This window comes from Croceibacterium selenioxidans, from assembly GCF_018599195.1.
Taxonomy (GTDB): domain Bacteria; phylum Pseudomonadota; class Alphaproteobacteria; order Sphingomonadales; family Sphingomonadaceae; genus Croceibacterium_A; species Croceibacterium_A selenioxidans.
In genome coordinates this window covers 1-53,717 of record NZ_JAHFVK010000001.1, presented here as the reverse complement: position 1 = coordinate 53,717, position 53,717 = coordinate 1, and the positions used below count along the sequence as shown (strand labels likewise).

Sequence of the window (53,717 nt, the reverse complement as noted above, 5' to 3'; positions counted from 1 at the left end):
CCCGGCCGTTGACGGCTGACCTTAGCGCACGACCAGTACCGGGATCGAACTCAGCACCAACACTTCCGAGGTCACGCTGCCAAGGATCATTCGGCGAAGGCCCCGCCGCCCATGCGAAGACATGACGATCAGATCACAGTCGTGCACCTTTGCGGCTCCGACGATCGCTTCGGCGGGCGAAGCGTTCTCCAGACAGTCCGTCTCCGCCGAGACGCCCGCGCTGCGGGCCTCCATTTTTGCAGCAGTCAGTATCTTCTCGGTGAGGTCTTTCTGGACGGCCGCGTATTCCTGATAGGCAAAGACGCTGACATCGGCACCCGCCGCGAGGTAAGGCAGCTGACTCTCGGCAACCGCAACGATCGTCACTTTAGCATCGATCGTTTTGGCAAGCTCAAGACCGTGATCCAACCCCTTTTGAGCGATCTCCGAACCGTCGGTGGCGATGAGAATATGCCGGTACATGAGCTCCTTCCCGAGCTTGAGCCTTGCACCAAAAAAACCCAAAGATCGGGCGCGAGAGGCTGTTCGCCGCATTATCTTTGACGGCTCGCCACAGGCCAATACAGGGAATCACTGATAGTTGCGCGACACAGATCGCCACGGACGAGGAAGATGTCGAAGGTGAATCTGTCGCCGCACTGGTGTGGGCCCACGGGCACTTTTCGCGTCTGCGCGCGTTAGGTCGCGGTGTCGAAACGCATCCTCGTAGTCGAAGACGATCTTCTCAATCGGATGCTGCTGTGCACCGTCCTTGAGAACTCGGGCTTCCTGGTGCAGGCGGTTACCGACGGCAAGCACGTGCTGAAGAAGACCAAAGAATTTTCGCCGGACCTGATTACGATGGACATCAATTTGCCCAGCGTTTCCGGCTTCGAGCTGATCCAGCGCCTGCAGGCCGATCCGAAGCTGCAGCAGATTCCCATTCTCGCGGTGACGGCCTACGTCGGCAAGGGGGAGGAAGCCCGCATCCGGCGGGCAGGTGCCAGCGATTTTCTGGCCAAACCGATTTCAATCAAGCCTTTCCTTGCCGCGATTGCGCGGCTGCTCCCCGAAGGCACGCAGGTCCCAGCCGGCCTCGGCCCAACAGCGCTCTCCTGAGCGACCAGGGAAGACGAAGTCGCTCCAGTCGCAGAGCGATGGGTTTGGGAGGGTCTCGGCAAGCGGCTGACCGGTTTCTCGCGCGGACCGGCTCCCCATCGCCGACTTTGGCAGGAGATTTTCCTCCCCGAGCTAGCTCAGGGAGGAACTTGAACTTTAGTCTTCCTTGCCGGCCACGCCGTAGTTGATCTGGGCGTTGCGGGTCTTCTGGAAGTCGGGAACCGAGAGCCCCTTCATCGCGGCATAGATGTCGATGTTGCCGATGCCGGTTACTGCGCCAAGCTTTTCCAGCATGAAGAAGATCACGCCATAGTGGATCATGCCGATCCAGTCCCGTTCACGCACGAGGCGCTTTTCTTCCTCGCTGAGTCCGGCCTGGGTCATCGCCGCTTCCTCGTCATCCCGGAACAGCTTGCGGACCGTGGGATCGGTCAGGGAGTGGAGGAAGTGATTGAGCCGGAAACCCTTGACCGAACGCTCGATAGTGAAGGGATAAGTGCCCTCCATCTTTTCCGAACCGGCATAGTCCCAATTGATGCGTTCTAGCGTCTTGGCCGGGTCTTCAACCGGGGCGTCGTTCGAACGCTCTTCCATGATCATCGTCGCGATCGGGCACATCGAAGGCAGGAAGTAGGTCTTGTGGGTGCACTCGACCTCGGCCGAAAGCGCGCCGCGCATCATCAGCCACATGACCACCTCGGCGCCTTCCCAACCCCCCAGTTCGGCCAGCTTGGCGATCGGATAGTCGAGCAGGGCCTCGGGATCCTTCTCGAGCATGTCCATGAACTTCATGTCCCAATCGGGATTGTTGAAGCCGCAGGCTTCGCCGTGGACCTGATGGCTGAGACCGCCGGTACCGGCGATGGCGACCTTGATGTCTTCCGGATAGGACAGGATCGCCTGACGCAGCGACTTGCCGAATTTGTAGAACCGGCGCGCCGAAGGCAGCGGCACGGTCAGAACCCCACAGACGACGGGCAGCAACTTCACGGCCCAGCCGTTTTCGTCATGATCGACCATCACCGAAAGCGGTGAAAAGGCCCCGTGGTCGAGACCCTTGCCCTGGAAATAGCTGAGGTCGAATTCGTTCGCGACCATGACCTTGGCGACATGCTCTGCGAATTTCGGATCGCCCATGATCGCCGGGATGTCACGCGGTCCGCCACCCTCGTCGGCCGGTTCGAACCTTTCTCCTACACCCAGCGCGAAGTGGCTGTAGTGGTCGAAGAACGAAGTCATGTGATCGTTGTAGATGTAAATCAGCACGTCCGGCTTTTTTTCGCGAAACCACTGCTGCACCGGTTCGTAACCTTCGAAGATCGGCTTCCATACCGGATCGTCGAACTTCTTCGCATCCTTGGCGAAGGCGATGGTTGGGGTGTGCGAAGTGGCGATGCCGCCGACGATCTTTGCCATGCTGTTCTTCTATTCCTCTCGGGCGGCCTCTTCCTTGACGGCTCTCAAAAAAGTCGACCCCAAAAAACGACGCTGGCCCGCATGCCATCAGCGAGGCACGCGGGCCAGCCATTTTCGCTTCATTGGCGCGAAGCGGACGCGGGGCCCGCTTCGTCCGAAATCAGCTGAGGTGCTTGTTGACCGCCGACGTCATCTTGAACATCGAGATCTGATCCTTGCCGATCACCGCGCCGAGCTTGGCGTCTGGGTTGATCATGCGCTTGTCCTTGGAGTCTTGCAGGCCGTTCGCCTTGATGTGTTCCCACACCTTCGAGGTGACCTGGGCGCGGCTGAGCGGACCCTTGCCGACGACGGCCTCCAGTTCAGGCGAAAGATTCACCGGTTTGCTAAGTGCATTGTTCTTGGCGGCCATAAGATTGTCCTTTCCTTGCTCACCTGACGCCGAGATCAGCCCCCGTCGTCCTCATCCCAGTCATATTCGTCTTCATCGCTGCGCTGATAGGTCGCGGTCAAGACCGCGACGGCGATAACGTGCCCTTTCATCGCTGCGACGAGGTCGGCGCGCGTTGCCCCGGGCATTAGCGCGAGCGTTTCGTCAAGCGCGAAGAGCTGAAATACGTAATCATGCGGATCCTGCCCTGTCGGCGGATCAGGCAAAAGCCACTCGGAGTTGCCAAACGCATTCTTGCCAACGCGCGGGGGCGTTTCGCCCTCGAGCAACTGCCCCTTCTGTGGTGCAAGGCCCCAGACGAGCCAGTGGCAAAACGGCTCAGCCCCGGGGGCGTCCGGATCCTCGACCACCAGAACGAGTTCCTGCGCTCCTGCAGGGGGCGTGGTCCATTCGAGAGGCGGGGCGACGGCATCTTCTTCACTGGCCGTGAAGCTCGGATCGAGTTCCTCGCCATCTTCGAAAGCTGCGGAACGTAGCCTGAAGCCACCGCGATTGAGCAGCCCTTCGTCGCCAAGCGCAGCGACAATCAGCCTGGCATGCCCAGGCCGGGCGTCGGGCAGCGCCTCGCCGAGCCATGCGGGTATCTGTGCGGGCATTTAGCCTTCTCTTGCTTGCGGCGATCGAATTTTGGGCGCTCTGCCCCTTCGCCCGCCCGATGGCAAGGGCCACTCCCCTCGTACCTGTCGAAGAATTTCCCACAGGTTTCGATAGATAATGGCGTCACGACGGCACCAGACCGCTTGCGGCAATCCGTGCCTCGCCATAGCTTGGCCCGCAGACGGGTGACTAAGCGACTGTGAAAACTTCAGTTTTCTTGCGACGGAGCAAGAATCTTGCGCTGACTGCCGCATGTGTGGCGATGGTGGCAGCTTGCGGAGGAGGAGGCGGATCGGGTGGTTCGGGCAGCGCAACAGGTAGCGTCGCTCCCGCGCCCAGTCCCACCCCGACGCCCGCGACGACGACCGGGTGCTCCCTCGCTACACGCAAGGACTGGGTGAAAAACCAGCTCGGCGAATGGTACCTCTTCCCCAGCTTGCTCGACCTGAGCGCGAGCCAGACGGCGAACAGCACCCTGGAAGACTACGTCGATGCGCTGGTGGCCCCAGCCAGAGCGCAGAATCGCGACCGCTATTTCACCTATTTGACCTCGATCGCCGAGGAAAACGCCTACTACGAGCAGGGTCAGGTCGACGCGAGCTTCGGGTTCCGTCTGGGCTATGATTCATCGTCGAACCGCGTGTTCGTCATTGAGGCGTTCGAGGGAGCGCCAGCACTCGCCGCGGGTATCGACCGTGGTGTGGAGATCGTCCAGATTGGCGGACAAAACGTCTCGACCCTGATGGGGGCCGGAGGACCTTATTCGGTAATAGACGCACTAGGAGCAGACACCGTAGGGCTCACCCGGCAACTGGTGGTCCGCGACCTGTCAGGAACGACGCGAACAGTCAGTTTGTCAAAATCCGTGTTCGATCTCGACCCGGTCTCCGATCGTTTCGGCTCGAAGATCATCGACGATGGCGGGCGAAAAGTCGGCTACATCAACCTGCGGACTTTCATCGACACCGCCGAGCCCGATCTTCGCGCGGCATTTGCGGAGTTCAAGGCCCATGGCGTCACCGAGCTGATTATCGACCTCCGTTATAACGGTGGCGGACTGATTTCGATCGCCGCCTTCATGGGCGACCTCATGGCAGCCGGCCGCAGTGGTCAGGACTTTGGCTACGTCACCTTTCGCGACTCCAAGTCCGCCGAAAACGAGACAATCGCATTCGAGCCACAGGCAGAATCGATCGCGCCAACGCGGATCGCGTTCATCGGTACGAGCGGCACTGCCTCAGCGAGCGAAATGGTCATCAACGGGATGCAACCCTACCTGGGTACTGGCATGGCGCTGATCGGGACCAATACCTACGGCAAGCCCGTTGGACAGATCGCCCTCGACAGGCCCGACTGCGACGACCGTTTGCGGGCAATTGCGCTGAAGGTGGAAAACGCCGACCATCAGGGAGAGTATTACAACGGGCTTGCCTCCACCGTGCCGAACACATGCCGGGCAAGCGACGACATCGGTCACCAGCTCGGCGATCCGAACGAAGCGATGGTGAGAACGGCTCTCGACTTCCTGGCGGGGCGCAGTTGCACAGCTATCGCGTCAGTCTCCACTGCCGCGACGGCTTCCATCTCCGGCAAGGTCGAAACTTCGGCGCCGCAGCGGAACCTGCTGACACCCGCCCAGCCGCGGCGAGCGACCGATCTGGAGCTGCCGGGCGTCCACTGATGTACTCCGGAACACCGGTCGCCTGCGCCCGTTGGCGGTAACGGGCAGTCCCGGAGGTTGGACCATGATCCGCAAGCTCACGTCGGGCCAGTACCGGCTCTATTCGCGTAAGAAGGACCCCAAAACCGGCAAGCGCCGCAACCTGGGAACGTTTGACAACAAGGAGGCGGCTCTGAAACACGAACGCGAAGTTCAGTATTTCAAGCACCACTGACGCCGCCTAACTTCTCCCAAACTGGAGAGGATCAAGCATGGTGGGCAAAGTTAGGCGCGTGGTCACCGGCCATGATGCGAATGGCAAATCGATTGTCGTCTCGGACGGCCTTCCACCGCAAAATCATCCCATGCTCGGCGCGGCTGTGGGCGCGGACTTCAACGAGATCTGGAACTCGGCCGAGGCCGTTCCGACACTAACCTCGCTGCCTGGCGGAGAACCCACAGCTCGGCCGTTCGAAATCATGCCGAACAGCGGTCACCTTATCCGAATCATCGACATTTATCCCCCGCACAAGGGCGGGCATCGCACGGTGATGCACCGAACACGAACGCTCGACTACGCCGTGGTGATCGAAGGCGAGATCGTGCTCGTTCTCGACGACAGCGAAGTCGTACTTAAGCCCGGCGAAGTGGTCGTGCAGCGCGGCACTGACCATGCGTGGGAAAACCGCGGGGACAAGATCGCCCGCATGGCCTTTTTCCACATCGCGGGCGAGTTCTCGGATGAACTTCTGGCCAAATTGCCGAAGCCCCTGCAACTGATGGAATGACAGGGCGTCAGGCGAAGCGGAATGCGGAAACCGCGCCGCCCAACACGAATTCGCGATAGTCCTGAATACCGACCTCCCCGGAGGCGCCGGCGGCCACCATCAGGGGGATCAGGTGCTCTTCGCGAGGATGGCAAAGCCGGGCCCAGGGTGCGGTGTCCCACCGGGCAAGTCGCTCGGCTCGTTCTTCCGATGACGATTCCGCGGCGGCCGCGAGCCATCGGTCGAACTCGGCTGAAGGTTCGGCAACGCGCGGATCGCCCATGGCGCGCAGATTGTGAAAGCTCATCCCAGAGCCGAGCACGAGCACGCCCTCTTCCCGCAACGGCGCCAGCGCCCGTCCGGCCGCGAGGTGCAAGGAGGGATCGAGCGAGGCGTGAAGCGACATCTGCACCACCGGCACGTCCGCGTCGGGAAAGGCGACCTTGAGGGGGATGAATACCCCATGGTCGAATCCACGCTCCTGAACGATCGCCACCTGCAGCCCGGCGTCGCGCAGAAGCTCCGCACCCCGTTCGGCCAGCCACGGCGCACCGAGCGCAGTCCACACAAGCCGGTAGGTTTCGGGAGGAAAACCGTAATAGTCGAAGATCAGTCCTGGATGCGCGTCGCTGCCGGTGAATGAAAAGGCGCGCTCTTCCCAATGTCCGGAGATCACCAGAATCGCCTTGGGAGTTTCGGGCAGAGTTAACGGCAGGGCTCGAAGATAGTCGCCCATCTTTGTCCAGACCCCGTGGGGATCAGGCATAAAAAAGCACGGACCGCCGCCGTGCGGGATGAACAGGCTCGGTTGTATCGTCACTGTGCCGATATAGGCACCCTCGAGCCCAGGGCCAGCGCTACGGCCGTTCCGGGCCTTCGAACCGATGCTTGTCCGACCACGCGCAACCGTTGCGGGTTTCCTCACCGATCTTGAGCATGACGGCGAAGGGGTAGACGCGATCGGACATGCCATCACTGCAACGCATGGGGGTGACTGTCATTTCAAGATCGGCGTGATCGAGAACACCGCTGAACGAGAGACCGCCTCGCCCCGCGAATCGCTCGACCGTGATCGTGGTGCCGTCGGGGTTTTCGGGCGTGGTATAGGTCAGCGCGGAACCCCTTACCTGACCTCCCCAGAAAGGCTCGGTCCCGGAAAAACGCAGGATTTCAGTTTCGGAGATTCCATCATAGGGCTTGGTCGAATCCGGATCAGGGACGTTCGCGCCTGCCTGCCCGGTGCCGTCACTCGCCTGGCACGCCGTGAGCAGCAGAAATGCGGAGCCCACCGCCAGTAGTGTCTTTCCTGTCATGACCACACCAATCCTTCGCCTTGTCGATGAGTTCCCTCGCGCGCCTTATCCCTCGGATCCGCCGTCCGCCGGTTCTTCCTCGATTTCTGCCCCACTCATGAGTCGTACCAGCTCTTGCCGATCCTCTACCGAACCGCTGTCGATCTTTTCAATCGCCATGCGGGCTGGCTCCGAAAGCCCATCAGGATGAGGTGAATAGGCAACCGGAATCAGGTGGTAGCGAGCCTCGGCAAACTTGCCTTCCGAGGCCAGTTCGCGAGCGACCATCATCTGCAAGCCAAGATCGAAAGGCGCCAGTTCCGCCGCGCGCTGCAGTCCCAGAACCGCAGTTTCAGGGGGTTGCCGGCCACTATCCACGAAGCTGCGATAATAGAAAATGAGCGGCAACGGATGGTCGTTTTCCAGCTTGTTAAGCGCCAGGAACGGAGCGACTGCCTTCCGGTAGGCGGTTGTTCGATCCTCGGCCTCTTCCGCCCCGCGGAACAACGCGAATCCCTTCTGAACATAAGCGTTAACCTGTCCCGGATCGATTGCCAGCGCCCCGTCGGCCGCGGCTATCGCTTCTGCGTCATTGCCCGCGTCGAACTCGGCTTCGGCCAAGGCGGCCAGCACCGCAGCATCGGCCGGGTATCGAGCCGCGACCTTTCTGGCGTCGACGAGAATCTCCATCGCCTCCTCTCGCGAGACGCCTCGCCGCGAGCGCAACCGTATGGGCATCATCTCTTCCTCGCCCTTGCTGATCTGACGCACGGCAATCGGCTGGATCGTGAGTTGCTCTGGAGCGAAACGAAGCGAGAGCATCGTCTTCTGCTCAAGGTACCTCTGCAGTTCGCGCTCCAGCTGGTCGAGATCCCCGAACACTTCCTCTGCCGCTTCCCGCGAGGTCTTCCCGCGAGCCATGGCTTGCACATAGCGCCGAAGCTGGCCCGATCGGTCGGGGGTGAACGTCAGGTAGTGATAGAGAAGCCAGCTCTTGCCGTAGAAGGCGTCGTAGCTATTCCGGCGCGACTTCTTCTCATAAGCTTCCGGATCGACCAGCTCGGCCACTTTGACGTTGCGCGCGAGGGCTAGTTCCCAGCCGCGGTGATTGGCAGGCATGCCAACGCTGACGCCTCCGCTGGTGGTGAATTCGGCCGAAGCGAAGAACTCCGCTCCTCCCTCTCCGAACCATCGCGGACTCGGAAAACGGCTGCTGGAGAGGAGGAAATGGTGAGCATACTCGTGCAGGAGGGCGATCATCGAGAAGTCCGGCTGCCCACTCTTGACCTCCACCCGAGGCACGAAGGCGACCGAACCTCCCGCTCGCGGAATGTAAAATCCATAGACGTCCCGATTGCCGGCCAGGCGCTGCACCTGGCGCGGGTTCTTCACCACGAAGACGGTCACCCGGTTTGACGGGCTCGGCATCTGGCCTTCCAGCCCGGTGACAATCTCCATGGCCGCGTGATACCGCTCGAGCTGTTCGGAAAACTTCCGCGCGTCCCGCTCTGTATCGTCGGCGTAGACCACGAAATGAGCGCTCGAAACTTCGAGCCATTCGGCATGTGCTGCTGACGGCAACAACGCCAGCGCGCAAAGCGCTGCCAGGATCCTCATGCTTCCCCCCGATTCAACCCCTGAACCACGCTAAGCGAAACGCAGGCGGAAACAAAGACTCGGAAACCCCGTACTCGCAATGGTATTTAGATTCTCGACGAGAAGTGGACCGGACCGATGAAGTCTGCCAATCGAAGGGACGTTTTGACAATCGCCTCGCTGGCGGCGGTCGGCATCGTGGTCGGAGCACTAACTGCCCCGCTTTTCGCGCCTGTGCCCAAGACTCCCGCTTACGAGCCCACGCTTCACTCCGGTCGGGCAAGAGTACCTGCGGAGACCCAATCCTGGGCCGAGCCGGATCTGCAGGGCACGACCGTGGAATACTCCGGCACATATGGCCCGTCGGATGCGTATGACGGCGCGATCTGGCAATATCCGGCACCGGTCTACGAGCCATGGGAACCGGTATCGACCTTGCCGCAGGAAGACATGGACGTGGCGGAGCCCAAAAGCGCCCGAGAGATCGCGCACGAAGCCGAAGAGGCCGTGAAGGACGCTGCGGCCGCCGCTGCTCGGCAATCGGAGACCGTGCGCAAGTCGAGTCTCCCCGAGGGGCTGTACTGAGCACGGCAAGTCCTTCTTCACCACTTGCCGCTAATCCCGTCATAAACAGGGGACGGGTGGTGGGCGAAACCAGCTTGATCGACGGGCGCAATGCCGAACTGCGGCGGCTGCCAGACTGGGCTGCCGTGCGACGTGCTCACGTCGCCACCGCCGAGGACATCGCGGAAGGCGCCACGTTGGTCAGCCTGAACCGGAACAAGAAATCGCACCGGGGAATTGGGCAGAGGAAGTCCATTATGACGCTGTTCGCCTCGGCAGTGGATCAGGCGTACCTTGACGAGATTTGCGAGCTGGAAGAGCTCGAATACTTGTGGCTGGGCTGGCCAGTGACTGCTGCTGATTTTTCGGGACTCGAGCGGTTGAGACGCCTCACCTACCTGAAGCTCGACAGCCCGCGGAACGTGGCTCACTTCGACCCTATTACCCGGCTCCCGGCCCTCACTCACCTGTTCGTCGAGAACGCCAAGCACATGGGCTCCCTCGACTGGATTTCCCCGTTGAAGGACCAGCTCACCTCGCTCGGCGTCGAGGGAAGTATGTGGACCATGCAGAAAGTGCCCAGCCTCGCCCCCCTCACCGGCTTCGGGTTCGAGGCACTTTTCATGACTTCCGTGCGCCTGGCCGACAAGAACCTGATCCCCCTCGCGGCCTGCCCCAATCTCGCCTACCTGCAGTGTGCTCGCTTCGCGCCCAAGAGGCAGTTTGACGACTTGAAGGCCCTTCGTCCCGACATCGCTTGTTCGTGGTTCGATCGCTACGACACCTGAGTTTGCGGATTGACGCCTTCCAGGCGGATCCACACAACGCGTAAATGATCGATCAACTCGCCATTGCGTCGGGCATGATCTTGCTGACGATCCTTATCCATGCTCTCGGTCTGCTGGGCTTGCGTCGGGTGGTTGGGCTCGAGCTCACGCATTCGCATCTCGACCTGCAATCCCATGTGACCGTGCGAGGGGTTGCGGTTACCGTGACCGTAGTGCTGGGTGTCTTTGTCCTCCATGGGATCGAGATCTGGCTCTATGCCGGGCTCTATCGGCTGCTCGGCGCGCTGCCCGACATGCACGAGGCGGTGTACTTTTCGACCATCACCTACGGCACCGTCGGCTACGACGACGAAGGCATCGAGCGGTCCTGGGAGCTGATCGCCGCGATCGAGGGGATCAACGGCATCATCCTGCTCGGCTGGTCGACCGCCTTCTTTGTCTCCGTCGGTAGCCGCGTGGCCCGCCACTGACGGCGGCTGGCTAGACCCGCGCGTCTAGCCAGCCAATGATGTCGCCCATGACCTTCTCCCGGCCCAGGTCGTTGAGGAGGTCGTGGTAGTAGTCCTGGTAGAGGATCAGCTGCTTGTCCTCACTGCTGGCGTGGTCGAAGAACTCCTGGCTTCCATCTGGCCGCGTCGCCTTGTCGGCTGTCCCGTGGAGGATCAGCACCGGCAGGGTGATCTTGCCGAACTCCTTTTCGAACCGGTCTCCCGCCCGGGCAAAGGCGGCGACGGTTTCGACCGGCTGCTTCTCGTCAAGGGTGTAAGGGTCGGCCAGGAGCTGCTCGACCCAGGCCGGATCCCGCGAGAAGTCCTCCATCTTCAGCTTCAACGCCGGCAGGTCCGGCACGACGTGGCTGGCGCCTTTGAGCAAGGTCAGCGCGAAGTCCGGAGCGAACACGCGGAAGGCGAAGCTCTCGCAGATCAGCCCGTCGATCTGGTCCTGGTGATCGAGCGCGTAGCTGACCGATGTCACCCCGCCAGCGCTGTGACCGAGCAGAAAGCACTTGCGACCCGGATCGAGCGACTTGGCCAATTCCACCGTGACCGCCACGTCGGCGACGTAGTCGTCGATCGTCTCGACATGGAAGCGCTCGCCCTCCGACCGCCCTCGGCCGCGCAGGTCGAGCGCGGTCACCGCGTATCCGGCGGCGGCGAACTCCTCGCCCGCGCGCAGGTATTGCCCACCGTGAGAATTGACCCCGTGGCAAATCACCAGCGCTGCCTTCGGCTCGCCTTCCGGCCGCCAGTGGCGGGTGAATATCTTCAGCCCGCCTTTGCTTTCGAGCCACTTTTCCTCAGGAATAGGGGTACCTGCAAGCGTCATCGGGAAACTCCTCGAATCAGGCGCGACCGGCCGGGAGGATATAGCTTTTGCTGCATCCGCGAAGTGGAATCGGAACAGAAAGGTATTTCAAACCGGAGACATAGCCCCCTCGCCCACAACCGTGGTCCATTCCCGCACACGCCATTCCCTGACGATGCCGTTGACCACGTAGGGATCGGCCCGCGCAAAGGCCTCGACCGAGGAGGCATCGTCACCGGCGAACAACAGCACCGCTTCCTCGGGAGGGTTGAGCGGTCCACCCAGCACAAGCTCCCCGCGCGCCACGGCTTCTTTCGCCAGCGCCAAATGCTCCATTCGAAAGGCCGGGCGCCGTTCGAGGTAGTCGGGCGCGAGCGTGTAAGTCAGCAGAAAATGCTTCATGCGATCCCCCAGGATAACTCAGCCAAATCTCGCCGCGAGTTGCGGCAGCAATCCCGCCGCCCGGGCGAAGCCGAGCGTGTCGAACAGCTCCAGGAAGCGCACGGCCTTACCGTCGCGGAAGGTCCAGATGTCGACTTTAGGCGAACTGATGACGAGCCCGGTATGGCGGTTGCGCCAGGAGCAGCGGCCGATCCACACGACCGTATCGCCTTGCTCCACCACCCGCTCGTTGGGGAAATCGATCATCTCCCAGTCCTGCTCGATGGCCGCGAAGTATTCGCGCATGCGGTCGAGCCCGTAGTGGTCGCTGGCAAGCTCGTGCATATCGGGCGGATCGAGTACCGAGGCCATTTCGACGTTTTCGTCGGCCAGGGCCATGAACGGTTCGGGATTGGTGCCCAGGCTTTCCTCCCACTGGCGATAGGCGGCCGCCACGCGGGTGGCGTTCGACAAGTCGTCGCTCATCGGCTTGCTCCTGTTCGAGGCGGGGCGATCATATCAGTTATCCCTACCGGCGGGCTCAGGCATTTCCCTGACGCCGGACCATCTCGCCGATCCAGGCCGGAGCGAAGGGAGAGGTGCAGCCGGCAGAGGTCGGATAGTCGCGATAAACCCCGAGCGCCTCCCCGATCGCCAGCGCCCGCTCGCGGTGCTGCGGGTGGTTGATCCCAATCGCGGCGAGGGTGTTGTTCATGGTCCACTGCGGTTCGGGATCGGCCGTCGCCATCTCGGCCTCGATCCGGTCGAGCAGCCGGGCCAGATCAAGGCCGTCGGGCTTCTTCGCCACTCGCTCTGCCGTCAGGCTCCAGCCCGCCCGGGCCGCCATCGGATGGTCGCTTTCCATCCACCGCTGCCGCAAGTCCTCCTTCTCCGGATGCACCTTTACTACATAACTATTGAGCCAATCGGAGACCGGCAGTTGCCGGTTCGCGCGGACCAACTGGTTGAGCGCCGCGCCCGACAGTTCCTTCGGCTTGATCAGCAGCACCGCCAGCAGCCGCGCTTCGAGAATGCGCGTGTCCCACAGCTCGAGCGCGAGCGAATGATCGGACTTGATCTCGTCTGCCAGCTTGCGGATGTCGCCCATCATCACACCATACTGGTCGCCGGTCACGCCGCGCTTGCTGTTCAGCTCGCGCACCCTCTCGCTGCCAAGCGCTTCGAGGCGGGCCAGGGCTTCGTCACGTGTCATCGCGAACCTCCTGTCGTTAGGCAGCTTACCCGATCGCGCCGGATCGCCAAAGTGACAGGGGTGACGGGGTGACACTGTCCAAGCGATTTCTGTCACCTTGCCGGTCCAAGGTGACAGTTTTCCGGCCAAAAGTGTCACCTTGGTCTGGAAAAGTGTCACCTTGCGGCTGCCGGTCCGCGAAAAGTGTCACTTTGGCGAGCGACGACGCCGATCTTGCGCGCCCTCTCCCACACTTCGCTAAACTGCGGTCCTAGCCGCTTGCGTAAACGATAAGCCGAATGCCGGGTCATGCCGACGGTGCGTGCTGCCTCGGCCACTTTGCCGCTGGTGGCGAGAGCGCGGAGGAAGGCGACCATTTTCTCCTGCGTCCAGCGATAGTCGGCGTGGGCACGCGGCTGAGATCGAGGAGCGGGTGAGCGGGGTGCGATCTGTGTCATCCGGCAGGATGAAGCAAATTAAAGTCATGTAGGAAAACGTTTTTTCTTCAAAGATCCTCCCCGAGCTCGTCTCGGGGAGGACTTGAAGGGTCCGACGACACTCTCCGTAGTTCCCGCAGGTTGCCACGCCTCCCCGTCCGGGATAGCCCTGAACTCCCGACAATTCATGGCGAGCAAGCCCTTGGAAAACCAGCCCATCGAAGGCCACTGCCTGTGCGGCGCGGTCACCGTGCGCGGGACGCCGGTGCGGCGGCATGTCGAAGCCTGCCATTGCGAAATGTGCCGCCGCTGGAACGGCCTCGCCTTCCTCGGCGCGCAGTTCGGGCCCGAGGTCGAGATCGGGGGCGAGGACCATGTCGTCCGCTACCGCTCCTCCGACTGGGCCGAGCGCGGCTTCTGCGGCCGCTGCGGCAGCAGCCTGTTCTATCACTATATCCCCAACGGCAATCACAGCTTCACCGCCGGCCTGTTCCCCGACGATGCCTTCTTGCCGTTGTCGGAAGAGATCTTCATCGACGAGAAGCCGGCGTACTATGCGTTCGACGCCGACAGCGAGAAGCTGACCGGGCCCGAGGTCATGGCCAAATTCGGCGTCGGGCAGGAAAGCGCGGGATCGTCCGACGGGGATTGATCGCTTCCAACCCCAACCTCGCCAAACCCCCGCAAGAGTGCCAAGGCATCCGGCAAAGGAGACCCCAACCATGTCCGGTGAAGACGAAGACTACGTATACGACGAAGACACCGGCGAATGGCTCCCCGCCTCCGAACTGGCGGCCAAGCGCGCCGCAGAGGGCGCGGTGGAAGTGCGAGATGCGGTGGGCAACCTGCTGGCCGATGGCGACCAGGTGACGCTGATCAAGGACCTCGAAGTCAAAGGCGCGGGCCGCACGCTCAAGCAGGGCACGCTCATCAAGTCGATCCGCCTGACCGGCGACGCGCAGGAAATCGACTGCCGGTTCGAGGGGATCAAGGGGCTGGTATTGCGGGCGGAGTTTGTGCGGAAGCGGTGAGGGGTGGAGCGCCGGGAGCTACGATTTTGCCGGCGCTTTCAGGATCTCGCGATCCTCATGCATCCAGATTAGTGGAGTTTTCGCTCCTTAGGCGGTCCAGAGCTTGGATCTCTTGCATCCTCGTATGCGGTGACCAACTGCTTGGCGAGAGTTTCATCGAGCAATGCCTCAAGTTCGGAGAGATCTAGACTGCCCTCATTCCATTGCTCGTCCGCTTTCTCGAGCGCCTTATAGTAGGGTGCTTTGTCTGCGGCGATATGCTCAGGCAACGTGACATGACCGGGCAATCGATATCCAATTTTGGCGCATAGAACGAAGTATGCCAAAGCGCGCGACGTCCGGCCATTTCCGTCGGTAAAGGGATGAATCCAATTAAGGCGCCACATCACGTATGCGCATAAATGAAGCGCTTGAGCGTCGTCGAACTTGGCCATGACATAGTCGCACATGTCCTCGATCAATTCGGCCACTAAATGAGCCTTGGGCGGCACATGCTTACTCTGGCCGATTTCGACATCGGCTGGCCGAAAGTTGCCCGAGTATTGACTTAGCCCGTCGAGCGCGAGCCGATGCAAGTCAAGGATCATTGAAGTTCGAAGACGGAAAGGTCGTGCGCCTCGGACCACCTCGTCGATAAGGTCTAGCACCCGATCGAATTGCGCCAGTGCGTTTTCCGACTCCCGACGCGCTTCTTCGACTGGATCGGAAATGAGCGACGGCTGCGCCGCAACGCTATGACGGTCGCCGTCGCTCACTCCTATTTGGCTTTCGCCAGCTTCTCAGCCGCTTCAGCAACCATTGCGCGCGTCACTCGCGAGTTTTCAATATGGGCGTTCCCGTAGGCGAAGCTTTGCCGCTGCGCCTCCTTTTCCGCATCCGACATCTCGCGACCGCGTGAGGCGTCGATCAGCTTTTGCAGATGCTCACTCATACCGCCTCCTTTCGATTTACGATAATCGTAACTCCAGCGGAATCCGTCAATGGAAATGCGGCAACTCGCCCCAAGCCTCACCCCGCCTTCTTCGCCTTATGCTCCGCAATAAGCCGGTCCAGCTCAGCAATCCGCTGCCTCTCCGGCGTGTCCTTCGCCAGCCCCTTGAGCCGGCACGTCGCCCACAGGGCCTTGCGTTCGGAATCCAGCGCCTTGGCGTAGAGGTCGGCCATTAGTCGTGCTCCCTTCCGCCCGAGCCCATGTAGAGCTCGCTGCCGGTTTCGCGGAATACCTCGCTCATCTGCTTCATCCCGGCTTCGGCTTCCTCGGCCGCGATGAAGGCGTTGCTTTCCTGGTTCTGCTTGGCGGCGAAGTCGCGCACTTCCTGAGTGATCTTCATCGAGCAGAACTTGGGCCCGCACATCGAGCAGAAGTGCGCGGTCTTGGCGCCTTCGGCGGGCAAGGTCTGGTCGTGGTATTGCTCGGCCGTCTCGGGATCGAGGCTGAGGTTGAACTGGTCGCGCCACCGGAACTCGAAACGCGCCTTGGACAGCGCGTCGTCGCGGACCTTGGCCGCCGGGTGGCCCTTGGCGAGATCGGCGGCATGGGCGGCCAGCTTGTAGGTGACCACGCCGACCTTCACGTCGTCGCGATCAGGCAGGCCGAGATGCTCCTTGGGGGTGACGTAGCAGAGCATGGCCGTGCCGTACCAACCGATCATCGCCGCGCCGATGCCGCTGGTGATGTGGTCGTAGCCCGGCGCAATGTCGGTGACCAAGGGCCCGAGGGTGTAGAACGGCGCCTCGCCGCAGCTTTCGAGCTGCTTGTCCATGTTCTCCTTGATCTTGTGCATCGGCACGTGGCCGGGCCCCTCGATCATCACCTGCACGTCCTGCGCCCAGGCGCGCTTGGTCAGCTCGCCCAAGGTATAGAGTTCGGCGAACTGGGCTTCGTCATTAGCGTCGGCGATCGAGCCGGGGCGCAAGCCGTCGCCGAGCGAATAGGCGATGTCGTAGGCCTTCATGATCTCGGTGATCTCGTCGAAGCGTTCGTAGAGGAACGATTCCCTGTGATGCGCCAGGCACCACTTGGCCATGATGCTGCCGCCGCGGCTGACGATGCCGGTGACGCGCTTGGCGGTGAGTGGAATGTAGGGCAGGCGCACGCCGGCATGGATGGTGAAGTAGTCGACGCCCTGCTCGGCCTGCTCGATCAGCGTGTCGCGGAAGATCTCCCAGGTGAGGTCCTCGGCGATCCCGCCGACCTTCTCGAGCGCCTGGTAGATCGGCACGGTGCCGATGGGCACGGGGCTGTTACGGATGATCCATTCGCGGGTGTCGTGGATGTTGCGCCCGGTGGAGAGGTCCATCACGGTGTCGGCGCCCCAACGGATCGACCAGACCATCTTGTCGACTTCGCTCGCCACGTCGCTGGCGACGGCGGAGTTGCCGATGTTGGCGTTGATCTTGACCAGGAAGTTGCGCCCGATCGCCATCGGCTCGGCTTCCGGGTGATTGACGTTGGAGGGGATGATCGCCCGCCCGCGCGCCACTTCCTCGCGCACGAACTCGGGGGTGACGTAGTCGGGGATCGCCGCGCCCCAGTCCTGCCCGTCGCGGATGTACTCGCGCAGCTGCGCGCGGCCGAGGTTCTCGCGGATGGCGACGTATTCCATCTCCGGCGTGATGATGCCGCGGCGGGCATAGTGCATCTGGCTGAGGTTGGCGCCGGGCTTGGCCTTGAGCACGCGCTTGGCGACGTTGGGGAACGCCGGAACTCCGCCCGAACGGTCGGGACCGAGCTGGCCGTTGTCCTCTGGCCGCACGTCACGGGCGGAGTATTCCTCCACGTCGCCGCGGGCGAGCTGCCATTCGCGGCGGAGTTGCGGCAGGCCGGAGGCAATGTCGATGGTGACGGCCGGGTCGCTGTAGGGGCCCGAGGTGTCGTAGACCCGCACCGGCGGCTCGCCGCTCGAAGGTTCGAGATCGATCTCGCGCATCGCCACCTTGAGCGGCCCGACGTGCACCTTGCGGCTGCCCCGGATCGGGCCCGTCGTCACGCCGATTTCCGCCCCGGGCACGGACTGTTCAAGGTGGGAATTGATGTCGGCCATCGATGCTCTCCAAATAAATCGGAAGGAGGGCGGCGATGACCGCGTCTCCCTCCCTACGCCGGTGTGAGCCGGATCAGGTTCGGCGGGTCGGAGCGTGCTCGCTCCCTCTCAACCGCGCATGAGCGGTCCCCCGGGGATGCGCGCACCCTAGGCGTGTTGGCGCGGGACTTAAAGAGTTCAATTCGAAGCGCTAGAGTGGCGCGATGTGCAACCTCTATCGCATGGAGAAAGCCCCCGACGCGATCGTCGGCCTTGCTCGCGAGCTCGGGCGTGAGATCGCCTTTCCCGACGGCGTGCCCAACTTCGAGCCGCGCGACGTGCGGATCACCGAGCGGGCGCCGATCGTGCGGACTTCGGCGAGCGGAGGGCTGGAACTGGTCGAGCGCCGCTGGAGCTGGCCCGCTCCGACCGGGAAGCCCGTCTTCAATTTTCGGGGCGAAGGCCGCCGCTTCGCTCCGGCCGAGCGCTGCGTTGTACTGACCGACGGCTTCTACGAATTCACCGCGCCCGAAGACCCCAAGGCCAAGCGTAAGGATCGCTGGCTGTTCACCTGGCCGGGCCACGAATGGTTCGGCATCGCGGGTATCGTTCGCTCCGATCCCAAGGTGGGCGAGGCGTTCACGCTACTCACCTGCGAGCCGGGGCCCGACATCGAACCCTATCATAACCGCCAGGTCGTGCTGCTAAGTCCGGCGGCCTGTTTCGGCTGGCTCGATGCTGTGGAACCGGAGGGGACTTTCATCCAGCCGCTGCTGAGTGGATCGCTGAACGTCAATCGCGCTTAGTAGTGGTACCGGCACTGGGCCACTTCGAGCGCTTGCGACGCACCTTTGCCGCTGACGCGATATACCAGCCGGTGTTCCTGGTTGATTCTACGAGACCACCAGCCCGCGAGATTCCCACCTAGCGGCTCAGGTTTGCCAGTTCCGCGGAATGGGTTCCGCAGGCACTCCTTGAGGAGCCCGTTCAGGCGCTTGAGCACCTTCGGATCTTCGGTCTGCCAGTAAAGATAATGCCCCCAAGCGCGTTCCGAGAAGACAAGCTTCACGGATCGATCAGCTCGCGTTCAACACCCTTGCCTGCATCAAGTTCGGCGATGCTCGCCAGCAGCTCACGCGCGTTCGCCGGTGAGCGCAGGAGGTACATCGTCTCTTCGATCGAGGCCCAATCGCTCTCCGACACCAGCACCGCGCCCTCCCCCCGCTGGCGAGTGATCGCGATGGGCGCATGATCCGCGACAACCTTGTCGATTACCGACTTCAAGTTCTCGCGTGCGTCTGAATAGCTAATGGTTTGCACGCCCCTCATATGTACAAAGTGTTGTCCAATTTCAAGCCCGCCTCAAAACATCTGCAGCCGGGACAACGCCGCCAGTACCGCCGCCACGCCGAACAAGGCCGCGAATCCGGCCCAGGCTCTCCCGGCTCGCCCCACCAGCGCCCTCGCGAAGTGGAGAAAGCGGTCGCCCGAGGCGAGGATCAGCGCGCCCTCGGCGACCGCGATGCCGCCGATCACGCTGACCGTGATCGACAGCCAGTCGCCAGGCCGCCAGGGGTTAACGAGGTAGATCGCGGCACCCAGCGCCAGCGCGACCAGGCCGGTGAGGAAGCGCAAGGCCGGGCTGCGCTCGAAGTCCTTGAGCATCGCCCACCAGGTGTTAGGCGCCCGCAGCTCACCCACCGCCGCGGCCAGCGCGTAGAACCCGATAAACAGCAGGATCCAGGCGGAAACGTCTGTATTTGCGGCCATATACCGGTCTCCTCTCGAGCGAGAGGTTAGGCCTTCAAAGGCCGCAGGTCCACTAGCGTCGGGATTGCACTTCGCGCCGCGTCACAAGCTGGCTTGACGAGTTCGCCCGCCCCGATCAGCAGGCCACCTCAGGACTCGAAGCTTCGAAGGTCGCTAACAGGGCAGAAAGCGTTTGGCGACTAAGTGCCAAATTATTCAGACGTTCGTCGACGCGCTCGATCTGTTCCCGCAAGAGCAGTTTCAGCTCATCGCAGGATTCATAGGCGGCCAACCGTTCCAGCGAGCAAGGTAGAAACTGGCGGATCACAGGCAGTGTCATGCCCGCCTCGCCGAGGTGCTGGACTTGCCTGATGATCTCCTCCTCAGCCGGTCCATAATCCCGATATCCGTTCTGGGTCCTAGTAGGCGTTAGAATCCCCTGAGCTTCGTAATAGCGAAGCATTCGGACGCTAACGCCAGTCCGCGTGGACAGTTCACCTATGCGCACAATAGCCTCTTGACCCTAACAGCGCTGTCAGGGTGTAAACGCGCCGCCCAATAAGTCAATTCCAAGGGCAACCACCATGTCGGACACTTCTAGCTTTCAAACTCAAATCGATGGTCGGCCGGCCACGCGTGAGGACCTCATACCGCTGGCGTTTTCGGGCTTCGCGCATTTCACCGCCATGCAATTGCAGGGGGGACGCGTAAGGGGGTTGGATCTCCATCTCGCGCGCCTTCGCACGGCCTCACTCGAGTTCTTTGGTCGGGCAGTCCCAGACAGTCATATTGATGTTCTTTTGCGGCGTGCAGTCGAGGGCGGGCCGGCTGAGCAATCGTTGACGGTTACGGTATTCTCGCGTGCCGGCGAATTCACCGCGGTTGGCGGGGAGCAGACTCCGGCCGTCCTTATCCGCACGGGACCGCCGGCCAGCGGCCCTAAGGGCCCGCTGCGGCTCGCGGTCGTTGAACACGAACGTCCGCTTCCTGGCATCAAGCACGTCGGCGAATCGGCCAAGACCTACTTTCTCCGAAAGGCAGTGGTGGAGGGCTACGATGATGCGGCCTTTATCGACTCGAGAGGACGGCTTAGCGAGGCGACAATTTGGAACCTCGCCTTCTGGGACGGCGAAGCGGTCATCTGGCCCGAGGCGGCTGTTTTGCCAGGCGTGACAATGGCGATCGTCCGACGCCAGTTGACACGGCGAGGCATTCCGCAACGCCAGGAAGTGGTGACGATGGAACGTGTGAGAAGCTTGGCAGGGGCAGTCATGAATTCCTGGACGCCCGGCATCGGGTTAGTGGGTATGGGACCGGTCGAAATGCCTGCTCCTGATGCCCTGGTGGCGATCCTCCATGACGCCTATCTCAGCGAACCGGCAACTATTCTGCGACCATGGCCTACCAGCTAATGGCTAGAGCCCGATCGCGTCGAGCAACTGGGTGATCCAGGCGCCCGTTGCCGGATCGCGCACCGGCATCGTGTTGGTATAGGCCCACACGCAACCGTCGACCTCCCCCGCGGCGAAGGCGTCGTGGACCGTGCCATACCAGGTCGCCCGTTGAGCGAGCGGGATGGTCTCGATCGCGCCGTACTCTCCCATGAATAGGGGACGGCCGGTGCGGGCGATGAAATCTTTCGCCTTCTGCACGTTGGCGGCGAGATCGGCGCTGTCGGTGCCGATCGGGAAGGCCACTCCGAACGGCGGGGTCGGCGTTACCCACGATGCGCCCTGGTGGGTGAAGTTGAACGGGTCGTAGTAGTGGAAGGTCGCGACGAGGTAGGCGTCGTCGGGCAGTGGCAAGGTCGCCAGCGAGTTGATCCCGCTCCAGAACTCGCCCCCGATCACCACCGGGCGGGTGGGATTGGTCGCGCGCACTTCGCGCAGGGCCGGTTCGAGCACCGAAAGCAGGTTGGCGTGCGTGATCTGGTCGTGCGGTTCGTTAAGCAGCTCGAACCACACCTTGTCATCCTTGTCGCGGAACCGCGCGGCGATCTGCTTCCATAGCCCCGCAAACCGCGCCGTCTGCCCGGTCGGGTTGGTGAAGAGGCTCCCCTGCGGATCGTCGTAGTGGTGCAAGTCGAGGATCACCCGCAGTCCCGCCGCCCGTGCCGTGTCGACCAGGTGCTCGACCCGATTCATGAAGGCGGCGTCGATGGTGTAGGGCGCAGTCGTCGCGGCGTGGTTGGAGAAGCGCACGGGCAGGCGCACCGTCTCGAAGCCGTGAGCCTTGATCTCAGCGAAGTCGCTGTCGACGATCGCCCGCCCCCAATCGCCCTCCTTCGGTGCTTCGAGGTGGTTGCCCATGTTGACGCAGGGCCCGATGCGGGTGTTCGCGTTGGTGAGAACCGGCGTCGCGGAGGGTGACGGGCTCGGCGAAGGCGACGGCGAGACGGTCGGTGCGGGCGTGGGCGTTCCTCCTCCGGTGGACGGACCAGAGCCGCCACCGCACGAAGACAGCACCAAGAGGCTGCACGCGACGACCGCACCGGACCACCGGGCCTTTCTCCATCGAGCCTTGCCTTCGCCCATGGTTCTTGCCTCCCCCTCTTGTGTTAGCGCTAACATGCCGCGCCGCCGCGCACGGTGTCAATCGTTCGCCTGCATGATATGATCGGTGCGAAGGGATCTCTGCTGCGACGGCACGTGCCAGTGGCCACCGAAAGGAGTGTCGCGATGAAGACTACCTCGAGATATGCAATCGGCCTCGCCGCAGCGCTGGGCCTTTCCGCCAGCGCCGCAGCACACCACGGCTGGGCCTGGACCGAAGATCAGGAAAGCCGCCTCACCGGCACGATCGTGTCGATCAGTTATGGCAATCCGCACATGCATCTCCAGGTCCGCACCGAGCAGGGCGGAGTGTGGGAAGTCGACCTCTCGCCGCCGATCGTCGCGCAAGGCTCGGGCTTTGGTCCGGGCGCGGCAAAGGCCGGGGACAAGGTCGTCGTGACGGGTCACCGGGCGCGCGACCGCGACCTCCTCGCCTTCAAGGGAGAGACAATCACCGTCGGCGGGAAGACCTACGACGTCTATCCCCAGCGCGAAAAAACGTTGAAGCCGACCGCCTGACGCATGCCTGGCCCGGACTGGCGCGCCCTCCCCTTGCCGGGCACCGGGCGCGACCGCATACCGCCGGTTGTGTTGGATGGAGGATTTCGACTCATGCGGTGCCTGTCGCTAGCCGGCGCGGCCCTTGTCATGGCCACGCTCGGTTCGATCTCCAGTCCCGCTGACGCGCAAAGACGCGCTTCGTCCGCGCAAAGGGCAACATCGGCCGCTCAGAGGGCCGCCACCGCCGCAGCCCAAAGAGCCAAGGAGGACGAAACCTGGTGCTGGGATGCGAACCAGGAATATTCGCCCCAGCAGCGGATCGCGGGCTGCAACGGCCTGCTCAAGTCGCGCACTTTGCTCGCCGAGGACCGGCCCTACGTGATTGCCATGCTGGGGTACTCGCACCACGAGCTTCAGCAATATGACGAGGCGCTGGAGAAGTTCTCCGAGAAGATCCGCCTGCAGCCCGAAGTGGCGGACGGTTATGGCTGGCGCGCCGATGTCTACCTTGAGCAGGGGGAGAACGAGCAGGCGCTCGACGATTATTCCAAGGCGCTAACCCTTCAGCCTAACTCACGGGACGCGGCAGGCTGGTACCAGAACCGCGGAATGGCGCGGGCCCATCTTGGCGACTTGAAGGGGGCGCTGCAGGATTACGACCGGTCGCTAGCGATCGGCGGGCCCGACGCCTCGCTGTTCCTCTACCGGGGCGATGTCTATCTCGACCAAAGGAAATACCGCGACGCGATCGAGGATTACTCCGAGGCCATCGAACTCGCCCCCCAGGATGGTCGCACCTGGAACGCGCGCTGCTGGGCCCGCGGAGCGCAAGGGCGCAATCTGGACAAGGCGCTGGCAGATTGCGAGGCGGCGCTCAACCTCGACGGCAACAGCTCGGACACCCACGATAGCCGCGGCCTGGTGCACCTCAAGCAGAAGGAGTGGGAGGCTGCCCTGGAGGACTACGAGACATCCCGCACGCTCGATCCCGGCGCGGCGTCAGCCTATTTCGGCCATGCGATCGCACTGCAAAGGCTCGATCGGGACGATGAGGCCGAAGCGGACTTCAAACGGGCGCTCGCGCTAGATCCAAAGATTGCGGAGAAGTACGAAGGGTGGGGCGTCAAGCGGCGTTAGAGGGGGAGGATTAAGTCCTATCCCATCGCCTGCCACTGCCGGATCGCTTCGACCGGCCAGAACAACATGATGACGTTGAGCGTCAGGTTGTCGCGGATCACCCATAGCGTCAGCAGCTCCAGAAACAGCGCCAGCGCTACGCTCGCCCAGGTCGGCAGGCGCGAGGCTGCCATGAAGCCGATAATCATCCAGGCGATGTCGGCGGCCGAATTGATGATGGAGTCGCCGCTGTAGCCGAAGCTGACGGTGACCGCGCGATAGCGGTCGATCACCATCGGCGTGTTCTCCACGATCTCCCAGGTCGCCTCGACAAGCACCGCGATCGGCAAGGCCCAGCGCGCGGGCTTGCCCCCGAACAGGCCGAGCTTGATCCACAGCAGCCAGGCGAAGAAGTACATGATCAGGCCGTGGGTGAAGTGGCTCGGCGAATACCAGTCGGTAATGTGCTGGCTATTGCCGTTGGATTCGACCACGCCGTGCCAGAGCTTGATCTCGCCGCAGGTGCATATCGGCGGCCGGTCCATCGCGAACAGGATCGCGATCGTCAGCAAGAACAAGGCCAGCGTCGCCAGCCAGGCGGCGCGGTGCGGCTTCAGTGTCATCGATTGCCCCCCGGAAACGAACTTCGCCGCTGGCGCTAAGCCTAGGTTGCCCCGTTCTGCACGTACCAGGTGACGAATTCGGCGGTGATGTCCTGTGCACCTGCGCTTTGCAACCCGGGAAGGTCCGTCGCCCTGGCCATCTTGATCTGGCTGCACCCGCGGCCACTGCCGTATGTCTGGGCGCCCTGGCTGATGCGGGCCTGGACCGGACCGACAAGTTCCGACTGGCGCGCGCTATAGTCGGCCTTGAGCTGATCCTGCCTGGCGGCGAGCTGCGCCCTCAGGTGCTGCTCTTCTTCCGAAGGCCCCGCCTCGGCGCGTTCAACTGGCGCTCCGTTTTCGTCGAGCTCTTGCTGCTGCGGGCGGTTCGCGGCCTGCAGGCGGTCGAGCGCTGCCTTCAGGCGGTTCACTTCCTCGACCTGCGGGCGCAGCGCCTCGTCCAGCTTGCGGATCGCGCTGCCGAGTTCATCGATCCCGCCCGGCGGAGCAGCCACGAGCTTGGGCACCTGAATATAACAGGATGATCCAGCGCCTTCTTGCGCTGCGGCGGATACCGAAAGGGCTGCGATTGTGCAGCCGGCGGCGAACAAGATCAGTTTCATGACCTCTCTCCCAAAAGGTCCGGGAGTCGAAGCTATCACAGATGCAGCGGTGGTCAACGCGAGGGCGGGCGTTGCGCCGCCTGTTTCATCGGCTAAGTGGTTGAGCATGGCTGATCGGAACTGCGATATCGCCCTCGTCGGCGGCGGGTTGTCCGGCGGCCTGATCGCGCTGGCACTGGCGCGGCACAGGCCGGAACTCACGGTCTCGTTGTTCGAAGCGGGCGATCGGCTCGGGGGCCATCATCGCTGGAGCTGGTTCGAAAGCGACCTCACGCCCGAAGGCGCAGCGCTGCTCGACGGCTTTCGGCTGACGCGGTGGGAACGAGGCTACGACGTGTGCTTTCCGGGCGTCTCGCGCCACCTTGGCACCCGTTACCGCTCGCTGGCGTCCGTCGACTTTGCGCAAGGGCTCGAGAATCTCCTCGCCAAAGGGACCATCCGTTGCGGGACCGATGTTCGGTCGCTCGACCGGCACGGTGTCACCCTGGCGGGGGCAGAGCGGGTCACGGCCGGGGCCGTCATCGATTGTCGGGGCTTCGAACAGGCCTCGCAGCTAAGCGGCGGCTGGCAAGTCTTCATGGGTCGGCACATACACACCGCGGCCCCGCACGGGATCGAGCACCCGGTGATCATGGACGCGGACGTCGAACAGATCGGCGGTTACCGCTTCGTCTACGTCCTGCCGCTCGGGCCGAACGAAATCTTTGTCGAGGACACTTATTACCAGGACGAACCCACGCTCGACCGGAAGGCGCTTTCGGCGCGAATCGACGCTTATTGCCAGGACAACGGCTGGACCGGCGAGACCGTCGACACCGAAACCGGGGTCTTGCCGGTGATCACGGGGGGCGACTTTGCCGCTTTCCAGCACGCCCAGCGCATCGAAGGCGTCGGCGTGGCCGGCGCGCGGGGCGGGTTCGCTCATCCGCTGACGAGCTACACCCTGCCCTTCGCGGTGGAGACGGCACTTGCGATCGCGAAGGCGACCCACCTCTCGGGCGAAGAAATCGCGATATTGCTGGAACAACGTGCCCGCCACCACTGGCGTTCGACACGGTTCTACCGCAAGCTCGGCGTCATGCTCTTCCGCGCCGCCCGACCCGAAGACCGCTGGCAAATCTTCGACCGGTTTTATCGCCTGGATCGTCGGCTCATCGAACGCTTCTACGCCGGCCGCTCGACGCGCGCCGACAAAGCTCGCATCCTTTGCGGGCGGCCGCCCGTTCCCGTCCATCGCGCGGTGAAGGCCGTGCTGGGGGCCGCATGAGCAGTGTCGAAGGCAGACGCGCCTGTGTGATCGGCGCCGGGTTCGGCGGGCTTGCACTCGCCATCCGGTTGCAGGCGGCAGGCGTCGCGACGACGCTGGTCGAGGCGCGCGACAAACCCGGCGGCCGTGCCTACTACTGGCAACGCGACGGCTTCACTTTCGACGCCGGGCCAACCGTGATCACCGACCCCAAGTGCCTGCGCGAACTCTGGGCGCTCACCGGCCATGACATGGCGGCCGATGTCGAGCTTCTCCCGGTCATGCCGTTCTACCGCTTGAGCTGGCCCGATGGGACGGTGTTCGACTATTCGAACGACGAGAACGAACTGCGCCGGGAAATCGCGCGGCTCGACCCGGGAGATATCGCCGGATACGACGCCTTCCTTCAGTACTCGGCCGCGGTTTACGAAGAAGGTTACGTCAAGCTCGGCGCGGTGCCGTTCCTCGACTTCCAGAGCATGATCAAGGCCGCACCTACGCTCGCGAAGCACCAGGCCTGGCGTTCGGTCTACGACCTTGTCAGCAAACACGTCCGCAACGAAAAGCTGCGCCAGGCGCTGAGCTTCCACACCCTGCTCGTTGGCGGCAATCCGATGACCGCCAGCAGCATCTACGCGCTGATCCACAAGCTGGAGCAGGACGGCGGCGTATGGTGGGCGCGGGGCGGCACCAATCGTCTGGTCGCCGGTATGCTGCGCCATTTCGAACGGCTCGGCGGCGAGGTTCGCCTGCACGATCCCGTGGTGCGCATCGACAGCACCGGCAACCGGGTGGAGCAAGTCGAAACGCAAAGCGGCTGGCAAGGGCGGTTCCACGCTATCGCCAGCAATGCCGACATCGTCCACTCCTACCGCGACCTGCTTGGTACCAGCCAGCGTGGGCAGGTCATGGGTCGGCGGCTGGCGAAGAAGCGCTTCAGCCCTTCGTTGTTCGTGGTGCATTTCGGGATCGAAGGTCACTGGCCGGGCATTCCCCACCATATGATCCTGTTCGGTCCGCGTTACGAAGGTTTGCTCGACGATATCTACGTCAACGGCGTGCTGCCGGCCGATTTCTCGATCTACCTCCATCACCCCACGGTGACCGACCCGACGATGGCGCCAGAAGGCATGAGCACGTTTTATGCCCTGGTGCCGGTCGCGCACATGGGCAAGCTGGCCATCGACTGGGAACAGTATGGCCCGCTGCTGGAGAAGCGCATCCTCGACGAAGTGGGCCGGCGGCTGATCCCGGACATCCACGACCGCATCCTGACCAAGTTCCACTACGCCCCGCGCGATTTCGCGCTCGACCTCAATGCCCACGTCGGTAGCGCGTTCAGCCTCGAGCCGATCCTCACGCAGAGTGCCTATTTCCGCGGTCACAACCGCGACGACGTGCTGCACAACTTCTACCTCGTCGGCGCCGGGACCCATCCTGGGGCGGGCATCCCCGGAGTGGTCGCGAGCGCGAAGGCGACCGCGGGGCTGATGCTGGAGGACCTCGCGCGATGAAACGCCTGGCGGTCTACTGCGGCTCGGCCTCGCCCGCCGATCCTCGTTATGAGGAACTGGCGATGGATGTCGGCAAGGCGCTCGCCCAGCGCGGCATCGGCGTGGTCTACGGCGGCGGCAAGATCGGGCTTATGGGCGCCGTTGCCGCCGGAGCCCTGCTCGAAGGGGGCGAGGTCGTCGGCGTGATCCCCGAAGCGCTGGTGGCCGCGGAGCTGGCCAATCGCGCCTGTACGGAACTGCACGTCGTCTCCACCATGCACGAGCGCAAGAAGGCCTTCACAGACCTTTCCGACGGGTTCCTCACCCTGCCCGGTGGCGTCGGCACGATGGACGAGTTGTGGGAAGCTTTGAGTTGGGCCCAGCTTGGATATCACGCCAAACCGGTGGGTCTGCTCAATGCCTACGGCTTCTACGACGGGCTGATCGAATTCTACCACCGCATGGGTGAGAGCGGGTTCGTCCGGGCCGAGCACCGCGGCATCCTGCTCCACCATCCGTCACTCGATCCGCTGGTGGCGAGCATGGAAGGCTATGTGCCGCACCGACCGATCTTCCGGATGAGTGCGGAGGAGCTGTAGCGCCATGGCGATCCGCAGCTTCAAGGACCGTCGCCCCCGTCTGCTCGCGCCGTCGCGCATACTGCGGCCACCGGTGCGGCAAGTCGGAGGCGGGCGCGAGCGCGAGGAGCTGCTTGAGGAGGCTCGCGAGTCCATCGCCAAAGGCAGCAAGAGCTTCGCGCTGGCCAGCCGCCTGTTCGATCGGCCCACGCGCGAAAAGGCCTGGCTGCTCTACGCCTGGTGCCGCCGCTGCGACGACATTGCCGACGGTCAGGAATTCGGCTGGCGGGCCGATGACGAGGAACTCGCCGAGCACCGCATCCAGGCGCTGCGCGTTCTCACCCGCCGCGCGCTCGACGGCCAGCCCACCGCCGATCCCGCGTTCGACGCCTTCGGCCAGGTCGCGCTGGAGGCCCGGCTGACCGAACAGATGGCCGATGACGTGATCGCCGGGTTCGAACTCGACGCCGAAGGCTGGCGCCCCCGTACGGAGGGCGACCTGATGCGCTATTGCTACCACGTGGCGGGAGCGGTCGGGGTGATGATGGCCCACGTAATGGGGGTGCCTGACGACGACGAGACCATGCTCGACCGCGCATGCGATCTCGGCCTGGCGTTCCAGCTCGCCAACATCGCGCGCGACATATCCGAGGACGACGCTGCCGGCCGCTGCTACCTGCCCGTCGAATGGCTGGTGGAGGCTGACATCCCGCCCGGCGAACACATGAAGCCGAACCATCGAGAAGCGCTCGTCGCCTTGGTTGCGCGCCTGGTCGACCTTTCCGAACAACACGAAGCCGCCGCTCGGATCGGGGCGGCGCAATTGCCGTTCCGCCAACGCTGGGCGGTGCTTTCGGCGGCGAACATTTACCTCGCCATAGCGCGCAAGGTGCGGGCCTGTGGCGTGAAGGCCTGGGATCACCGAGTGACGGTGTCGCTGCCGGCAAAAATCGGCGCCGTACTGCGGGCGTTCTCGCAAGCTCTGGCTCGTCCGCAGGAGCCTGCCCAATGGCCGCGCTGGACGCGGGGAGAGATCTTGCTTGCCGTACGCATGGAAGGCCCGATCGCCCCGATCCCCATGACCCCGCTGCCGGATGAGGATTCATGACAAATCCGACCAGGGAGGATTCATGATCCGTTCGCTCCTGATCGCCAACCGGGGAGAGATCGCCTGTCGGGTGATCCGCACCGCGCGGGAGATGGGGATCCGGACGATCGCAGTCTACTCGGACGCCGACGCCCGGGCACTGCACGTGCGGCAGGCGGATGAGGCGGTGCACATCGGCCCTTCGGCCGCGGCAGAGAGCTACCTGCGCGGCGAGACGATTATCGAGGCAGCGTTGGCCACCGGAGCCGAGGCAATCCATCCCGGCTACGGTTTCCTCAGCGAGAACGCCGAGTTCGCCGAGGCGGTGATGGCGGCCGGATTGATCTGGGTAGGCCCGCGCCCGGCGAGTATACGCGCCATGGGCCTCAAGGACGCGGCCAAGAAGCTGATGCAGGATGCGGGCGTGCCGGTCACCCCGGGGTATATGGGCGACGACCAGTCGCCCGAACGCCTGCTGACCGAAGCGGAAGCGATCGGCTGGCCCGTGCTCATCAAGGCGGTTGCGGGCGGCGGCGGCAAGGGCATGCGCAAGGTCGATGCGGCCGACCAGTTTCTCGACATGCTGGAGAGTTGTCAGCGCGAAGCGAAGGCCAGCTTCGGCAACGCCGAGGTTCTGCTGGAAAGATGGATCACCTCACCTCGGCACATCGAGGTGCAGGTGTTCGGCGACACCCACGGCAGCGTGGTACACTTGTTCGAGCGCGACTGTTCGCTCCAACGCCGACACCAGAAGGTGATCGAGGAGGCCCCTGCTCCCGGCATGAATTCGGCCACCCGAGAGGCGATATGTGCCGCCGCGGTGCGAGCGGCGAAGGCAGTCGATTATGTCGGCGCCGGCACGATCGAGTTCATCGCCGATGCCCGTGAGGGCCTTAGCGCCGAACGCATTTTCTTCATGGAGATGAACACTCGCCTGCAAGTCGAACATCCGGTGACCGAGGAAATCACCGGGGTGGACCTGGTTGAGTGGCAGTTGCGGGTGGCGAGCGGGGAGGCTCTGCCGAAGCGGCAGGAGGAGTTGTCCATCAAAGGCTGGGCGATGGAAGCCCGGCTCTACGCAGAGGATCCGGCAACGGGATTCCTGCCGAGCACGGGAAGGCTCGATCGCCTGCATTTTCCCTCCGGGGTGCGTATCGAGACCGGTGTCGAGGAGGGCGACGCCATCTCGCCTTTTTACGATCCCATGATCGCCAAGCTGGTCGCGTCTGCGGAAGATCGCGAAACCGCGCGGCGCGTCTTGTCCGAGGCCTGCGGTGAAACCTCGTGCGCGCCGGTGAAGACGAACGCCTGGTTTCTCAAGCGGTTGCTCGAAACCGAACAGTTCGCCATCGGCAAGGTGGAGACCGGCTTCATTGCCGACCACGAGGAGACGTTGACCACTCGATCGGCGCCGTCGGAGCGCTCCCTCAGCGAAGCCCTCGACAGGTTGCTGCGCCTGGCGAGCCATGGCGATCCGCGAGTGACGGGCCTCGCGGCCTTTCGGCTCAATTCGCGGCGCCAGCCCAGGCAGGTGCTGAACGTGGACGGCCATCCCACCGAGTTCACCTACACTCCGACCCTGCCCGGCCAAGACGCGCGACAGGGTTTCCGGGATTTGCCGCAATCCGACGCTCAACTCCTGAGCCTGGATGGGGACAGCTTCGTCATCGACTGGCCGCGGGCCGAAGGGACATCCGGAGCCTCTGTCGCCGACGGCGCAATCGTCTCTCCCATGCCGGGCAAGGTCATCGCGGTCGATGTGGCCGAGGGTGAGATCGTGAGCAAAGGCCAGCGCCTGCTGGTGCTCGAGGCGATGAAGATGGAGCATTCGCTAACCGCGCCGTTCACGGGAACCGTCGCGGAACTCAAAGTGGCGGAGGGTCAGCAGGTGCAGGTGGAAGCGCTGCTGGCAAGGGTGGAAAAGGGCGCCTAGTTTCTTTCCCTATGCGGGGGTTGCGCAGTCTGGTTCACTGCGGCATTCTCGCGCGAAATACTTTGTTTTCAGGGGGATACTGATGGAAAGCACCGCAGCCGTAGCATACGCACCTTCGCGCGAATCCCAGGTCAAGGTGATCGCGGCCAGCTCGCTCGGCACGGTGTTCGAGTGGTATGACTTTTATCTCTACGGCCTGCTCGCCACGATCATCACTGCGCAGTTCTTCTCCGGTGTGAACGAAACGACGGGCTTCATCCTCGCCCTCGCCGCCTTCGCCGCCGGCTTTGCTGTGCGGCCATTCGGAGCGCTGGTGTTCGGGCGGATCGGCGACCTCGTCGGGCGCAAGAATACCTTTCTCGTGACCATGGGCCTGATGGGCGCCTCGACCTTCGCCGTAGGATTGCTGCCGTCCTATGCCTCGATCGGCGTCGCCGCGCCGCTCATGCTGGTCGGGCTGCGGCTGATCCAGGGCCTCGCTCTGGGCGGCGAATACGGCGGCGCGGCCACTTACGTCGCCGAGCATGCGCCGGAGGGGAAGCGCGGGTTCTACACCAGCTTCATCCAGACCACCGCCACGCTTGGCCTTTTCGCGGCGCTGCTGGTGGTGATCGGCCTGCGCACCTGGATGGGCGAGGCTGCTTTCGCCGCCTGGGGGTGGCGCCTGCCGTTCCTGCTTTCGGCGATCCTGCTCGGCGTTTCGCTGTGGATCCGCCTGCAACTGCAAGAGAGCCCGGTGTTTCAGAAGATGAAGGAGGAAGGCACGACCTCCAAGGCGCCGCTGACCGAGGCCTTTGGCAAGTGGCGCAACCTGCGGCTGGTACTGATCGCGCTGCTCGGTGCCGTCGCCGGGCAAGCGGTGGTCTGGTACACCGGCCAGTTCTACGCGCTGTTCTATCTTGAGCGCATTCTCAAGGTAGACGGCGGCACGGCCAACGTTCTCATTGCGATCGCCCTGATTATCGGCACGCCATTCTTCGTGGTGTTCGGATGGCTATCCGACAAGATTGGCCGTAAGCCCATCATCCTGACGGGCTGCGCGCTGGCCGCGATCCTCTACTTCCCGCTGTTCGGCGCGCTGACCGAGGCGGCCAATCCCGCCCTCGCCCACGCCCAGGCGCGCGCGCCGGTGTCGGTGGTGGCGAATCCGGCGACCTGCTCGGTGCAGTTCGACCCGATCGGCAAGACGACTTTCGACAAGACCGGTTGCGACATCGCCAAGTCCGCGCTCGCCAAGGCCGGCATTCCCTACGTCAACGAGGAGACACCGGGCGATCCGGTGGTCATGGTCGGCGAGGTGCAGATCGACATCCACGACAAGGCCTCGTTCGACGCCATGCTGACGCCGGCGCTCGAGGCCGCAGGCTATCCGCTCAAGGCCGATCCGGCCCAGACCAATACCGTGATGGTCGTGGCAATCCTCACCGTCCTCGTGCTGCTGGTGACCATGGTCTATGGCCCGATTGCCGCGCTGCTGGTGGAGCTGTTCCCGAGCCGCATCCGCTATACCGCGATGAGCCTGCCCTATCACATCGGCAACGGCTGGTTCGGTGGCTTCCTGCCAACGATCGCCTTCGCGATGGTCGCCGCCTCCGGCGATATCTACGCCGGGCTCTGGTATCCGATCGGGGTGGCGGCGTTGACCGTAGTGGTCGGTCTGTTGTTCCTGCCCGAGACCTTCAAGCGGTCTATCGACCACCAGCATTGAGCTGACCCCCTCCCGCAAAGCGAGAGGGGGGTTAGCCCATGACCCTCGCGGGTGGATTGAGGCGCCGGAACAGCCTGCCCCTCTCGCTGTAGGAGACCAACACCAGCGCGCTGACGCTGCAGATCAGCAGCGCGTGGGCGAAAGGCTGGGCGGTTCCGTCGTAGGCCTGGCCGATGATCAGCCCGACCACGGCCGCGCCGAACATGCGGAAGAAGGTCTGGATGCTGCTAGCCGCGCCAGCGATCGTGGCGAAGGGCTGCATCGCGATCGAACCGAAGTTGGCGCCAAGGAAGCCGAGCAAGCCGAGGTTCGTCGCCATCAGGGGCAGGAACCAGGCGATGCTGTCGGGCCGGTAGTGCGAGGCCCATACCTGCACCATGCTCACGACAATGAACACCAGCACGCCGCTATGCGACACGCGCCGGGCGCCGAAGCGTTCGACAATGCGCGAATTGACGAGGTTCGAGACGACCATCATCGCAGCCGTGGCGCCGAACACGATGGGGAACATGTCGCCCATCCCGAAATGCTCGCCGATCAGCTGCTGCGCGCTGTTAACGTAGCCGAATACCGCGCCGATCAGCAGCATGGTGCCGAGGACGTAGCCGATCGAGGCGCGGTTGATCAGCGCCACCCGCATGTTCTTGGCGATCACCGGAATGTCGATCTGCTGGCGGTGCGCCGGATCGAGCGTCTCGGGAAGCCGGGTCCACACCCAGCACGCGGCCGCCACCGCGACCAGAGACAGCAACACGAAGATCCAGCGCCATCCGGCGAACAGCAGCACGGCCTGGCCCAGGCTCGGAGCGATCACCGGCACGGCGATGAACACCGCGCTGACCAGGCTCATAAGCCGGGCCATGCGGTCGCCTTCATACTGGTCGCGGATAATCGCGGTGGGAACGACCATCAGGCCGGCGGTCAGCATCCCCTGCATCCCGCGCAGGGCCAGCAACACGTAAAAGTCCTGCACCAGCGCGATCAGCAGCGAGAACACGGTGTAGGCCGCCAGCGAGAACAATAGCAGCGGCCGCCGACCGAACCGGTCGGCGAAGGCCCCCGGAACCAGGCAGCCGATCCCGTTGGCGAGCAAGTATACCGCCACCACCAACTGGCGCTGGTTGCCGCCTGCGGCACCAAGCTCGCGCGCCATGTCGTCGAGCGCCGGCAGCATGCCGTCGATCGTCAGCGCGTTGAGGCTCATCAACAGGGCGACCATTACCACCAGCTCCTTGCGGCCAATGGTCTTCTTGTCGTGCGGGACTCCGGTTATCGTCATGCGGGCGCCCGTAGCCCCATGTTGCGGTGCAACACAACGGTTAGATTGCTTTGATGACGAGTACCGTTCCTTCTCCGACCTCCGACGACGAAGAGGCGGCGCTCGGCCTGCGCAAGATAATCCATGTCGACATGGATGCCTTCTTCGCCAGCGTGGAACAGCGCGACAACCCGGACCTGCGCGGCAGGCCGGTCGCCGTCGGCGGGTCGAGCGGGCGCGGTGTGGTCGCGGCAGCCAGCTACGAGGCGAGGAAGTTCGGCGTCCGCTCCGCCATGCCCTCGCTCACCGCCAAGCGGCTCTGCCCCGACCTGATTTTCTGCAAGGCTCGTTTCGACGCCTATGCCGAGGTCTCGCAGCAAATCCGCGCGATCTTCCTCGACTTCACCCCGCACGTCGAGCCGCTGAGCCTCGACGAGGCCTATCTCGACGTGACCGAGGACTTGCGCGGGATCGGCTCCGCTACGCGCATCGCCGAGTTGATCCGCCAACGCATCCGCGAGGAAACCCAGCTCACCGCCAGCGCGGGTGTCTCGTACAATAAATTCCTCGCCAAGCTGGCCAGCGACCAGAACAAGCCCGACGGCCTGTGCGTTATCCGCCCGGGCCAGGGTGCAGCCTTCGTGCAGAGCCTGCCGGTGCGGCGCTTCCACGGCATCGGCCCGCGCGGGGCGGAGAAGATGGCGAGGCTCGGTATCGAGACGGGCGCCGACCTTGCGGCCAGGGACATCGCCTGGCTGCGCGGCCACTTCGGCAGCTTTGCCGACTATCTCTACCGCGCGGCGCGGGGAATCGATCTGCGCCCGGTTCGCGCCAACCGGATTCGCAAGTCGATCGGAGGGGAACGCACATTCTTCGAGGACATTTCGAGCGGCCAGGCGCTGCGCGAGGCGCTCGACAACATCATCGACATCGTCTGGGACCGGATCGCCGAGAAGGACGCTCGCGGCCGCACGGTGACGCTGAAGATGAAGTATACCGACTTCCAGCTTTCCACCCGCGCCCGATCTCTCTCGCAACCGATCAAGGACAAAGCCGAATTCGCCAAGGTTGCCCGCGCCTTGCTCGACGAACAGCTGCCCTTGCCGCTGCCGATCCGGCTGATGGGCCTGACCCTGAGCTCGCTCGAGCGCGATGCCGGGACCGAGGAGCGGCCGCGGGACGACGCCCAGCTATCGCTGCTCTGACTTAAGCGCGCCAGACTTCAGAGCGGTCACGGCGAGTTCGACGTGACTGGGGACCAGCCGCGCGCAGTCGGCCGGTAGGTGCGCGGGATCGAACAGGCCGACCTCGACAATCTCACGCATGTCGGGTCTCGGCGTGCCATTGAGCCGCGCCGCGAACAAGTGCACCGTGTCGCGCGATCCGGAAATATCGAGCTCGCGCGCTTCCAGAAGGGTGAGGTTCGACAGCTCGCAGGACAGTTCTTCGCGAAACTCGCGCGCGGCGGCCAGGGCCGGATCCTCCTGTTCGCCCATCCCTCCACCGGGAGCCGACCACACCCGAAGGCCGTAAGAATGGCGAACTAGGAGAACCCGCCCCTGTTCGTCGAAGGCCAGCACCACGACGCTGGTCCGGCGCGGGCGGCTGATGACCCACCACCGCTTCCGCAGGCCGTCGGCAACGCGATAGAGCTGCCGGTGCAAGGGAGCGGGGATCAGGTGAAGCATGTCACTTTCTGCCGGGCCTCCCGCAACAGCCGCGTTACCGGCAGGTCATGTTCGCCTCTTGCCGCGGTCTCGAACACGGAGCGCTTCTCTGTGCCGCGGATGACGAACAGCAATTCTTCACTATCGAGCAACGCCGGGATCGTCAGAGTGATCCTGTCGAACGGCGCTTCGGGCGGCAGGGGATCGGGAGTCAGCCGGCGGACGCGCTGGGGGTCGTCAGCTCGCGGGTCGGTGTTGGGAAAGAGCGAGGCGATATGCCCGTCGCCGCCCATCCCGAGCCAGGCCAGCGCAAAATGCGGCACCTCTTCCATGGTCGTCAGGGTCACGACTTCGGCGCCGACCGGTTCGAGCAGTCGGCGGATCTTGCCCGTGTTGCTGGCTGGATGATCCTCCGGCACCAGCCGGTCGTCGCCCGGCCAGACCGTCATCCGCCGCCAATCTAGCGAGGTGCTGGCGAGGGCCGACAGGATCGGGAACGGCGTTGAACCCCCTGGCACGGTAATCGCCACCGGTTCGGGGGAGCGCGAGAGCGCGGCCTCGATCCGCCCACACAACCAGACTGCGATCTCGTCGTCGGTGGCGTCTTCAATGATCTCGATCTCGGTCATTCAGCCCAGTATGCCTCGCCCGACCAGCCCCGTCACCATCGCTGCGGTGATCAGCAGCCCGGCGATCGAGAAGCGCAGTGGCTTCAGCGGAACCCGGGCTTCCCATGCCGCGCCCTTGAACCAGGCCGCGGTCAGTACTGCCCCGCTGCCAAGCGCGCCGCCGGCCGCGGCGAGTGCCGGTGCCCCAGTTGAGGCCGCGAGGGCGAAGACCAGGAAACCGGCCGCCCCTGTTACTTGCGCCACGCCGAGGACCAGCAGGATCGCGCCGAACGAGCGAGTGGGTTCGCGCGGGGAGCGGCCGGGGCCCAGCACGGCGAGTTCGAGGCCGGCCAGCAACAGTACGATGGCAACCAGCAGCGCCTGCGCCTGAGGGGCCAACTGCGCCGCAAGGCCACTGCCCAGCCACGCCGCCAGCGCGCTGGCAGCGATGCACGCTATCCAGCTCGCCACCAGTAAGCCTGGCGCCGGACCCAGCCCCGCCGAAAGGCGCGCCACCCGCACCGCTTCGCGCCCGCCAAGGGCGGCCGCTGCGGCGACGAGCAGAGCGAGAAAGAACGACGGCATCGTGGCAAATCCCCCAGTGGCGCGACCCTATACGAACGAGGTCCGATTGCGAAAGGCCGGGCGTCGACTCCTCTCGCGCCAACCAGCTTGCAACGGTTCACCGCTCGGGCCGGTCTGACTGGCCGTAAAGTTAACAACGTGGTTAAAATCGTTCATTTGCCAGCAAGGTTAGCCTGAACAGTCCTGACATCGGACGCGTTCGAGCACTGGTCGCAAGCCACAAAGTTGTTCAGCGAGATGAATGGGCTTCTGACCGCCAGGCACTCCATCACGGACGCTGCCGGGCGGAACGTCGCGAACGCGAGGAGGCGGATTTTGACGTTTGTAGGAGCAGAGTGATGAGGGTTTTTTCCAAAGGGTCGAAAGTTCCTTTCGTATTAGCCGCGCTTGCCATGCCAGCCTGGGCTGGCTTGTCCGCGCAGGAGGGTCCCGCCAACGGCGACGACCGAATTACCGTCGTCGGCACGGCTCCCACCGATCTGACCGGGCTCACCGAAGGGCCTGAGATCGAGGGGTACATTTCCGCGCGCACTGGCGAGCAGATGCAGGTCACTGGCGCCGATGGCGCTAACACCGTGATCCTTGTTTCCGAAGCCACGGACATCAAGTCCAGCGGTGGCCTTCTGGGCCTCGGCCGTACCAAGCTTGGCGCGGACGCGCTCCTCAACGGCCTGCCGGTTACGGTGCAGACCGTGCAGTGGGACGGTGGCCTGGTGGCGAGCCAGGTGCGATTCAAGAACAGCAACCTCGCGACGGCCTCGATGATCCGCACCGGCACCGCTCAGCGCTTTGGCGAACATGACACCGCCATTGCCGAAAACGCTGCGGCGGCGGAGGCCCTGCGCGGGCGCGTGGGCGATATTGACCAATACAATATCAAGGGCACGACCAACGTGTACTTCGACACCGGCAAGTGGGCGCTTTCGCAGTCCGCCGAAAGCGAACTTTGCGCCGCCGCCGCCCAGGCCAACTCCATGGACAACGCGCTGTTGCTCGTCGTCGGCTACACCGATGCGGTTGGTAGCGAGGACTACAACCAGGAGCTCAGCGAGCGGCGGGCTGGCCGCGTGGTGAACTATCTGCAGCAGAAGTGCGGCTGGGCACCCTATCGCATGCTGACTCCGACCGGGATGGCCGAGTCAGACCCGCTTGCGGACAATGAGACTCCCGCGGGCAAGGCCCAGAACCGCCGCGTCGCGGTCAACATCCTCGTCAGCAAGGCTGTCGAAGGTCTGTAAGACACGCGGGGTGGGCTTCGGCCCACCCCGTATCAGTGCAAGGTCGTCAGCCACTCGGCAATCATGGACTGCCCGGCCTTGACCGCGCGCGGTCCATGCCGGTCGTGATCGTCACGCAACCGTTCGACGGTGGTACCGCTCGCAGCGATGTCTTCCGGCCAACTCGCGGTCCAGGCATGGAATCGCTCGTCGACCCCCATCTCGGCGTGGAACTGCAGGCCCAGGGTATTGACCCCCCTGCGGAAAGCCTGGTGGCGATAGAGTTTGCTTGAGGCGAGCAGTTCGGCGCCCTCGGGCAGTTCGAAGGAATCGCTGTGCCAGTGCAGCAGCGGAACTCCGTCGAGATGACGTAGCGGTCCGGCCGCGGGGATCTCGGCGATCTGCAACTGATGAAAGCCAACTTCGCTCACCGGTCCGCGATAGACCTGGGCGCCTAGCGCCGCGGCGATCATCTGCGCCCCGAAGCACACCCCCAGCGTCGGCCGGTCGAGTTCCAGCCGCAGCGCAAGACGCCGCAGCTGGCAGCGGATCCAGGGATAGCGCTCTTGCTCATAGACCCCCATCGGCCCGCCCATCATGATCAGCAGATCGGGCTGGCGCAGGTCCAAGGTGGAGAATGCGGGATCGGCGACGTCGATCCGTTCGAGATGATAACCCGCAGCCTCGATCGGTTCCCGGTAACCGGCAATCCCTTCAAAGGGCACATGGCGAATGATCAACCCGGTCTTCAACTTCGTCTGCTCCAAAAACGACCCCGCAACCCTTCGGAGCGACCGTCAGCAGGGCGGCAGCCGCTTTCCCGTGGCTCAGGTTGCCGGGAGCAAGGCGAGGTGGAAATCAGGCACCTCACATTCTCAACTTATTCAATTGAGAATGTGAGTCAACGCGCGGGGAGCATAGACTTGCTATCACTGGATCAAGGCTGAGCCACAGCGCCGGTCAGGATCGGTTGGGGGCATCCTCTTGGCCGGCGGAAGCCTCGAGAGCCGCCGCAGCGCCCCACGATAGCGCGTGGAACACCAGCTGGAGCGCGCCCTGCGCAGCCATCAACGCGGCAACTTCGACCGAGGCGTCCTCCGTCAGGCTGACCGCGAGAGCGGCAAACAGGATTTCCTTGTTGGGGATGGGCATGCGCATGATCACCATGCGCAGCGCGCCGAGCAGGAACCAGTTCTGGAAGGTGATTCCGGGCAAGGCCACGGCCCAGCTTCCGACCAGCAGTGCCTGGACCGCCAGCACCCGGAACAGGTGCCAGCGGAAGGCGAACATGTTCTCCTTGACCGGGAGGCTCATGACTTTGCCCCTGAACACGAGAATCCCGATGTTCAGCAGGATCATCAGTACGAAGCTCCAGGTCAGGATTCGCAGTGTCCGGGGGTCGAGGGCCGCGCTCAGCACTGATGCGCCATCCATCGTCAACGTGATCAACAGCAGGACCAGCGTGGCGAAGTTTCCGGCCAGGCCGGATGTGATGGCCATGTCCTTCACGGCGGCAAACGGGTTCTTCGCCGGATCCACGCCCGGGCCATCGCCCCGGCCGAAGATCTTTGGCTTGGGTCCCTGGGGATCGAACTGAATGCCCATCCGGCGCGCGGCCCAGACCAGCAGGTAGGTGTGGCCGGAGTAACTGAACAGCGCGTCGTTCATCACCCGCATGCGCAGGAAAATGCCCATCGCGCCCCAGCCGAACTTCCACCAGTGCCGGTAGATGAACCACTCCATGAAGGGTTGCAGAAGATAGGAACTTACGAACAAGATCCAGAACAGCGCAGAAGCGGGAACCACCGCCACCACTTCGTGCCAGCCGACCTGCGCGATCGCCCGGGCGAGCAACATCAGGATGAGGATCGAAAGGAGAGCGTTGAAGCCCTTGCGTATCCTGGAAGCCAGCGGGGACTCCGCCCAGGCCTGTGCCCGTCCGGCGACTTGCATCAGACGGTCAAGAAGCCGGCTGTCGGTCATCCGGTGACGCTAACTCAGGTTATCCTTCCCGCCAAATGCTTCTATTCCCAATGGAGCAGCCGCCAATCCGGGTGGAACTGCCGCGTCGAGTGGAATTGCATCGTTTCGCGCATGACCGGCACCTCGAACGGAACGCTGGCGATGCGCCGCGTGCCAGGCAGCAGCCAAGGGGCGCCTGGCTCGCGGACGTTCAGTGAGTCCGCGGCCAGCCCCTACTGCAAAGGCCAAATGGAAAACCAGGCGATCGATATTGCGGTGGAGCGGGTGAAGGGAATCGAACCCTCGTCGTAAGCTTGGGAAGCTTCTGCTCTGCCATTGAGCTACACCCGCATTTCCGCCATTTTTGGACTGTCGAGACCGGCCAGTTTACAGGTCAGTTTACAGCCTTAGCGGCAAGGCGGTCGGCAAGTGCCACAACGGTCCTCGCTTGGTCAATATAGACCATCCGAATGGAGGCCACTCTTTCCGGCGACCATGCCAATACCCGAGCAATATCCTGATCGGTCGCGCCATCAAGCATAAGCTGGGTCGCGCAAGTACCACGGCAATCGTGCAAGTGTTTCCTGCGGCCATCCGTGTGAACGATGCCCGCCTTGGTGGCGGCTTCGCCGACCCGCTTACCCAGACCATCCGACGACCATCTCCTCCCGTCTGACGTAACAAGCACTGTGTCGACGTCAGGTTTCCGTTTGCGGGATCGAAGCTCTGTGAGAAGTTCGCTAAGTTGGGGTGTAACAGTCACCGTCGCCCTGCGTCTCTTGCCTCTGCTGACTTTGCTAGCAACGCGGATGATCGCCTTCTCTCCAATCTCACTCCATCGCAGATCGGCTAAGTCGGCGCATCGCAAACCAGTGAGGCAAGCAAGTCGGACGGCATCGTTGACAGCTTGGTTCGCAGCCTCGGCGAAGCGCCTTAGGTCGTCAGGGAGCCAAATTATCTCGGCTCGCTGACCGTTCCGGTAGAGGCTCGAAATATCAGCTGCCACATTAGTGGAGAGACGCCCCCTCTGCACGCCAAACTTGAGTAAGGCACGCAAGACCGTGACACCGATGTCCGCTGCTCTTGGCGTATCCTTGCGGCTATCCCTCCAGTCGAAGACCTTCGACTTCATTCGGGGGTCGTTGAACACGCCCAAAGGAATGCGGCCCCATTTCTCCTCAATCATGTCGAGGGCTGATCCCCATGTCTTTTTCGTGCTGTCCGCCAGTTGTTTCCATTCCGGGCTGCGACGCCAATCTCTGATGAGGGCCAGCAGGGTGGAAGGATCGGGACTGTTATCCATCTCGTCCGCCGCGACGATACGCCGCATAATATCGGCATCGAGGCGGGGCCGCTTCGGACCTTCTGACCGAAAGACCTGCGGTCCACCGCGCCAAGCGTAGATATACCAGACGATGCCAACTCGTGTCTTCTTGCGCACAAGGTGAGGCGTGCGCTTCAAAGCTTGTCAGCCCACTCCGAAAAAGCGTCACTTGGCCTGTGTCCCCGTGCAGCTTCTAGGGTAGTCAGGCTAATTGTGCCGTCTGGCCGTATCTCAACGCTGCCAATATGCAGCCCTACGCTTAGCGCGGCATCAACAGCCCGCTTGAGATCGACCTTCTTGAAAGTTGCCTGCAACTTACGCCTTCTCGGCGGATTAGGAAGTTGCGGCTCTTGAGCAATACGGCGGATCATTGGCGTTCCAAGTAAAAAAGACACCATGAAAAACTAGAAAATCCACCGAAAACTTCAAGAAAAAAAGATTGACATAAAAAGTTGGATGACATCCCAAATCGAATATGACTTACGGTATATAGTATTTGCTGCGATCACAGCGGCTCCCAGTTCGGATCAAGTACCGGCATGTTGCCCCAGTCGATAGCCTTGAGGTCTTCCTCGGTGCGGATGCGGGTCCGGGGCGGTGGGTTCACGGCATCGCCTTGGCGGATGCGCTGCGCCAGCGGGGACCGGGGATGGATCGGCATGTTCTCCAGCCGCTCGGCTCGCTTCACCTTGAGGTCGGCCTCACGCAGCTTCTGGTTGGCGTCGGTAGTCACCTTGCGGTTCTCGTCCCGCATGATCGACACGGCCTCGCGCTTCGACATCTCGTGCAGCGCCTCGTCGTGACTGTGGCCGGAGGCGACTAGCTTGTCGTACACGGTGCGCTGATCCTCGTTCATCCACGCGTCCAGATCGCCGCCCGCCCAAGCGTCAGCGAAGTGGTCGATGAACGAGACCAAGAACCCGATGTTCGGCGTCTTCGGTGGCGAAGATTTGGTCATCCACGAAAGCTGGGTCCGGCATACGCTGGCCCAGCTTCTGGCGCACCATCCGATGAAGTCCGGGAAGGTGATGCGGTCGGTGTGGAGCCAGCCCTTGGCCTTGTTCTTGACCATGTGAACTTCGCGGACGTTCCACGTCAGGACAGCGCCGGTCGGGTGAACCTCGCTGATGGCAGCCCGCCACTGAGCCTGAGCGGCGTCGACCCGGTCTTTCAGTTTCATGATCTTGGCGGCCGGGCGAGGCTTGCGGCGGGCGGAAACTTCTTCTCTTGCTTCCCGGATCAATTCGCTCGGATCAATGGTGCGCTGAGACGCAGGCTCAGCATAGTTTTCGTTCTCCAGACTTCCTTCTCCCGGATTACTTTCTCTCGTGTGCCACTGTGGCACTGCCCCCGTGCCAGCCTGACACTGGTCAAGTGTCACAGCGGCACCGGTTTTGAGGCGCTCCGGGACGTTAAGCATGGCGGAAGACCACCCGAGATTGACGGAAGATACCTTGATTTGCTTGCCCTCCGGATGATGATGGCGAGCAATCATACCCTTGAGTTCGAGCCTAGCGAGGGCGCGAAAAAGCGAACGCCGCGACACCGTGTTGCTCATGCCGCTGTATATCTTGTCGCCGTTGAGCACTCGGTCGAGGCTGAACGTGGCGCGGGTCTTCTGCCAGCCGAGGGTACGATCCAGCAGCACCATCACCACGACGAACTCGCTGGCGGAGAGGTGCGGCATCCATTCGCGGATGATCGTCTGAGTGGCGGTGAGCGCGGTGGGAGGCTTCTTCACCACCGCTGGCTTGGCGACGTCAAATTCAACTACTGTCATACACACCAACCTTTCGTTTGAGGCGGTGAGTTATTCATATTTTCGCATGGTATCAACAATTTTAGCTAAGAATTTTGTTTCATCTCTTCATGTATTCTACTCGTGTAGATTACCATTTCATAATTTGCCATGAAGTTACTCAATTCGACCATCTTAACTGATCACAACATTTTGAGCGAAGATGCAGAATGCGTCGTTGATGATCAAACCAACCCAGCGATGAAACCATTCGGAGCGATCCAAGAAGGGTGAGACAATTCCGAGGCACGGAACCCAGCAACCGAGATCACCACACCCCAACGCCTCCACGGGGGAGCCTTCAAGGGGGGGCAGGTCTACTGGCTGTCGGTCGGAGCCTTGACGCACATCGTTTCCCAGACCTTGTCCATTTCGGACGATGAGGTGAGATCGGAGGCAAGAAACGCTAGGCCGTCGACGTTGCCCGCAGCGACAAAACGTTCGTAGCCTGTGTATCCTCCGAAGCCATTCTTGGCATTGACCTCGCCGCAAGCGACGGGTGCTTTGCCACCCGAATAGAAGTGAACTTCTCGGAATTGCGCACTGTCCGGGTCTCTCAAGCGCGTTCGGATTGCATCCTTTGACACCTCAATCCACGCGACCTGCTTACCGCCGTCCGCGTATGGGTTTTCGCTTGCCTTGGTATCCGAACTGGCATTGCCAACTTTCGACCCGTCCTTATCCGACGCGCAGAACCGAGCGAGCAACACGAGCCCCACGACTATCGCGAAGTAGGTCAGACCCTTGATCGTGTTGTTCTGTTGTCCATTGGAACCGGCCGCGATCTCCGCCTCGGAAAACCGATGGCCGCAATGCTTACAAAGATGGGCGGCCTTTTTTATCGTTTCCCGGCATCGCGGGCACGCTTTCTCCCAAACCCTCATCGAACCCCCCATTTAAACCCCCGAAAAAGTTAGCGTCATCGCATCGCAAGGGAAGCGAATATATCCGGAGCCGCAGCGATCTGAATTGCCTCGTCCCGGTTCAACTCAATCGTTCGCAATGAGATGGCCCAGTCGCCGGGTCTCGAATGTTCTTCAACGAAAGCACGCCAACGAGGCGGATCGAAAAAGCGTCTATGAACGCGAAAATGGCATGAGCGGCAGACTTGCTTGATCGCCAAGGGCCGGAAATAGCACTCAGCATGTCTGTGCTCCGCTCCCGATGTACGGCAGATTGAGCAGCAATTAGCGGGGATGAGCAGCCGCAGTTGTTCTGCGATCCGCAACTTCTGCCACCCCATTATTCGTTCGATCCCACTGCTGCCGTTATAGGGTCGAGGAGTGCCCCAACCCCAGCGAGGTAAGGGATGGCCTGCCGCGATAGCCTTCTCAACCTGCATCTGGATAAGAACATCCTCGGGAAAGTCGTCGTCAAAGCCTGGCCTGCAAATGTCTTCGAGTTCGCCGGTAAGCCGGGCAAAAAGTTTGCTCATGGGCGGGCCTCAGCCAACAGACGGTAGACCGAGGCTCGGGAGACGCCCAGTTTTTTGGCAATATCAGGCGCTCTTAATCCTTCTCCCGCGAGGCGCTTGATATCGAGCAGTTTGGCGCGTGCGGTCGGTGCCCTTCCTCGATAGCGCCCCAAGCGCTTGGCCCGCTCAATGCCTTCGCGCTGACGAACAAGCATCAACTCCCGCTCAAATTGGGCCAAAGCTCCGAACATCGTGAGCGTCAGGCGGCCTGCGGGCGATTGGGTGTCCATCTCGCTTCCACCGAAGTCGATCACCCGGAGCGACACCCCTTTGGCCTCCAGAACGCTTACGATCCGCAACAGGTCGGCGGTAGAACGAGCGAGGCGGTCGAGCCGCGTGACGACGAGTGTGTCGCCCTCACGCACGAAGTCCAGCGCAGCATCGAGTTGAGGACGTTCAGCGACCGATGAGACCTGCTCGGCAAAGACCTTGCAACCCGTTGCAACCAGGTGCTCGATCTGCGCCTCTAGACCGGCGATTTGATCGAACGTCGAGGTGCGAGCGTATCCGACAAGCATCTGATAATCCTAGCAACTTACTTGCTAAGTCTAGGAGAGTGTGGATCGCAGGCAAGTCCGAATTGGGGCACCAAAGCTCCTTGGGATGATGTGGCTCCCGATCTCTTTGTCGCTGTTAGTTCTATGATTTTCAGTCGATCCATCAATCGTCGCGTCTTCAAACGCCTTCTTATTCCTATTGCGTTCACTGCTCTGGATCACTCGCCCCTTCTCTGCGAAGGTCTTGCAAAGGGGGGGCAAATGCAAAACCGATATGCCGGTGACATCGGCGATTACGTGAAGCTAGCGCTAATAAGAGCCATCGCTTCCGATCTCTCGCTCGGAGTGGCGTGGTATCTCTTTCCGGACGAAAACCACAATTCGGATGGAAGGCATGTCAGCTATCTCGACCAGCCCGAAAGGTGGCGGCACCTTGATCCGGACCTGTTCGACACGCTGAAAGCGACGGTGCGCGAGCAACGGACAGTTGCCGCATTGGAAGCCTCGGGAGCACTTCCCGGCGCACTATACTCCCGCGAACCGATCACCACAGATGCCATCCCTGCCGGAGAGCGTTGCGATTTTCGCCACCAGTGGTTTGGCCGAACTACCGACCAGCTACGCGGTTGCGACTTGGTGTTTGCCGACCCGGACAACGGGTTGGTTGATGATCACCCGCGTCGTAGGCGGGATCGGAAGTTCGGAAAGCAGCTGCCGATCTCGGAGGCGCTATCGTTGGCGCACGGGCGACAGGCCGTGATCTATCACCACAACACGCGCTATCCGGGACGGCATGATTTGGAGGTCGAGTGGTGGCGATCTCAGCTTGGCGATGGGACGATAGCTGTCCGGGCTAACGCGTATAGCTGTCGAACCTTCTTTATCGTCAATCCGTCCGAAGCAGTTAAGGACCGCACAGCGCAGTTTTGCGAGAGGTGGTCCGGGCATAGGGTGCGACTGACGGCCTAACGCAATCACACTTCGGCTCATGGTTGACGGCGAAGCAAAGGACCGCTCCCAACTCATCTCCACTTGGCTTCGCGCGCCGCAAGCCCCCCTATCTGGGCGCGAAAGAACACCGACGGACGCTTCGGCGCGAGTTAACCATGCGCGTCAGTGCCGGTGGACTGTAAGAGTGCCGCATATCCATCGGCGGTCAAAGGTGAAGGTTCAGGGAGTTCTTTCAACATTAATGACATCGCCGCCCTTACACCCCCCATCAAGCTAATAGCATCGTCAGTGGTCGAGATATGCTCCTCCGGATGCATCAGCGGGTTCCGATGCAAGTCTTTCAAATCGCGGAGTGCTGCTCGAACCCTCTGATCACCCTTCTCTAATTGACTTAACTTGTTGATATAATCACCCATATTTCGGCTGTCAGGCCGGTGCTCCGGTCCTGCGACCCGATCAAAATATCGGCGCAATACGCTCTCGTTCGCCCGATGCAGATGAAACCCAGCCGCGGTTGGAAGGTCGTATGCGATGCACCTTGCCGCCTGCTGCGCATCGAGGATTGCTTCGGGAACTTTCGTCGCCAGATCAACTGGGAAGCTGAGGTGCCCCTGTTGAAGATACCCCGTCATGTCTACGTTGTGCCGTGGCGGAACGTAGAACATTGGAGTTACACCTAACTCAGCTTTAAAAACCGTCTCAAACTTCGTAGCTTTGTCGATGACTGGCCACATTGTCGCGACAGGAACGAACTGCCCCTGTGAATTGAAGTCTGGCAGGTTGAACAAGAAGTTTCCGAGCAGGTTTAGAAGTTCGAGGCCCTCCTGTCGGCTGGTTCGAAGCTGATAGACGCTATTGTTCAGCAGCGCACCAAGTGCCCCTTGGGCCACCAGAGTAGGATGATGCGCCGCCTGCCATGTAGTGGCTTGAAAATTAAACTGAGTGAGAGGGTGAACCTGCGCCCCTAGTTCATACAGATAATATCCGTGGATCGGCTGCAAATCCGTTACCTCCTACTTGCTGATATCATCACATAGTATTGCAGACATTGATCGTCACGCCTCCACAACATTGGCATGCCCGCTTTCATTCAACTAGCTTCTAAGGCATCAGTGAGATTGTCTTCCGAGAGCACGATCCGACCTTATTGGGGGCCGTCTCCACAGTTCCGTCTCATCTATCAGAAGGAAGGTCATGCGAGAAAAAGGACACCCAGCTAAGTTAGCTCTACGCTCCTTATAGTATCGTCGGACCGAGCAGGCAGCACTGGCCTGGACGTTTCGCCCGAAGGCTCACTTTGCGGTGTCACCACTTTCGATGTCGGATATAATATTCTCGACGGTTCGGAGAACGAGTTCGACATCGGAGCCGGTTGACTGCGCCGCTACGTCGCCGTGCACAATGCGGTTGCGGACTTCGATCAAAGACCGAAGTTGTTGTTCTTCCCCGGGAGAGATGTGTCCGTTTGCTGCGAGCGTCTGCACAACCGTGCCGGGTGTTCGGGGCTTCGCGCTGTCTGTCTCGCCGACTAGCTGGAGGCAAGCCTCCAACAGTGACCAACCCATCACGAGAGCCGCATCCACAAAGCCTGCTTTGTTCAAACGATGGACGTCGTCCAGTCGCATACGAATAGCACTCGGCGTGGCGGACGGAATTGTCAGGGACTGGAGCGGCCCAGACGGCGCATAGACCACTAGAAGTTGCCAATCGGGGTGCCCGTCAAAGATACGCCGAAGGTCGCGCAACCTGGCCTGAGTTACCGGCGATTGCCCGTGCTTCACCTCAATGGCGATGGTCTTGTCGCCGGTCTGCACGATGGCATCCGGAATGTAAGGACCAAGAAACTCCGGCAACAAGGAAGCATCGGGCGCGACCACAAATGTGGACCCTTGCTGCTCATATCGTGACCTTAGACGCTCAAGAACTTCACGTTCTGCGTCAGCGTACGCTGTCTGGCGCGGCGAACTTGTCACACCGTCCTCCAACTTAGATCGTCATCAACTCGAATATAGACGACCGGAGGTTCCGTATCCAAAGCGAGAGCCAACATGTCGCTTGTCACAACGAACTCCCAACCACCATCTGGTTCAAATTTCTGAACCGTCACTCGTTCAACGACCTTATCATCGAGATAAGCGATGCTGATCATCCCATCCAGTATCAGTTTGGCGATATTGTCCACATCGCCTTCCATGGGCGCACTTGGGAAGTAGTAGATTGTGACCGCGAGCGCTCGATCATCCAAAAAACCCAACTGATATGTGGCGCGTTGTCGCTCGCTGGCCGCGTCGTTAACCCGCTTCTTCCAAGCCTCACGTGTTGCGCTTGTCTTGCATTGCAACGCAATGGGCGTGCCTTCTAGCACAACCTCAAACGGAAAGAGCGTCTCCTGATCCGACATGCTCGTCTTGCGTTGACCCTGACATGGCCCCCGACCTAGTCCATTGCAGACATCGCCGGCCAAACCTCTAACCTCAAACACCCACTAGCGCCGCGCCATTCGCTACGTTGGCTGCGCAGTGCCTCTTCGCATCACGTCGAGATGTCTCTTGACGCTTCATGAGCGTGGCGAGCGTCACCAACACGCCATGTTGGAACTCACGCTTGGACCTTATCGTCGGGTCGACACCCGCCGAAAACCCGACAGCGAGGCACATTCCACAGGTATTCGACGTGTAATGCCGAACCAACTTGCACCAAAGGCGCATGTCTCTTGCCCTGGGCATCCCCCCGTGGCCATTTAGCCATAAAAGGCCATGGAGTTTGTTCAGAGTGCTGGTGGAAATCATTCTCAGTGTAGTCGGAGAGGCCGCACTGGCTTATGCCTCAGATAAGGGGTTTGAACTATTCAAATCAAAGGAAGCGAAGAAGGAAGTCGCCGAGATTGGCTGTGCTGCCATCGAAGCTGGCATACAATCCGCTCCCTCACTCGCAGCCGATCTACGGTCTATCAGTTTCGTTAAAGGGGTGTTCGTCCCTGTCCTTGAAACCGTCATCAGTGATCCATCGGACCTCCCCGATCCGAACGGTTTGGCGAAGCAGTTTGTGGAAACGTTTGTGCAGCGTTTCGTTAAGGACGACACAACTGACGAGGTTTTACGTCGCATATTTTTGACGGACCCCAAAGACCTAGTGGCTGCGTTTGAGATCATCATTCGCGAACTCCGGTCTCAGTTCAACAGATCAAAATACTGGCGCGAGGTCGGTCACTTCATTGCGGTAGAGACGACGTTGGCCAACACGGCTGCAATCCGAGCCATCTTAGAGCGTCAGCAACGTGAGGGGGAGGAAGCGGCAATCGATTTCAATGCCGCGATCCGTGATGCGAAGGCGGGTTCAGATGAACTGCGAGAGTGGCCCAGAGACATTGCGGGCCGCGAAATCCTCAGACCCGAACTGGAGCGCCTCAAAAAGCATATTCAAGAGGCGCCCTACGGAACGTCGATCTTAATTGGGGAGGCGGGGTCCGGAAAATCCGCTTTGATGGGCACGCTGACTGACGAACTTGAAAGCTGCGGCCACGTCGTATTTGGGATCAAGGCTGACACATTACCCGCGACCATTCAGTCGATTGAGGACGTCGGGATCGCGCTAGGCATGGCAGGGCCTCTGGCGACAGAGATCGCCGTCGTCGCACGATCCGCACCCGTGACGGTTATTATCGACCAGTTGGATGCGGTCAGTGACGTCATGGATCGCTCCTCGGATCGAATGAAGGTGCTACTTAGGATGGTGAAGAACATCCGGGATCAAGCACTTCCAGTTCACGTCGTTGTCTCTTCGCGGCCGTTTGAGGCGGCTCACGATGCGCGGTTCCAACAACTCAAGGCAGAGGAATTCAGCCTAGCCCTCCCTTCAATTGACGATGTCGTTGCCCTGCTCAGTGAGTTGCAAGTTGAGTGCGCTGGCATTTCCGACGAGTTGAAAGAGACCCTTCGTCGACCCTTTGCGCTCAAGCTATTCGTCCAGTTGGTCCAGCGAGGCGTTGACCCTGCCTCGGTTGAAGCGGGCGATTTGCTGGACCGTTGGTTGGCGACTGCTGACCTCGGACCCGACGACACGCGCAGATCAGTCTTGAAATTGATGCAAAGCCTCGCTTCGGAAATGCTCGAAACCGAGACCCTCTGGCGACCCGCAGACGTATATGAGGCAGGCAGCAAAGGAGCGCTCGCTCGGGGCGAAGCTTGCGGATTGATTGTTCGTAGCGGCCAGAAAATTGGGTTCAGCCACCAATCTTGGCTAGATGACTTTCAGGCAAAGGGCTTCCGGACAGGCAAAGACCTCGCTGACTATGCTTGGCAAAACCAAGATAGCCTGTTTGTCCGTGCGACGGTGTTGCGATCTCTACAACGACTGCGGACAACGGACGAAGGTGCTTATGTTCGAGCAGTCTTCGCGCTCCTCAGCGATGGAAAAACGCGTCGTCACCTTAGACACCTAGTGACGGATGCAATTTCGACCGTTCGCTCACCTACCGCGCAAGAAGCTGCTTGGGTCGATACGTTAATCCGGACGGACCCGATATTGGCTAACCGCGCCCTCGGGAGGGTCGTTCAGAACTGGCCCAATTGGCGACCGTTTCTATCCAAATGCCTACCAGAGCTAATGGCAAAGACGCAATATCACTGGCCGGCCGTGCAGGCGCTTGCCGAAGAAGCAAAAATAGACCCAGATGGTGTCGTCTCGCTCGTTCGTTCGCATTGGAGCGATCCGGAGAGAGATGAACTGGTGTTCCGTATAGTCGAGCAATCAGGCGTCATAACCGAAAGGGTCGAGGAATTGATCGGCGTCCTGCTCAGACGCACAGCCATCGATCCGCATTCGGTTTCCCATCTGGTGACCATGCTAAGGACTGATGGCAGATTTCTCGAAGCCTGTCGGGTTGTTGCGATCTGGGTCCAAACTGTTGACGTTGGTCGTGACAAAAACCCTCAACTCTATGACGTCGAGAGACTGGCGGAAGCGGCCCCGCTGGAGTTTGCCGAAACGCTGATGCCTTGGTTTCTTGAGCAGGCAGCAAAGGATGTCGAACCCAATCGCGATGGGATCAAGCGATACTCCAAATCCCAATCACTACCGTGGGATTGGGATTTTGAACGAGAACGAGGCAGCATCATTGAGGCGTTTCGCGACGCGATGAACGCAGTGGCAAAGGCCGACGCAGCATCGTCAACCAGACTTATAGGCATGATGGGTTCGGTCGAGATTGACCAAGTGCAGGAAGTGATCGCACAAAACTACATCGCGGCGGGCGCTGCGCTGGCCTGTCACGCACTTCGTTACGTTCTAGCCGATGAGCGCCGGTTCTATCTTGGGGAAACCCACGTAATGGTAGAACCCGGCCTCTCTTCAATTGAGGCCGGTTTGACGTCGCAGGAGCTAGTCGAGGCGATTGGCGCGCACCTTCCGACTGACCGACTAGCGGACCTTCGCGACGCGATTGAGACTTGGTCCCTCTATGGCGCCGCCTATGGAACGGAGGATGACGCCGAACTGAAACGCATGCGCCTTCGATGGTCCGATGAACATCGCATGGAACTGCTTGAAAGGCTGCCGCCAGCGATCTTGGCTCCGCGTCGTCAGCGCCAGATCAAGGAATGGAGAGCGGCGAAGGGACGCCCCATCCCACGCAAGCGAGGGACAACAATGGCAACGTGGGTCGGATCACCCATGCCAGCGTCGACCATGGAACGGGCGGCAGATCACGACATTTTCGGTATGCTCGACGCGATACACGACACATCGCCCGAGTACCCTCGGCGACGTCCCATCTCGCGGAACGGGGGTGTCTCGGAGCTATCTCGCGCTTTCGGTGAATTCGGGAAGAACAATCCTGAACGAGCGGTTCGCGTCGCGCAAAGGTTCGTTGCCGGGAAGCATGAGAATGCTGCTGGCTACCTCATGGATGAGCTTTCGAAGGACGGCATCTATCCGCCTCGCGAGGTGCTAAGATTGATCCACGAATTTTCAGCCAAGGGATTTGCATCGCGAACTTGGACGACACACGCCGCGTGGGCGCTCTCTCGCCTTTCCGGAGAACTGAAAGGCCTACCAACCGAAACGCTGACCATGCTTGAAAGCTGGCTGGAAAACGATCCTGAAACAATCGCGGATCAAGTCCAGAAGCGCTTAGTCTCAGAGGCCGAAAATGAGCGCCGAAATAAGAAGGAGCGAGCGATGCCTTCGCCTTTCCTATTTCGCGCTTATGGTGGGATGCGCATGGTTCCCCAAGAGAACTACACACTTCTGGCAGCGATCTTTCACGGCCTGCTCGGACGTGATGAACCAGCCTACGAAGCATGGCTGGACGTCTTGGAGCGACACGCCTCCAAACCAGAAGACCCTCACATATGGTCCTTTCTGCTTGCAGACAAAGGCAAGTGGCTATTTTGGGCGGATAGGTCGCGAGTGCAGGCACTGCTCTCTAAACTGAGCGATCTCGACTTTCGCATCTTCATGAGCATCGATCTGGTGGGCCTACTTTGGAGCGCCCGAGCCATGTTCCCGGATCAACTTATCGTTCGAGTATGTGAGGCTTGGTTTGCTTCTGAGGACGATGAATTTCGGCAGGCTGCTGCGGAGTTAGCCGAGGCATTCGCCATTGTTGAGCCCGACAGTGTGACCGCGAAGGCGTTGGCAGCGTTGGTAAACGACGATGTTTCCCCAGAACTAACCGGACGTTTGTTCACCGCCGCATCAGCTTGGGGAGAAAACGAACGATCCTTAAAAGCTCAGGCACACGCGTTTTTGATGGAGCACGTGTCGCGAGTTGGCGGCGATCAAGCCCATGCAATTTCCGCGGCCGTTGACCAGACTGACAATCTTGCTCCCGATGATTTTACGCGAGAACTGATAGTCGCCGTTGCCGACAATGCGTCGGTTTTGGCTGCCTCTCTCACTGGCCGATTTGCAGACGGTCTACAGTCTCTATTGCTCTATCCTGGCTTCGACGAGCCAGTGATGTATGTCACCGAACGCATCGCGACCTTGATCGTGGATCAACGCGGAGGAATGCACAGAGGCTTCATTGATCGCGATTTTGTGCAGGTCGCGATAGCCCTCCAACGCAATGACGCCCCACTTCGGGCGAGAGCAATGGACGTCTACGAGAAGTTGCTTGATGCTGGCGCGTATGGTGCGGAGGAGGCAGCCAAGGCAGCGATGGGTCGATAAGCCGTTGCAACCCGTTGCACTGTGGGTCGTTCGACGCAGTTTACACTGCTCCCGCAAGTGTCTGATAGGTAAAGGGACAAAATCTGGCTGGTTTACAAAGAAGGTGGCAGAAAACTGCCAAATCGGCCAGCTTGGGAAGCTTCTGCTCTGCCATTGAGCTACACCCGCAGATTGGCGAAAATCTGCCAAGACCGATCCCGAGGCTCCGTCCGTCCTACACCTCAAGCGATCCGGGCGCCGATTGCCACGACCTTGGCAGGTTGGTCAACATAGACCTTGCGATTCGCGCGGCTTGGCAAGTCGTGCGATCCGTTGCAGAAACTCAAGCCAATAAGAACGGGACACGCAGTTCCGATTGAGGGGGATGACCGTCATGCGCATGCCATCGCGCCTGCTTCGTATTGCTTTGCTTTTGCC

The 53,717-nt window shown here is 61.8% G+C and carries 62 protein-coding genes, 1 tRNA gene and 1 riboswitch (1 of these 64 running past the window's edge); of the genes, 25 read left to right on the top strand and 38 right to left on the bottom strand.

The features are described from left to right. On the top strand, positions 1–12 hold the 3' end of the coding sequence (locus tag KK137_RS00315) for a cupin domain-containing protein (RefSeq protein ID WP_214533845.1). 426 nt of this gene lie to the left of the window's left edge; only the last 12 of its 438 coding nucleotides appear in the window; its start codon lies off the left edge, out of view; the stop codon is at positions 10–12. Positions 13–21: 9 nt separating this feature from the next. On the opposite strand, the gene KK137_RS00310 is transcribed toward KK137_RS00315, so the two are convergent. After that, the gene (locus tag KK137_RS00310; protein WP_250893527.1) at positions 22–534 is read right to left on the bottom strand and encodes a universal stress protein; all 513 of its coding nucleotides are present in this window, start codon (positions 532–534) and stop codon (positions 22–24) included. Positions 535–687: 153 nt separating this feature from the next. Between KK137_RS00310 and KK137_RS00305 the strand changes: the two genes are divergently transcribed. Then, on the top strand, positions 688–1,098 hold the full coding sequence (locus KK137_RS00305) for a response regulator (RefSeq protein WP_214533844.1): 411 nt from the start codon (positions 688–690) through the stop codon (positions 1,096–1,098). Between the two features lie 156 nt (positions 1,099–1,254). Here KK137_RS00305 and KK137_RS00300 read toward each other — a convergent pair whose 3' ends face one another. The 3 genes from KK137_RS00300 to KK137_RS00290 form a co-directional block, all read right to left on the bottom strand. Next, positions 1,255–2,514, bottom strand: coding sequence for a gallate dioxygenase (locus KK137_RS00300; protein ID WP_214533843.1), 1,260 nt, complete (start codon positions 2,512–2,514; stop codon positions 1,255–1,257). A gap of 160 nt (positions 2,515–2,674) precedes the next feature. Beyond that, positions 2,675–2,926, bottom strand: coding sequence for an SWIB/MDM2 domain-containing protein (locus KK137_RS00295; RefSeq protein ID WP_214533841.1), 252 nt, complete (start codon positions 2,924–2,926; stop codon positions 2,675–2,677). Positions 2,927–2,961: 35 nt separating this feature from the next. Next, positions 2,962–3,561 carry a YbhB/YbcL family Raf kinase inhibitor-like protein gene (locus KK137_RS00290; protein WP_214533834.1) on the bottom strand — a complete coding sequence of 200 codons (600 nt, stop codon included), beginning with the start codon at positions 3,559–3,561 and terminating at the stop codon, positions 2,962–2,964. A 398-nt stretch (positions 3,562–3,959) separates the two neighbouring features. On the opposite strand from KK137_RS00290, the gene KK137_RS00285 reads away from it, so the two are divergent. From KK137_RS00285 to KK137_RS00275, 3 genes are all read left to right on the top strand, one after another. Next, the gene (locus KK137_RS00285; protein WP_338027888.1) at positions 3,960–5,243 is read left to right on the top strand and encodes a S41 family peptidase; all 1,284 of its coding nucleotides are present in this window, start codon (positions 3,960–3,962) and stop codon (positions 5,241–5,243) included. Between the two features lie 64 nt (positions 5,244–5,307). Continuing rightward, entirely contained in the window at positions 5,308–5,457 is a 150-nt protein-coding gene (locus KK137_RS00280; protein WP_214533832.1) for a hypothetical protein, read from the top strand. Positions 5,458–5,494: 37 nt separating this feature from the next. Further along, complete coding sequence (locus KK137_RS00275; RefSeq protein WP_214533831.1) at positions 5,495–6,010, top strand: cupin domain-containing protein; 516 nt, start codon at positions 5,495–5,497, stop codon at positions 6,008–6,010. Between the two features lie 7 nt (positions 6,011–6,017). Here the strand turns inward: KK137_RS00275 and KK137_RS00270 are convergent, their stop codons facing one another. From KK137_RS00270 to KK137_RS00260, 3 genes are all read right to left on the bottom strand, one after another. After that, positions 6,018–6,755, bottom strand: a complete 738-nt coding sequence (locus KK137_RS00270) for a DODA-type extradiol aromatic ring-opening family dioxygenase (protein WP_250893637.1) — start codon at positions 6,753–6,755, stop codon at positions 6,018–6,020. 91 nt (positions 6,756–6,846) lie between these two features. Next, on the bottom strand, positions 6,847–7,302 hold the full coding sequence (locus tag KK137_RS00265) for a COG3650 family protein (RefSeq protein ID WP_214533827.1): 456 nt from the start codon (positions 7,300–7,302) through the stop codon (positions 6,847–6,849). A 45-nt stretch (positions 7,303–7,347) separates the two neighbouring features. Next, positions 7,348–8,898 carry a hypothetical protein gene (locus tag KK137_RS00260; protein WP_214533825.1) on the bottom strand — a complete coding sequence of 517 codons (1,551 nt, stop codon included), beginning with the start codon at positions 8,896–8,898 and terminating at the stop codon, positions 7,348–7,350. Between the two features lie 117 nt (positions 8,899–9,015). Between KK137_RS00260 and KK137_RS00255 the strand changes: the two genes are divergently transcribed. From KK137_RS00255 to KK137_RS00245, 3 genes are read left to right on the top strand one after another with little or no spacing between them, the layout of a single operon-like run. Next, on the top strand, positions 9,016–9,462 hold the full coding sequence (locus tag KK137_RS00255; RefSeq protein WP_214533824.1) for a hypothetical protein: 447 nt from the start codon (positions 9,016–9,018) through the stop codon (positions 9,460–9,462). A 59-nt stretch (positions 9,463–9,521) separates the two neighbouring features. Beyond that, positions 9,522–10,229: a hypothetical protein gene (locus KK137_RS00250; RefSeq protein ID WP_214533823.1), complete on the top strand. Its 708-nt coding sequence runs from the start codon at positions 9,522–9,524 to the stop codon at positions 10,227–10,229. A 44-nt stretch (positions 10,230–10,273) separates the two neighbouring features. Then, positions 10,274–10,699, top strand: coding sequence for an ion channel (locus tag KK137_RS00245; protein ID WP_214533822.1), 426 nt, complete (start codon positions 10,274–10,276; stop codon positions 10,697–10,699). Positions 10,700–10,709: 10 nt separating this feature from the next. Here KK137_RS00245 and KK137_RS00240 read toward each other — a convergent pair whose 3' ends face one another. The 5 genes from KK137_RS00240 to KK137_RS00220 form a co-directional block, all read right to left on the bottom strand. Next, entirely contained in the window at positions 10,710–11,555 is an 846-nt protein-coding gene (locus KK137_RS00240; protein WP_214533820.1) for an alpha/beta hydrolase, read from the bottom strand. 87 nt (positions 11,556–11,642) lie between these two features. Continuing rightward, positions 11,643–11,936 carry a YciI-like protein gene (locus KK137_RS00235; protein WP_214533818.1) on the bottom strand — a complete coding sequence of 98 codons (294 nt, stop codon included), beginning with the start codon at positions 11,934–11,936 and terminating at the stop codon, positions 11,643–11,645. Positions 11,937–11,954: 18 nt separating this feature from the next. Then, the gene (locus tag KK137_RS00230; RefSeq protein ID WP_214533817.1) at positions 11,955–12,401 is read right to left on the bottom strand and encodes a nuclear transport factor 2 family protein; all 447 of its coding nucleotides are present in this window, start codon (positions 12,399–12,401) and stop codon (positions 11,955–11,957) included. Between the two features lie 55 nt (positions 12,402–12,456). Then, complete coding sequence (locus KK137_RS00225) at positions 12,457–13,128, bottom strand: DNA alkylation repair protein (RefSeq protein WP_214533815.1); 672 nt, start codon at positions 13,126–13,128, stop codon at positions 12,457–12,459. A gap of 155 nt (positions 13,129–13,283) precedes the next feature. Beyond that, positions 13,284–13,565, bottom strand: coding sequence for a LysR family transcriptional regulator (locus KK137_RS00220; RefSeq protein WP_214533814.1), 282 nt, complete (start codon positions 13,563–13,565; stop codon positions 13,284–13,286). 166 nt (positions 13,566–13,731) lie between these two features. Here KK137_RS00220 and KK137_RS00215 point away from each other — a divergent pair, with 166 nt between their 5' ends. After that, entirely contained in the window at positions 13,732–14,196 is a 465-nt protein-coding gene (locus KK137_RS00215) for a GFA family protein (protein WP_214533812.1), read from the top strand. A gap of 70 nt (positions 14,197–14,266) precedes the next feature. Continuing rightward, a complete protein-coding gene (locus KK137_RS00210; protein ID WP_214533811.1) occupies positions 14,267–14,575 on the top strand; it encodes an alkylphosphonate utilization protein in 309 nt (102 codons plus the stop codon). A 68-nt stretch (positions 14,576–14,643) separates the two neighbouring features. Here KK137_RS00210 and KK137_RS00205 read toward each other — a convergent pair whose 3' ends face one another. From KK137_RS00205 to thiC, 4 genes are all read right to left on the bottom strand, one after another. Continuing rightward, the gene (locus KK137_RS00205; RefSeq protein ID WP_214533810.1) at positions 14,644–15,330 is read right to left on the bottom strand and encodes a Fic family protein; all 687 of its coding nucleotides are present in this window, start codon (positions 15,328–15,330) and stop codon (positions 14,644–14,646) included. 2 nt (positions 15,331–15,332) lie between these two features. Next, a complete protein-coding gene (locus KK137_RS00200; protein WP_214533809.1) occupies positions 15,333–15,506 on the bottom strand; it encodes a hypothetical protein in 174 nt (57 codons plus the stop codon). 77 nt (positions 15,507–15,583) lie between these two features. After that, the gene (locus KK137_RS00195; RefSeq protein ID WP_214533808.1) at positions 15,584–15,739 is read right to left on the bottom strand and encodes a hypothetical protein; all 156 of its coding nucleotides are present in this window, start codon (positions 15,737–15,739) and stop codon (positions 15,584–15,586) included. Further along, entirely contained in the window at positions 15,739–17,619 is a 1,881-nt protein-coding gene (thiC, locus tag KK137_RS00190; protein ID WP_214533807.1) for a phosphomethylpyrimidine synthase ThiC, read from the bottom strand. The genes KK137_RS00195 and thiC overlap by 1 nt, the downstream gene beginning before the upstream one ends. Before the next feature lie 33 nt (positions 17,620–17,652). Further along, positions 17,653–17,762, bottom strand: a riboswitch (TPP riboswitch). A 60-nt stretch (positions 17,763–17,822) separates the two neighbouring features. Between thiC and KK137_RS00185 the strand changes: the two genes are divergently transcribed. Next, positions 17,823–18,404, top strand: coding sequence for an SOS response-associated peptidase family protein (locus tag KK137_RS00185; protein WP_214533806.1), 582 nt, complete (start codon positions 17,823–17,825; stop codon positions 18,402–18,404). Here the strand turns inward: KK137_RS00185 and KK137_RS00180 are convergent. From KK137_RS00180 to KK137_RS00165, 4 genes are all read right to left on the bottom strand, one after another. Next, positions 18,401–18,667 carry a Txe/YoeB family addiction module toxin gene (locus KK137_RS00180; RefSeq protein ID WP_214533805.1) on the bottom strand — a complete coding sequence of 89 codons (267 nt, stop codon included), beginning with the start codon at positions 18,665–18,667 and terminating at the stop codon, positions 18,401–18,403. The genes KK137_RS00185 and KK137_RS00180 overlap by 4 nt on opposite strands. Beyond that, positions 18,664–18,927: a type II toxin-antitoxin system Phd/YefM family antitoxin gene (locus KK137_RS00175; protein WP_250893526.1), complete on the bottom strand. Its 264-nt coding sequence runs from the start codon at positions 18,925–18,927 to the stop codon at positions 18,664–18,666. The genes KK137_RS00180 and KK137_RS00175 overlap by 4 nt, the downstream gene beginning before the upstream one ends. Before the next feature lie 33 nt (positions 18,928–18,960). After that, a complete protein-coding gene (locus KK137_RS00170) occupies positions 18,961–19,368 on the bottom strand; it encodes a hypothetical protein (RefSeq protein WP_214533801.1) in 408 nt (135 codons plus the stop codon). 115 nt (positions 19,369–19,483) lie between these two features. Further along, positions 19,484–19,855, bottom strand: coding sequence for a MerR family transcriptional regulator (locus KK137_RS00165; RefSeq protein WP_214533799.1), 372 nt, complete (start codon positions 19,853–19,855; stop codon positions 19,484–19,486). Between the two features lie 76 nt (positions 19,856–19,931). Between KK137_RS00165 and KK137_RS00160 the strand changes: the two genes are divergently transcribed. Next, positions 19,932–20,759, top strand: a complete 828-nt coding sequence (locus KK137_RS00160; protein WP_214533797.1) for an aminotransferase class IV family protein — start codon at positions 19,932–19,934, stop codon at positions 20,757–20,759. A gap of 3 nt (positions 20,760–20,762) precedes the next feature. Here the strand turns inward: KK137_RS00160 and KK137_RS00155 are convergent, their stop codons facing one another. Then, the gene (locus tag KK137_RS00155) at positions 20,763–21,881 is read right to left on the bottom strand and encodes a glycoside hydrolase family 5 protein (protein ID WP_250893524.1); all 1,119 of its coding nucleotides are present in this window, start codon (positions 21,879–21,881) and stop codon (positions 20,763–20,765) included. A 144-nt stretch (positions 21,882–22,025) separates the two neighbouring features. On the opposite strand from KK137_RS00155, the gene KK137_RS00150 reads away from it, so the two are divergent. Continuing rightward, positions 22,026–22,418: a DUF6152 family protein gene (locus tag KK137_RS00150; protein WP_214533796.1), complete on the top strand. Its 393-nt coding sequence runs from the start codon at positions 22,026–22,028 to the stop codon at positions 22,416–22,418. A 93-nt stretch (positions 22,419–22,511) separates the two neighbouring features. Further along, positions 22,512–23,537, top strand: a complete 1,026-nt coding sequence (locus KK137_RS00145; protein ID WP_214533795.1) for a tetratricopeptide repeat protein — start codon at positions 22,512–22,514, stop codon at positions 23,535–23,537. A 17-nt stretch (positions 23,538–23,554) separates the two neighbouring features. On the opposite strand, the gene KK137_RS00140 is transcribed toward KK137_RS00145, so the two are convergent. Further along, a complete protein-coding gene (locus KK137_RS00140) occupies positions 23,555–24,139 on the bottom strand; it encodes a DUF2585 family protein (RefSeq protein WP_214533794.1) in 585 nt (194 codons plus the stop codon). 41 nt (positions 24,140–24,180) lie between these two features. Next, on the bottom strand, positions 24,181–24,741 hold the full coding sequence (locus tag KK137_RS00135) for a hypothetical protein (RefSeq protein ID WP_214533793.1): 561 nt from the start codon (positions 24,739–24,741) through the stop codon (positions 24,181–24,183). A gap of 106 nt (positions 24,742–24,847) precedes the next feature. Here KK137_RS00135 and crtY point away from each other — a divergent pair, with 106 nt between their 5' ends. The 6 genes from crtY (at position 24,848) to KK137_RS00105 (ending at position 32,786) form a co-directional block, all read left to right on the top strand. Further along, a complete protein-coding gene (crtY, locus tag KK137_RS00130) occupies positions 24,848–26,008 on the top strand; it encodes a lycopene beta-cyclase CrtY (protein WP_214533792.1) in 1,161 nt (386 codons plus the stop codon). Further along, positions 26,005–27,501 (top strand): phytoene desaturase, encoded by a 1,497-nt coding sequence (locus KK137_RS00125; RefSeq protein WP_214533791.1) that lies wholly within the window; start codon positions 26,005–26,007, stop codon positions 27,499–27,501. Before crtY ends, KK137_RS00125 begins: the two co-directional genes overlap by 4 nt. Next, positions 27,498–28,079, top strand: coding sequence for an LOG family protein (locus KK137_RS00120; protein WP_214533790.1), 582 nt, complete (start codon positions 27,498–27,500; stop codon positions 28,077–28,079). Before KK137_RS00125 ends, KK137_RS00120 begins: the two co-directional genes overlap by 4 nt. Positions 28,080–28,083: 4 nt before the next feature. After that, positions 28,084–29,166, top strand: a complete 1,083-nt coding sequence (locus KK137_RS00115) for a phytoene/squalene synthase family protein (protein ID WP_214533788.1) — start codon at positions 28,084–28,086, stop codon at positions 29,164–29,166. Positions 29,167–29,188: 22 nt separating this feature from the next. Next, the gene (locus KK137_RS00110; RefSeq protein ID WP_214533786.1) at positions 29,189–31,078 is read left to right on the top strand and encodes an acetyl/propionyl/methylcrotonyl-CoA carboxylase subunit alpha; all 1,890 of its coding nucleotides are present in this window, start codon (positions 29,189–29,191) and stop codon (positions 31,076–31,078) included. Between the two features lie 82 nt (positions 31,079–31,160). Next, positions 31,161–32,786: an MFS transporter gene (locus KK137_RS00105; protein WP_214533784.1), complete on the top strand. Its 1,626-nt coding sequence runs from the start codon at positions 31,161–31,163 to the stop codon at positions 32,784–32,786. 31 nt (positions 32,787–32,817) lie between these two features. Here KK137_RS00105 and KK137_RS00100 read toward each other — a convergent pair whose 3' ends face one another. Further along, the gene (locus tag KK137_RS00100; RefSeq protein WP_214533782.1) at positions 32,818–34,065 is read right to left on the bottom strand and encodes a multidrug effflux MFS transporter; all 1,248 of its coding nucleotides are present in this window, start codon (positions 34,063–34,065) and stop codon (positions 32,818–32,820) included. A gap of 53 nt (positions 34,066–34,118) precedes the next feature. Here KK137_RS00100 and dinB point away from each other — a divergent pair, with 53 nt between their 5' ends. Next, positions 34,119–35,249 carry a DNA polymerase IV gene (gene dinB / locus KK137_RS00095; protein WP_214533781.1) on the top strand — a complete coding sequence of 377 codons (1,131 nt, stop codon included), beginning with the start codon at positions 34,119–34,121 and terminating at the stop codon, positions 35,247–35,249. Here dinB and KK137_RS00090 read toward each other — a convergent pair. The 3 genes from KK137_RS00090 to KK137_RS00080 are packed head-to-tail and all read right to left on the bottom strand — an operon-like array spanning position 35,235 to position 36,904. Further along, complete coding sequence (locus tag KK137_RS00090) at positions 35,235–35,732, bottom strand: NUDIX hydrolase (RefSeq protein ID WP_214533779.1); 498 nt, start codon at positions 35,730–35,732, stop codon at positions 35,235–35,237. The two genes, dinB and KK137_RS00090, sit on opposite strands and share 15 nt — an antisense overlap. Continuing rightward, a complete protein-coding gene (locus KK137_RS00085) occupies positions 35,720–36,340 on the bottom strand; it encodes a 6-phosphogluconolactonase (protein ID WP_214533777.1) in 621 nt (206 codons plus the stop codon). Before KK137_RS00085 ends, KK137_RS00090 begins: the two co-directional genes overlap by 13 nt. Then, positions 36,341–36,904, bottom strand: coding sequence for a hypothetical protein (locus KK137_RS00080; RefSeq protein ID WP_214533776.1), 564 nt, complete (start codon positions 36,902–36,904; stop codon positions 36,341–36,343). Positions 36,905–37,242: 338 nt separating this feature from the next. Here KK137_RS00080 and KK137_RS00075 point away from each other — a divergent pair, with 338 nt between their 5' ends. Further along, the gene (locus tag KK137_RS00075) at positions 37,243–38,142 is read left to right on the top strand and encodes an OmpA family protein (protein WP_214533775.1); all 900 of its coding nucleotides are present in this window, start codon (positions 37,243–37,245) and stop codon (positions 38,140–38,142) included. A 32-nt stretch (positions 38,143–38,174) separates the two neighbouring features. Here KK137_RS00075 and KK137_RS00070 read toward each other — a convergent pair whose 3' ends face one another. Both KK137_RS00070 and KK137_RS00065 read right to left on the bottom strand, forming a co-directional pair. Continuing rightward, complete coding sequence (locus KK137_RS00070) at positions 38,175–38,873, bottom strand: glutamine amidotransferase (protein ID WP_214533774.1); 699 nt, start codon at positions 38,871–38,873, stop codon at positions 38,175–38,177. Positions 38,874–39,081: 208 nt separating this feature from the next. Beyond that, positions 39,082–40,104, bottom strand: a complete 1,023-nt coding sequence (locus KK137_RS00065; protein WP_214533773.1) for a hypothetical protein — start codon at positions 40,102–40,104, stop codon at positions 39,082–39,084. A 111-nt stretch (positions 40,105–40,215) separates the two neighbouring features. Between KK137_RS00065 and KK137_RS00060 the strand changes: the two genes are divergently transcribed. Continuing rightward, positions 40,216–40,395, top strand: a complete 180-nt coding sequence (locus KK137_RS00060; RefSeq protein WP_214533772.1) for a hypothetical protein — start codon at positions 40,216–40,218, stop codon at positions 40,393–40,395. On the opposite strand, the gene KK137_RS00055 is transcribed toward KK137_RS00060, so the two are convergent. From KK137_RS00055 to KK137_RS00030, 6 genes are all read right to left on the bottom strand, one after another. Continuing rightward, a tRNA-Gly gene (locus KK137_RS00055) sits at positions 40,361–40,434 on the bottom strand. The genes KK137_RS00060 and KK137_RS00055 overlap by 35 nt on opposite strands. A gap of 43 nt (positions 40,435–40,477) precedes the next feature. Further along, entirely contained in the window at positions 40,478–41,524 is a 1,047-nt protein-coding gene (locus KK137_RS00050; RefSeq protein ID WP_214533771.1) for a tyrosine-type recombinase/integrase, read from the bottom strand. Between the two features lie 388 nt (positions 41,525–41,912). Continuing rightward, the gene (locus KK137_RS00045) at positions 41,913–43,187 is read right to left on the bottom strand and encodes a hypothetical protein (RefSeq protein WP_214533770.1); all 1,275 of its coding nucleotides are present in this window, start codon (positions 43,185–43,187) and stop codon (positions 41,913–41,915) included. A 335-nt stretch (positions 43,188–43,522) separates the two neighbouring features. Further along, entirely contained in the window at positions 43,523–44,101 is a 579-nt protein-coding gene (locus KK137_RS00040; protein ID WP_214533768.1) for a zinc ribbon domain-containing protein, read from the bottom strand. Between the two features lie 23 nt (positions 44,102–44,124). Further along, a complete protein-coding gene (locus KK137_RS00035) occupies positions 44,125–44,640 on the bottom strand; it encodes a hypothetical protein (RefSeq protein ID WP_214533767.1) in 516 nt (171 codons plus the stop codon). Then, positions 44,637–45,197, bottom strand: a complete 561-nt coding sequence (locus KK137_RS00030; RefSeq protein WP_214533765.1) for a recombinase family protein — start codon at positions 45,195–45,197, stop codon at positions 44,637–44,639. Before KK137_RS00030 ends, KK137_RS00035 begins: the two co-directional genes overlap by 4 nt. Before the next feature lie 90 nt (positions 45,198–45,287). Between KK137_RS00030 and KK137_RS00025 the strand changes: the two genes are divergently transcribed. Next, positions 45,288–46,145 (top strand): hypothetical protein, encoded by an 858-nt coding sequence (locus KK137_RS00025; protein WP_214533763.1) that lies wholly within the window; start codon positions 45,288–45,290, stop codon positions 46,143–46,145. Positions 46,146–46,276: 131 nt separating this feature from the next. On the opposite strand, the gene KK137_RS00020 is transcribed toward KK137_RS00025, so the two are convergent. The 3 genes from KK137_RS00020 to KK137_RS00010 form a co-directional block, all read right to left on the bottom strand. Next, positions 46,277–47,128 (bottom strand): hypothetical protein, encoded by an 852-nt coding sequence (locus tag KK137_RS00020; protein ID WP_214533761.1) that lies wholly within the window; start codon positions 47,126–47,128, stop codon positions 46,277–46,279. Positions 47,129–47,419: 291 nt separating this feature from the next. Next, positions 47,420–48,100, bottom strand: a complete 681-nt coding sequence (locus tag KK137_RS00015) for a HepT-like ribonuclease domain-containing protein (protein ID WP_214533759.1) — start codon at positions 48,098–48,100, stop codon at positions 47,420–47,422. After that, positions 48,097–48,528, bottom strand: a complete 432-nt coding sequence (locus tag KK137_RS00010; protein ID WP_214533757.1) for a RusA family crossover junction endodeoxyribonuclease — start codon at positions 48,526–48,528, stop codon at positions 48,097–48,099. The genes KK137_RS00015 and KK137_RS00010 overlap by 4 nt, the downstream gene beginning before the upstream one ends. A gap of 371 nt (positions 48,529–48,899) precedes the next feature. On the opposite strand from KK137_RS00010, the gene KK137_RS00005 reads away from it, so the two are divergent. Next, positions 48,900–53,300 carry an NACHT domain-containing protein gene (locus tag KK137_RS00005; RefSeq protein WP_214533756.1) on the top strand — a complete coding sequence of 1,467 codons (4,401 nt, stop codon included), beginning with the start codon at positions 48,900–48,902 and terminating at the stop codon, positions 53,298–53,300. Positions 53,301–53,717 lie beyond the last annotated feature (417 nt).

Excerpts from the sequence above, each read along its gene's own strand:
- KK137_RS00100 (WP_214533782.1), bottom strand. The coding sequence starts at position 34,065 with ATGACGATAACCGGAGTCCCGCACGACAAGAAGACCATTGGCCGCAAG.
- KK137_RS00135 (WP_214533793.1), bottom strand. The coding sequence starts at position 24,741 with ATGAAACTGATCTTGTTCGCCGCCGGCTGCACAATCGCAGCCCTTTCG.
- KK137_RS00255 (WP_214533824.1), top strand. The coding sequence starts at position 9,016 with ATGAAGTCTGCCAATCGAAGGGACGTTTTGACAATCGCCTCGCTGGCG.
- KK137_RS00125 (WP_214533791.1), top strand. The coding sequence starts at position 26,005 with ATGAGCAGTGTCGAAGGCAGACGCGCCTGTGTGATCGGCGCCGGGTTC.
- KK137_RS00110 (WP_214533786.1), top strand. The coding sequence starts at position 29,189 with ATGATCCGTTCGCTCCTGATCGCCAACCGGGGAGAGATCGCCTGTCGG.
- KK137_RS00215 (WP_214533812.1), top strand. The coding sequence starts at position 13,732 with ATGGCGAGCAAGCCCTTGGAAAACCAGCCCATCGAAGGCCACTGCCTG.
- KK137_RS00105 (WP_214533784.1), top strand. The coding sequence starts at position 31,161 with ATGGAAAGCACCGCAGCCGTAGCATACGCACCTTCGCGCGAATCCCAG.
- dinB (WP_214533781.1), top strand. The coding sequence starts at position 34,119 with ATGACGAGTACCGTTCCTTCTCCGACCTCCGACGACGAAGAGGCGGCG.
- KK137_RS00220 (WP_214533814.1), bottom strand. The coding sequence starts at position 13,565 with ATGACACAGATCGCACCCCGCTCACCCGCTCCTCGATCTCAGCCGCGT.
- KK137_RS00030 (WP_214533765.1), bottom strand. The coding sequence starts at position 45,197 with ATGCTTGTCGGATACGCTCGCACCTCGACGTTCGATCAAATCGCCGGT.
- KK137_RS00270 (WP_250893637.1), bottom strand. The coding sequence starts at position 6,755 with ATGCCTGATCCCCACGGGGTCTGGACAAAGATGGGCGACTATCTTCGA.
- KK137_RS00195 (WP_214533808.1), bottom strand. The coding sequence starts at position 15,739 with ATGGCCGACCTCTACGCCAAGGCGCTGGATTCCGAACGCAAGGCCCTG.
- KK137_RS00170 (WP_214533801.1), bottom strand. The coding sequence starts at position 19,368 with ATGGCCGCAAATACAGACGTTTCCGCCTGGATCCTGCTGTTTATCGGG.
- KK137_RS00065 (WP_214533773.1), bottom strand. The coding sequence starts at position 40,104 with ATGACCGACAGCCGGCTTCTTGACCGTCTGATGCAAGTCGCCGGACGG.
- KK137_RS00120 (WP_214533790.1), top strand. The coding sequence starts at position 27,498 with ATGAAACGCCTGGCGGTCTACTGCGGCTCGGCCTCGCCCGCCGATCCT.
- KK137_RS00290 (WP_214533834.1), bottom strand. The coding sequence starts at position 3,561 with ATGCCCGCACAGATACCCGCATGGCTCGGCGAGGCGCTGCCCGACGCC.
- KK137_RS00040 (WP_214533768.1), bottom strand. The coding sequence starts at position 44,101 with ATGGGGGGTTCGATGAGGGTTTGGGAGAAAGCGTGCCCGCGATGCCGG.
- KK137_RS00295 (WP_214533841.1), bottom strand. The coding sequence starts at position 2,926 with ATGGCCGCCAAGAACAATGCACTTAGCAAACCGGTGAATCTTTCGCCT.
- KK137_RS00155 (WP_250893524.1), bottom strand. The coding sequence starts at position 21,881 with ATGGGCGAAGGCAAGGCTCGATGGAGAAAGGCCCGGTGGTCCGGTGCG.
- KK137_RS00115 (WP_214533788.1), top strand. The coding sequence starts at position 28,084 with ATGGCGATCCGCAGCTTCAAGGACCGTCGCCCCCGTCTGCTCGCGCCG.
- KK137_RS00145 (WP_214533795.1), top strand. The coding sequence starts at position 22,512 with ATGCGGTGCCTGTCGCTAGCCGGCGCGGCCCTTGTCATGGCCACGCTC.
- KK137_RS00090 (WP_214533779.1), bottom strand. The coding sequence starts at position 35,732 with ATGCTTCACCTGATCCCCGCTCCCTTGCACCGGCAGCTCTATCGCGTT.
- KK137_RS00150 (WP_214533796.1), top strand. The coding sequence starts at position 22,026 with ATGAAGACTACCTCGAGATATGCAATCGGCCTCGCCGCAGCGCTGGGC.
- KK137_RS00235 (WP_214533818.1), bottom strand. The coding sequence starts at position 11,936 with ATGAAGCATTTTCTGCTGACTTACACGCTCGCGCCCGACTACCTCGAA.
- KK137_RS00280 (WP_214533832.1), top strand. The coding sequence starts at position 5,308 with ATGATCCGCAAGCTCACGTCGGGCCAGTACCGGCTCTATTCGCGTAAG.
- KK137_RS00245 (WP_214533822.1), top strand. The coding sequence starts at position 10,274 with ATGATCGATCAACTCGCCATTGCGTCGGGCATGATCTTGCTGACGATC.
- KK137_RS00230 (WP_214533817.1), bottom strand. The coding sequence starts at position 12,401 with ATGAGCGACGACTTGTCGAACGCCACCCGCGTGGCGGCCGCCTATCGC.
- KK137_RS00260 (WP_214533825.1), bottom strand. The coding sequence starts at position 8,898 with ATGAGGATCCTGGCAGCGCTTTGCGCGCTGGCGTTGTTGCCGTCAGCA.
- KK137_RS00160 (WP_214533797.1), top strand. The coding sequence starts at position 19,932 with ATGTCGGACACTTCTAGCTTTCAAACTCAAATCGATGGTCGGCCGGCC.
- KK137_RS00185 (WP_214533806.1), top strand. The coding sequence starts at position 17,823 with ATGTGCAACCTCTATCGCATGGAGAAAGCCCCCGACGCGATCGTCGGC.
- KK137_RS00310 (WP_250893527.1), bottom strand. The coding sequence starts at position 534 with ATGCGGCGAACAGCCTCTCGCGCCCGATCTTTGGGTTTTTTTGGTGCA.
- thiC (WP_214533807.1), bottom strand. The coding sequence starts at position 17,619 with ATGGCCGACATCAATTCCCACCTTGAACAGTCCGTGCCCGGGGCGGAA.
- KK137_RS00225 (WP_214533815.1), bottom strand. The coding sequence starts at position 13,128 with ATGACACGTGACGAAGCCCTGGCCCGCCTCGAAGCGCTTGGCAGCGAG.
- KK137_RS00175 (WP_250893526.1), bottom strand. The coding sequence starts at position 18,927 with ATGAGGGGCGTGCAAACCATTAGCTATTCAGACGCACGCGAGAACTTG.
- KK137_RS00035 (WP_214533767.1), bottom strand. The coding sequence starts at position 44,640 with ATGAGCAAACTTTTTGCCCGGCTTACCGGCGAACTCGAAGACATTTGC.
- KK137_RS00140 (WP_214533794.1), bottom strand. The coding sequence starts at position 24,139 with ATGACACTGAAGCCGCACCGCGCCGCCTGGCTGGCGACGCTGGCCTTG.
- KK137_RS00010 (WP_214533757.1), bottom strand. The coding sequence starts at position 48,528 with ATGTCGGATCAGGAGACGCTCTTTCCGTTTGAGGTTGTGCTAGAAGGC.
- KK137_RS00240 (WP_214533820.1), bottom strand. The coding sequence starts at position 11,555 with ATGACGCTTGCAGGTACCCCTATTCCTGAGGAAAAGTGGCTCGAAAGC.
- KK137_RS00085 (WP_214533777.1), bottom strand. The coding sequence starts at position 36,340 with ATGACCGAGATCGAGATCATTGAAGACGCCACCGACGACGAGATCGCA.
- KK137_RS00060 (WP_214533772.1), top strand. The coding sequence starts at position 40,216 with ATGACCGGCACCTCGAACGGAACGCTGGCGATGCGCCGCGTGCCAGGC.
- crtY (WP_214533792.1), top strand. The coding sequence starts at position 24,848 with ATGGCTGATCGGAACTGCGATATCGCCCTCGTCGGCGGCGGGTTGTCC.
- KK137_RS00265 (WP_214533827.1), bottom strand. The coding sequence starts at position 7,302 with ATGACAGGAAAGACACTACTGGCGGTGGGCTCCGCATTTCTGCTGCTC.
- KK137_RS00300 (WP_214533843.1), bottom strand. The coding sequence starts at position 2,514 with ATGGCAAAGATCGTCGGCGGCATCGCCACTTCGCACACCCCAACCATC.
- KK137_RS00200 (WP_214533809.1), bottom strand. The coding sequence starts at position 15,506 with ATGAGTGAGCATCTGCAAAAGCTGATCGACGCCTCACGCGGTCGCGAG.
- KK137_RS00210 (WP_214533811.1), top strand. The coding sequence starts at position 14,267 with ATGTCCGGTGAAGACGAAGACTACGTATACGACGAAGACACCGGCGAA.
- KK137_RS00275 (WP_214533831.1), top strand. The coding sequence starts at position 5,495 with ATGGTGGGCAAAGTTAGGCGCGTGGTCACCGGCCATGATGCGAATGGC.
- KK137_RS00075 (WP_214533775.1), top strand. The coding sequence starts at position 37,243 with ATGAGGGTTTTTTCCAAAGGGTCGAAAGTTCCTTTCGTATTAGCCGCG.
- KK137_RS00080 (WP_214533776.1), bottom strand. The coding sequence starts at position 36,904 with ATGCCGTCGTTCTTTCTCGCTCTGCTCGTCGCCGCAGCGGCCGCCCTT.
- KK137_RS00045 (WP_214533770.1), bottom strand. The coding sequence starts at position 43,187 with ATGACAGTAGTTGAATTTGACGTCGCCAAGCCAGCGGTGGTGAAGAAG.